The 57,671-nt window shown below is 42.2% G+C and carries 55 protein-coding genes, 3 pseudogenes and 1 riboswitch (1 of these 59 only partly in view); of the genes and pseudogenes, 27 read left to right on the forward strand and 31 right to left on the reverse strand.

The window, feature by feature from the left end:
* Positions 1-163, reverse strand: partial view of a 5-carboxymethyl-2-hydroxymuconate Delta-isomerase gene (locus tag IEZ33_RS18790; protein WP_191601512.1) — the 5' end (the start) only. Its footprint begins 182 nt before the window's first position; only the first 163 of its 345 coding nucleotides appear in the window; it begins with the start codon at positions 161-163; its stop codon lies beyond the left edge, outside the window.
* A gap of 239 nt (positions 164-402) precedes the next feature.
* Positions 403-561 (reverse strand): annotated as a pseudogene (locus IEZ33_RS21050) (IS91 family transposase); the annotation flags it as partial.
* 548 nt (positions 562-1,109) lie between these two features.
* Between IEZ33_RS21050 and IEZ33_RS18795 the strand changes: the two are divergent.
* Positions 1,110-1,394: a hypothetical protein gene (locus IEZ33_RS18795; RefSeq protein WP_191601509.1), complete on the forward strand. Its 285-nt coding sequence runs from the start codon at positions 1,110-1,112 to the stop codon at positions 1,392-1,394.
* A gap of 240 nt (positions 1,395-1,634) precedes the next feature.
* Here IEZ33_RS18795 and IEZ33_RS18800 read toward each other — a convergent pair whose 3' ends face one another.
* Positions 1,635-2,321 (reverse strand): DUF1294 domain-containing protein, encoded by a 687-nt coding sequence (locus IEZ33_RS18800; RefSeq protein WP_206696876.1) that lies wholly within the window; start codon positions 2,319-2,321, stop codon positions 1,635-1,637.
* A gap of 682 nt (positions 2,322-3,003) precedes the next feature.
* Between IEZ33_RS18800 and IEZ33_RS18805 the strand changes: the two genes are divergently transcribed.
* The gene (locus IEZ33_RS18805; RefSeq protein WP_191601513.1) at positions 3,004-3,288 is read left to right on the forward strand and encodes a hypothetical protein; all 285 of its coding nucleotides are present in this window, start codon (positions 3,004-3,006) and stop codon (positions 3,286-3,288) included.
* A gap of 199 nt (positions 3,289-3,487) precedes the next feature.
* Here IEZ33_RS18805 and IEZ33_RS18810 read toward each other — a convergent pair whose 3' ends face one another.
* The 4 genes from IEZ33_RS18810 to IEZ33_RS18825 form a co-directional block, all read right to left on the reverse strand.
* Positions 3,488-3,910: a VOC family protein gene (locus tag IEZ33_RS18810; protein WP_191601514.1), complete on the reverse strand. Its 423-nt coding sequence runs from the start codon at positions 3,908-3,910 to the stop codon at positions 3,488-3,490.
* Positions 3,911-3,967: 57 nt separating this feature from the next.
* Positions 3,968-4,369: a DUF1801 domain-containing protein gene (locus IEZ33_RS18815; RefSeq protein WP_191601515.1), complete on the reverse strand. Its 402-nt coding sequence runs from the start codon at positions 4,367-4,369 to the stop codon at positions 3,968-3,970.
* A gap of 30 nt (positions 4,370-4,399) precedes the next feature.
* Entirely contained in the window at positions 4,400-5,800 is a 1,401-nt protein-coding gene (locus IEZ33_RS18820; RefSeq protein WP_191601516.1) for an aldehyde dehydrogenase family protein, read from the reverse strand.
* A 120-nt stretch (positions 5,801-5,920) separates the two neighbouring features.
* Positions 5,921-6,427, reverse strand: coding sequence for a DUF7482 domain-containing protein (locus IEZ33_RS18825; RefSeq protein ID WP_191601517.1), 507 nt, complete (start codon positions 6,425-6,427; stop codon positions 5,921-5,923).
* 266 nt (positions 6,428-6,693) lie between these two features.
* On the opposite strand from IEZ33_RS18825, the gene IEZ33_RS18830 reads away from it, so the two are divergent.
* The 5 genes and pseudogenes from IEZ33_RS18830 to IEZ33_RS18845 all read left to right on the forward strand — a co-directional run bounded on the left by IEZ33_RS18830 (position 6,694) and on the right by IEZ33_RS18845 (position 12,361).
* Entirely contained in the window at positions 6,694-6,972 is a 279-nt protein-coding gene (locus tag IEZ33_RS18830; protein WP_191601518.1) for a hypothetical protein, read from the forward strand.
* A 156-nt stretch (positions 6,973-7,128) separates the two neighbouring features.
* Positions 7,129-7,300: riboswitch (FMN riboswitch) on the forward strand.
* Between the two features lie 165 nt (positions 7,301-7,465).
* Positions 7,466-8,401: a DMT family transporter gene (locus IEZ33_RS18835; RefSeq protein ID WP_191601519.1), complete on the forward strand. Its 936-nt coding sequence runs from the start codon at positions 7,466-7,468 to the stop codon at positions 8,399-8,401.
* Positions 8,402-8,912: 511 nt separating this feature from the next.
* Positions 8,913-9,578, forward strand: a pseudogene (locus IEZ33_RS21055) (PAS domain-containing protein); the annotation flags it as partial.
* Positions 9,579-9,686: 108 nt separating this feature from the next.
* Positions 9,687-10,127, forward strand: a pseudogene (locus IEZ33_RS21060) (methyl-accepting chemotaxis protein); the annotation flags it as partial.
* 251 nt (positions 10,128-10,378) lie between these two features.
* Positions 10,379-12,361 carry a methyl-accepting chemotaxis protein gene (locus IEZ33_RS18845; protein WP_191601521.1) on the forward strand — a complete coding sequence of 661 codons (1,983 nt, stop codon included), beginning with the start codon at positions 10,379-10,381 and terminating at the stop codon, positions 12,359-12,361.
* Between the two features lie 102 nt (positions 12,362-12,463).
* Here the strand turns inward: IEZ33_RS18845 and IEZ33_RS18850 are convergent, their stop codons facing one another.
* Positions 12,464-13,804, reverse strand: a complete 1,341-nt coding sequence (locus tag IEZ33_RS18850; protein WP_191601522.1) for an aspartate aminotransferase family protein — start codon at positions 13,802-13,804, stop codon at positions 12,464-12,466.
* 182 nt (positions 13,805-13,986) lie between these two features.
* Between IEZ33_RS18850 and yghU the strand changes: the two genes are divergently transcribed.
* Positions 13,987-14,838 (forward strand): glutathione-dependent disulfide-bond oxidoreductase, encoded by an 852-nt coding sequence (gene yghU, locus IEZ33_RS18855; protein WP_191601523.1) that lies wholly within the window; start codon positions 13,987-13,989, stop codon positions 14,836-14,838.
* Between the two features lie 69 nt (positions 14,839-14,907).
* Here the strand turns inward: yghU and IEZ33_RS18860 are convergent, their stop codons facing one another.
* Both IEZ33_RS18860 and IEZ33_RS18865 read right to left on the reverse strand, forming a co-directional pair.
* The gene (locus tag IEZ33_RS18860; RefSeq protein ID WP_191601524.1) at positions 14,908-15,522 is read right to left on the reverse strand and encodes an FMN-binding negative transcriptional regulator; all 615 of its coding nucleotides are present in this window, start codon (positions 15,520-15,522) and stop codon (positions 14,908-14,910) included.
* A gap of 2 nt (positions 15,523-15,524) precedes the next feature.
* Positions 15,525-16,133 (reverse strand): GNAT family N-acetyltransferase, encoded by a 609-nt coding sequence (locus tag IEZ33_RS18865; RefSeq protein WP_191601525.1) that lies wholly within the window; start codon positions 16,131-16,133, stop codon positions 15,525-15,527.
* Positions 16,134-16,262: 129 nt separating this feature from the next.
* Between IEZ33_RS18865 and pdxR the strand changes: the two genes are divergently transcribed.
* The 7 genes from pdxR to IEZ33_RS18900 all read left to right on the forward strand — a co-directional run bounded on the left by pdxR (position 16,263) and on the right by IEZ33_RS18900 (position 21,795).
* Positions 16,263-17,735 (forward strand): MocR-like pyridoxine biosynthesis transcription factor PdxR, encoded by a 1,473-nt coding sequence (gene pdxR / locus IEZ33_RS18870; RefSeq protein ID WP_191601526.1) that lies wholly within the window; start codon positions 16,263-16,265, stop codon positions 17,733-17,735.
* Between the two features lie 235 nt (positions 17,736-17,970).
* Positions 17,971-18,297 (forward strand): ElaB/YgaM/YqjD family protein, encoded by a 327-nt coding sequence (locus IEZ33_RS18875; protein ID WP_191601527.1) that lies wholly within the window; start codon positions 17,971-17,973, stop codon positions 18,295-18,297.
* A gap of 66 nt (positions 18,298-18,363) precedes the next feature.
* Positions 18,364-18,744, forward strand: coding sequence for a hypothetical protein (locus tag IEZ33_RS18880; RefSeq protein WP_191601528.1), 381 nt, complete (start codon positions 18,364-18,366; stop codon positions 18,742-18,744).
* A 17-nt stretch (positions 18,745-18,761) separates the two neighbouring features.
* Positions 18,762-19,106 (forward strand): hypothetical protein, encoded by a 345-nt coding sequence (locus IEZ33_RS18885; protein WP_191601529.1) that lies wholly within the window; start codon positions 18,762-18,764, stop codon positions 19,104-19,106.
* Positions 19,107-19,284: 178 nt separating this feature from the next.
* Positions 19,285-20,379 carry a hypothetical protein gene (locus IEZ33_RS18890; RefSeq protein WP_191601530.1) on the forward strand — a complete coding sequence of 365 codons (1,095 nt, stop codon included), beginning with the start codon at positions 19,285-19,287 and terminating at the stop codon, positions 20,377-20,379.
* A 449-nt stretch (positions 20,380-20,828) separates the two neighbouring features.
* Positions 20,829-21,113: a hypothetical protein gene (locus tag IEZ33_RS18895; RefSeq protein WP_191601531.1), complete on the forward strand. Its 285-nt coding sequence runs from the start codon at positions 20,829-20,831 to the stop codon at positions 21,111-21,113.
* A 160-nt stretch (positions 21,114-21,273) separates the two neighbouring features.
* Entirely contained in the window at positions 21,274-21,795 is a 522-nt protein-coding gene (locus IEZ33_RS18900) for a hypothetical protein (protein WP_191601532.1), read from the forward strand.
* 10 nt (positions 21,796-21,805) lie between these two features.
* Here the strand turns inward: IEZ33_RS18900 and hxpB are convergent, their stop codons facing one another.
* Positions 21,806-22,474, reverse strand: a complete 669-nt coding sequence (gene hxpB / locus IEZ33_RS18905) for a hexitol phosphatase HxpB (protein ID WP_191601533.1) — start codon at positions 22,472-22,474, stop codon at positions 21,806-21,808.
* A gap of 155 nt (positions 22,475-22,629) precedes the next feature.
* Between hxpB and IEZ33_RS18910 the strand changes: the two genes are divergently transcribed.
* On the forward strand, positions 22,630-22,926 hold the full coding sequence (locus tag IEZ33_RS18910; RefSeq protein ID WP_191601534.1) for a DUF6482 family protein: 297 nt from the start codon (positions 22,630-22,632) through the stop codon (positions 22,924-22,926).
* Between the two features lie 215 nt (positions 22,927-23,141).
* Here the strand turns inward: IEZ33_RS18910 and etfB are convergent, their stop codons facing one another.
* The 6 genes from etfB to IEZ33_RS18940 form a co-directional block, all read right to left on the reverse strand.
* Positions 23,142-23,933 carry an electron transfer flavoprotein subunit beta gene (gene etfB / locus IEZ33_RS18915; RefSeq protein ID WP_191601535.1) on the reverse strand — a complete coding sequence of 264 codons (792 nt, stop codon included), beginning with the start codon at positions 23,931-23,933 and terminating at the stop codon, positions 23,142-23,144.
* Complete coding sequence (etfA, locus tag IEZ33_RS18920) at positions 23,923-25,209, reverse strand: electron transfer flavoprotein subunit alpha (RefSeq protein WP_191601536.1); 1,287 nt, start codon at positions 25,207-25,209, stop codon at positions 23,923-23,925. Before etfA ends, etfB begins: the two co-directional genes overlap by 11 nt.
* On the reverse strand, positions 25,209-27,134 hold the full coding sequence (locus tag IEZ33_RS18925; RefSeq protein WP_191601537.1) for a (Fe-S)-binding protein: 1,926 nt from the start codon (positions 27,132-27,134) through the stop codon (positions 25,209-25,211). The genes etfA and IEZ33_RS18925 overlap by 1 nt, the downstream gene beginning before the upstream one ends.
* Before the next feature lie 147 nt (positions 27,135-27,281).
* A complete protein-coding gene (gene dgcA / locus IEZ33_RS18930) occupies positions 27,282-29,357 on the reverse strand; it encodes a dimethylglycine demethylation protein DgcA (RefSeq protein WP_191601538.1) in 2,076 nt (691 codons plus the stop codon).
* Positions 29,358-29,505: 148 nt separating this feature from the next.
* On the reverse strand, positions 29,506-30,036 hold the full coding sequence (locus tag IEZ33_RS18935) for a 4-vinyl reductase (RefSeq protein WP_191601539.1): 531 nt from the start codon (positions 30,034-30,036) through the stop codon (positions 29,506-29,508).
* A 42-nt stretch (positions 30,037-30,078) separates the two neighbouring features.
* Complete coding sequence (locus IEZ33_RS18940; RefSeq protein ID WP_191601540.1) at positions 30,079-31,056, reverse strand: dipeptidase; 978 nt, start codon at positions 31,054-31,056, stop codon at positions 30,079-30,081.
* Positions 31,057-31,459: 403 nt separating this feature from the next.
* Between IEZ33_RS18940 and IEZ33_RS18945 the strand changes: the two genes are divergently transcribed.
* From IEZ33_RS18945 to phnE (IEZ33_RS18970), 6 genes are all read left to right on the forward strand, one after another.
* Positions 31,460-33,367 carry an ATP-binding protein gene (locus tag IEZ33_RS18945; protein ID WP_191601541.1) on the forward strand — a complete coding sequence of 636 codons (1,908 nt, stop codon included), beginning with the start codon at positions 31,460-31,462 and terminating at the stop codon, positions 33,365-33,367.
* Positions 33,364-34,713: a sigma-54-dependent transcriptional regulator gene (locus IEZ33_RS18950; RefSeq protein ID WP_191601542.1), complete on the forward strand. Its 1,350-nt coding sequence runs from the start codon at positions 33,364-33,366 to the stop codon at positions 34,711-34,713. The genes IEZ33_RS18945 and IEZ33_RS18950 overlap by 4 nt, the downstream gene beginning before the upstream one ends.
* A 231-nt stretch (positions 34,714-34,944) precedes the next feature.
* Positions 34,945-35,985, forward strand: a complete 1,041-nt coding sequence (gene phnD / locus IEZ33_RS18955; RefSeq protein ID WP_191601543.1) for a phosphate/phosphite/phosphonate ABC transporter substrate-binding protein — start codon at positions 34,945-34,947, stop codon at positions 35,983-35,985.
* A gap of 97 nt (positions 35,986-36,082) precedes the next feature.
* Positions 36,083-36,868: a phosphonate ABC transporter ATP-binding protein gene (gene phnC, locus IEZ33_RS18960; protein WP_191601544.1), complete on the forward strand. Its 786-nt coding sequence runs from the start codon at positions 36,083-36,085 to the stop codon at positions 36,866-36,868.
* Complete coding sequence (gene phnE, locus IEZ33_RS18965; RefSeq protein WP_191601545.1) at positions 36,856-37,650, forward strand: phosphonate ABC transporter, permease protein PhnE; 795 nt, start codon at positions 36,856-36,858, stop codon at positions 37,648-37,650. The genes phnC and phnE (IEZ33_RS18965) overlap by 13 nt, the downstream gene beginning before the upstream one ends.
* A gap of 21 nt (positions 37,651-37,671) precedes the next feature.
* Positions 37,672-38,469, forward strand: a complete 798-nt coding sequence (gene phnE / locus IEZ33_RS18970; protein WP_191601546.1) for a phosphonate ABC transporter, permease protein PhnE — start codon at positions 37,672-37,674, stop codon at positions 38,467-38,469.
* Positions 38,470-38,553: 84 nt separating this feature from the next.
* Here the strand turns inward: phnE (IEZ33_RS18970) and IEZ33_RS18975 are convergent, their stop codons facing one another.
* Positions 38,554-39,150 carry a TetR/AcrR family transcriptional regulator gene (locus IEZ33_RS18975; RefSeq protein ID WP_191601547.1) on the reverse strand — a complete coding sequence of 199 codons (597 nt, stop codon included), beginning with the start codon at positions 39,148-39,150 and terminating at the stop codon, positions 38,554-38,556.
* Positions 39,151-39,295: 145 nt separating this feature from the next.
* Here IEZ33_RS18975 and IEZ33_RS18980 point away from each other — a divergent pair, with 145 nt between their 5' ends.
* The gene (locus IEZ33_RS18980; protein ID WP_206696877.1) at positions 39,296-39,946 is read left to right on the forward strand and encodes a peroxiredoxin-like family protein; all 651 of its coding nucleotides are present in this window, start codon (positions 39,296-39,298) and stop codon (positions 39,944-39,946) included.
* 356 nt (positions 39,947-40,302) lie between these two features.
* Positions 40,303-40,587 (forward strand): hypothetical protein, encoded by a 285-nt coding sequence (locus IEZ33_RS18985; RefSeq protein ID WP_191601548.1) that lies wholly within the window; start codon positions 40,303-40,305, stop codon positions 40,585-40,587.
* 110 nt (positions 40,588-40,697) lie between these two features.
* Here IEZ33_RS18985 and IEZ33_RS18990 read toward each other — a convergent pair whose 3' ends face one another.
* The 13 genes from IEZ33_RS18990 to IEZ33_RS19050 form a co-directional block, all read right to left on the reverse strand.
* Positions 40,698-41,501, reverse strand: coding sequence for an HAD-IIB family hydrolase (locus tag IEZ33_RS18990; RefSeq protein ID WP_191601549.1), 804 nt, complete (start codon positions 41,499-41,501; stop codon positions 40,698-40,700).
* A complete protein-coding gene (locus IEZ33_RS18995; protein ID WP_191601550.1) occupies positions 41,494-42,276 on the reverse strand; it encodes a DeoR/GlpR family DNA-binding transcription regulator in 783 nt (260 codons plus the stop codon). Before IEZ33_RS18995 ends, IEZ33_RS18990 begins: the two co-directional genes overlap by 8 nt.
* A gap of 31 nt (positions 42,277-42,307) precedes the next feature.
* Positions 42,308-43,027, reverse strand: a complete 720-nt coding sequence (locus IEZ33_RS19000; RefSeq protein ID WP_191601551.1) for a glycerophosphoryl diester phosphodiesterase — start codon at positions 43,025-43,027, stop codon at positions 42,308-42,310.
* 7 nt (positions 43,028-43,034) lie between these two features.
* On the reverse strand, positions 43,035-44,105 hold the full coding sequence (locus tag IEZ33_RS19005; RefSeq protein WP_191601552.1) for a sn-glycerol-3-phosphate import ATP-binding protein UgpC: 1,071 nt from the start codon (positions 44,103-44,105) through the stop codon (positions 43,035-43,037).
* Position 44,106: 1 nt separating this feature from the next.
* Complete coding sequence (ugpE, locus tag IEZ33_RS19010; RefSeq protein WP_191601553.1) at positions 44,107-44,955, reverse strand: sn-glycerol-3-phosphate ABC transporter permease UgpE; 849 nt, start codon at positions 44,953-44,955, stop codon at positions 44,107-44,109.
* A complete protein-coding gene (gene ugpA, locus IEZ33_RS19015) occupies positions 44,955-45,830 on the reverse strand; it encodes a sn-glycerol-3-phosphate ABC transporter permease UgpA (RefSeq protein WP_191601554.1) in 876 nt (291 codons plus the stop codon). The genes ugpE and ugpA overlap by 1 nt, the downstream gene beginning before the upstream one ends.
* Positions 45,831-45,960: 130 nt before the next feature.
* On the reverse strand, positions 45,961-47,256 hold the full coding sequence (ugpB, locus tag IEZ33_RS19020; protein ID WP_191601555.1) for a sn-glycerol-3-phosphate ABC transporter substrate-binding protein UgpB: 1,296 nt from the start codon (positions 47,254-47,256) through the stop codon (positions 45,961-45,963).
* 307 nt (positions 47,257-47,563) lie between these two features.
* Positions 47,564-47,923, reverse strand: a complete 360-nt coding sequence (locus IEZ33_RS19025; RefSeq protein ID WP_191601556.1) for an Hpt domain-containing protein — start codon at positions 47,921-47,923, stop codon at positions 47,564-47,566.
* A gap of 30 nt (positions 47,924-47,953) precedes the next feature.
* On the reverse strand, positions 47,954-51,190 hold the full coding sequence (locus IEZ33_RS19030; protein ID WP_191601557.1) for an ATP-binding protein: 3,237 nt from the start codon (positions 51,188-51,190) through the stop codon (positions 47,954-47,956).
* A gap of 174 nt (positions 51,191-51,364) precedes the next feature.
* Positions 51,365-52,168: an ABC transporter permease gene (locus IEZ33_RS19035; protein ID WP_191601558.1), complete on the reverse strand. Its 804-nt coding sequence runs from the start codon at positions 52,166-52,168 to the stop codon at positions 51,365-51,367.
* Positions 52,158-52,889 carry an ABC transporter permease gene (locus IEZ33_RS19040; RefSeq protein ID WP_191601559.1) on the reverse strand — a complete coding sequence of 244 codons (732 nt, stop codon included), beginning with the start codon at positions 52,887-52,889 and terminating at the stop codon, positions 52,158-52,160. Before IEZ33_RS19040 ends, IEZ33_RS19035 begins: the two co-directional genes overlap by 11 nt.
* Before the next feature lie 166 nt (positions 52,890-53,055).
* Entirely contained in the window at positions 53,056-53,832 is a 777-nt protein-coding gene (locus IEZ33_RS19045; RefSeq protein WP_191601560.1) for a transporter substrate-binding domain-containing protein, read from the reverse strand.
* 47 nt (positions 53,833-53,879) lie between these two features.
* Complete coding sequence (locus tag IEZ33_RS19050) at positions 53,880-54,668, reverse strand: ATP-binding cassette domain-containing protein (protein ID WP_275672787.1); 789 nt, start codon at positions 54,666-54,668, stop codon at positions 53,880-53,882.
* Positions 54,669-54,833: 165 nt separating this feature from the next.
* Between IEZ33_RS19050 and IEZ33_RS19055 the strand changes: the two genes are divergently transcribed.
* The 3 genes from IEZ33_RS19055 to IEZ33_RS19065 all read left to right on the forward strand — a co-directional run bounded on the left by IEZ33_RS19055 (position 54,834) and on the right by IEZ33_RS19065 (position 57,581).
* Positions 54,834-55,709 carry a dimethylarginine dimethylaminohydrolase family protein gene (locus tag IEZ33_RS19055; RefSeq protein WP_240009576.1) on the forward strand — a complete coding sequence of 292 codons (876 nt, stop codon included), beginning with the start codon at positions 54,834-54,836 and terminating at the stop codon, positions 55,707-55,709.
* A gap of 10 nt (positions 55,710-55,719) precedes the next feature.
* Positions 55,720-56,331 carry a TetR/AcrR family transcriptional regulator gene (locus IEZ33_RS19060; RefSeq protein ID WP_191601561.1) on the forward strand — a complete coding sequence of 204 codons (612 nt, stop codon included), beginning with the start codon at positions 55,720-55,722 and terminating at the stop codon, positions 56,329-56,331.
* 167 nt (positions 56,332-56,498) lie between these two features.
* Positions 56,499-57,581 carry a site-2 protease family protein gene (locus tag IEZ33_RS19065; protein ID WP_191601562.1) on the forward strand — a complete coding sequence of 361 codons (1,083 nt, stop codon included), beginning with the start codon at positions 56,499-56,501 and terminating at the stop codon, positions 57,579-57,581.
* The last annotated feature ends 90 nt before the right edge of the window (positions 57,582-57,671 follow it).

The raw sequence follows: 57,671 nt of genomic DNA on the forward strand, positions 1-57,671 counted from the left end.
TTCCCCCAACTAAATACTTATTGTAAGGGTTAACTCGGACTTTAATATCACTGCTATCAAACAAACCAGAGGCCATAGCAACCAAATGAATTTGCTCTGCAATATATTCCTCGGAGTGACTTTCCAGCAACTCAACCGAGCAATCGATTTTAAAATGTGGCATTGATCTTCCTATATACACTGAATTGCTAACGAGGCTGTAGAGTTACTCATTCCCAACCGACTTAATTAATGTAACCCCACAATATTGCACATACACCCAAGATTCAAGACTAATGCAAGACATCCAATTTTATAAAGTATTGTAACGAGTACGACTGTTTTTCCCCTTTTCAGCGGCTTCACTCGTTTCTTTATACTAATGAAGACAGATATTTTAGGCGTCACGGCAATAACAGCCCGGGTAGCCCGACATTCCAATGCAAATCTGCAATAAACACCCCATGGACGGCTCATTAAATGACTCAGTGTGCCATCCAATGTTGTCTTTTCAATCGTTAATAACGCGCCTTGATCATACGCTTGGCGTAATTCGCTTACCCTCGCGCCTCTAAAACGGTTTATTGGCCTAAAGACCAACGTTTCATGCGCCCAAGAGAGTTCGGATGGCTAAAAGCGCTTTGTCGGCCTGAAGGCCAGACAAAAGATTCTCATTTTAGGTGTGGTGTGATACTCATGAAAAGTCTGCGTTTTTTCTGCGCTGACGACGACACTGACGCAAGCAGAAAAGACGAAGGCTTTTTGAGTTCATACATTCTAAGAGCATTTGGATGACTCAAAAGCGATTTGTCGGGATAAATCCCGACCTACTCGAATTGCATGCTCCAACATTAGAGTGTTTTTCATCAAAATAACCTGATAAAAGGCACGAAGCTTCCGTTACTTTTGCCTCGCTATTTTCGCCTTTTACGCTTGTGAACTGTGCTTGAAATACAGTCTAAACTGCACATTCCATCCTTTAAATTCTTAATTAATCCCAATCATACACACATCAAGTAACAACCGCGGAAGCCAGGCCCAAAGGCTATTTTTATTACTTTCATTGCGTAATAATCACTCCATCGAAACGCAACAGCGTTTCACATTCACATCAAATTTGGAGATACATTATGAACACATTGACTAAAGCAACATTGGCTCTTTTAACCTCTTCTGTTATCGCTACGTCCGCGTTTGCGGTAAACGGTTCTTCTGATGATTCCGCTTACGAAACGTACCGTAACAGCATCTCAAGTGTAGAAGCCTTGTCTAATACGCTTGATGCGAAAGGCATTGAATACAATGCCGACGTTAATCTGAAAGGCGCCAACACCTTCTCTAAAAAAGCAGAAGCGTACAACGACAAGTACGAAGAACTTCAAACTATCTTCAATGCAAACCACTTTGCAAACTAAGTTAGTTACATCGATTTAAGATCTGCTCTTCCTTTTACAAGGTTCCTTTTAGCCAGATTATCCTTTGATACTCTGGCTTTTTTATTCAGTCCTTCTAGCACCTGATCTAGCCTTATTTCCAAGGCCTTATCGCTTGATTACTTAAAATCCGAAGGGCTTTATTCATTGCGAGATGGCTGGATCGCGCTTCACCACACTAAGTGGCACGCCCTCGGCTCTGGCATCCGGCAACCCGCTTAGCTATTTTATCAATGGTAAAATCACATTACTTAAAAAGCTTATTCCTTTGTCTGTATGAAGCCAATACAAACCGCCTAAATTTAATAATACGGTAATCCAATAAACAATTTTAAATTCCTCTTTACTAAATTTATGACGCAATTTACTTTGAGCAAAAAAAGCGCCAGGCCAACCACCCGCTAAAGAAAATATATGCAAAGTACGTTCTCGTGTTCTCCAACGACCATTTTGAGCAGCCGCTTTGTCAATTGCGTATGCAACAAAAGCAATAAAACTCATAACGAAGTACAAACCAGCAATTATGAAAGGCAGCTTTCCAGTAAATACGGACACCAAAAGCCCTATACAAAATAGTAATGTAAAGACACTACCAAATAGATTGCTTTTTTCAGCTTCACGTCGTTTATTTGATCTTTTTATATCATGGGCAAATTTAATATTTTCAGCTTTAAAACGATTATTATTTTCACGAACCAAATCATAAATAATCATATCGCCATTAACAGGTCTACGCGAGCGAGGATTGAAAGCTTTAATATGAACAAATGCGCGGTCTCCACCCCCATTCGGTTCTACAAAACCAAACCCTTTATCATCATTCCAATTTAACACTTTACCTTGAAGCTTCATATTACCTCTTGAATTTTGATCGCTAACTACTAAGCGGTTGTTAAATGGCTCAGCCATGGTTATAACCGTCTGTTGAAGGACTACTGTATTTATAGGGAGTTTGCTTTTTCAAAATTGGCGACGTCCCTGTTTACATCGTGGTGTTTTTTGTACTCTTCAAAAGTACTCTTAACAATCCTTTGTGTTTCTTATATTTTACTACTTGAGTTCATACATTATAAGAGCATTTAGATGACTCAAAAGCGATTTGTCGGGATAAATCCCGACCTACAAAAGATTCTCATTTTAGGTGTGATGTGATACTCATGAAAAGTCTGCGTTTTTTCTGCGCTGACGACGACAGTGACGCAAGCAGAAAAGACGAAGGCTTTTTGAGTTCATACATTCTAAGAGCATTTGGGTGACTCAAAAGCGATTTGGCGGGATAAATCCCAACCTACTCGAATTGCATGTTCCAACATTAGAGTGTTTTTCATCAAAACAACCTGATAAAAGGCACGAAGCTTCCGTTACTTTTGCCTCGCTATTTTCACCATTTACGCTTTTGAACTGTGCTTAAAATACAGTCTAAACTGCACATTCCATCCTTTAAATTCTTAATTAATCCCAATCATACACACATCAAGTAACAACCGCGGAAGCCAGGTCCAAAGGCTATTTTTATTACTTTCATTGCGTAATAATCACTCCATCGAAACGCAACAGCGCTTCACATTCACATCAAATTTGGAGATACATTATGAACACATTGACTAAAGCAACATTGGCTCTTTTAACCTCTTCTGTTGTCGCTACGTCCGCGTTTGCGGTAAACGGTTCTTCTGATGATTCCGCTTACGAAACGTACCGTAACAGCATCTCAAGTGTGGAAGCTTTATCAAATACGCTTGATGCGAAAGGCATTGAATACAATGCCGACGTTAATCTGAAAGGCGCCAACACTTTCTCTAAAAAAGCAGAAGCGTACAACGACAAGTACGAAGAACTTCAAACTATCTTCAATGCAAACCACTTTGCAAACTAAGTGAGTTACATCGATTTAAGATACGCTCTCCCTTTTACAAGGTTCCTTTTTAGCCAGATTATCCTTTGATAATCTGGTTTTTTTATTTTTGGTGTCATTGATACGACATTCACGTTCTAGGTTCTATTTCCAGCTAAACTCCCCATCTAATACGGTACAATTAGTCATAATAGCGTTCGTATCCGTTACAAAAGCGTGTTTACGCTCGCCGATGTGCCATAGGATGGTTTGGATTTAACGCCAACAAATCCCACAAGTTGCCATATAAATCCTGAAATACAGCCACCGTGCCATAATCTTGTTTTTGCGGTTCCCGAACAAACTTAACACCTTCAGCAACCATGCGGTGATAGTCTCGCCAAAAATCATCCGTACTTAAAAATAAAAACACACGCCCACCAGCTTGATTGCCAACACACTTTTTCTGCTCAGGTTTCGACGCTTTCGCAAGCAATAAGGTCGTCCCTTGTGAGCCCGGAGGTGAAATGACAACCCAACGCTTATCTTGTTCGGCTTGATACGTGTCTTCTATTAACTCAAATTTCAGTTTATGAATGTAAAAGTCTAAGGCGTCATCGTAGTCATCAACGACAATGGCGATGTGAATAAGGGATTGATGCATGTCTTTCGGCTCTTTTGATCGATGATTGTATCACTATGAATGATGTCCCCACAGGTTTTATGCTCCCAGTAATGGCAAATGCTTTATCTGGTGATAGCGTAAAGACAGTGAGATGCAATGCTTTAGCACAGGCCAAGGTACGGCTTCATCGAGACGAAAAAGAACCGCTCGATTGCCTTCATAAACCAGTTCATTGGGGTACAATTCTTTAAAGGTTTCCACTAATTTCGAACGGCAATTAAAATACAAAGCGTATTGATCGGGGTGTTTGGCTTTCCAGTCAAATCGTATTGTGCTGCCTTGCTTCGCGATATAACTGGGTTCTCCCCATTTTATGGTTTCACTTACGTCTATACACTCTTCTTTTGCCACCGTTAGAATAACCTCTCTTAACTGACTTAAGACGGGCGCAACGGCTTCCGGATACGTCTCAAACTTTTGTTTTATCTGTAACTCCATAATCACCTCAGTTAATCCATCAGCCTTGTATTAAAGCAGCTTTTTTAAAATACTCAGTTTAAAACGACTAAAAGGTGGGTATCGTAATGCCACATCAAACAAAAATTTGCGTTTCATAACGGTTTTTATATGACTGAACGTGTTAAACCCTGTTTGCCCATGATAGCAGCCCATACCGCTCTTACCCACACCACCAAAAGGCAAATTTGGGTTTGCCATAAACAGCATACCATCATTAATCCCTACACTTCCTGAGCTGGTTTGCTGCAGCACCTCGTCTTCAAATGCCGGATCATTGGTATATAAATACAAGGCCAATGGCTTAGGCTTACTGTTCACAACAGCAATCGCATCATGCCGTACTTTTAGGGTTTGAATCAGCAAAATCGGGCCAAAAATTTCTTCCTGCATAATTGAGCTCTGATTCTTTTCTGCAAGAACAATCGTCGGCGAGAGATACTTTGTTTGGCGATTCAACTGCCCACCATACACAACATTTTCTTTTTCAAGATAGCCGACTAATCGATCAAAATGATGTAAATTGATAATACGACCATAATCCGGACTTGACTCCGGGCTTTGACCATAGAAAGCCTCAATTTTCAACTTGATGGCCTGAATGAGCTCGCTTGCGAAGGACTCTTCTACCAAAATATAGTCAGGTGCCACACAGGTTTGTCCAGCATTCATCCATTTGCTCCAAACAATTCTTGAAGCGGTCACGTCTAGATTTGTCTGTCTATCAACAATACAAGGGCTTTTTCCACCAAGCTCTAATGTCACTGGCGTTAGATGCTCTGCCGCGGCCCGCATAATCACTTTGGCAACCCGCTCTCCCCCAGTGTAAAAGATATGATCAAATGCTTGCTTAAGTAACTCAGTCGTCTCCTCAACCGCCCCTGAGATCAACTGAAAACACGCCATATCAAGATAATGTGGCAGTAATTCAGCCAATAAAGAGGCCGTGTGCTCAGCCACCTCGGATGGCTTGATCACGGCACAGTTCCCGGCCGCGATGGCCGCGATTAAAGGGGCGAGTACAAGTTGAACAGGGTAATTCCAAGCACCAATAATAAGTACCGTTCCCAGGGGTTCGGCTAAGGAATAGCTTTTTGCAGGTTGAGCAAATAGAGGCGTCGATACCTTTCGTGGTTGGCACCACTTATGGATGTGTTGCAGAGTATGATCCACATCGCTGATCACAAAACCTATTTCCGACAGCCAAGCTTCTTGCGGGCTCTTTTTTAGATCCAAACACAAAGCGGTGGTAAAAGCAGGTTCGTTCTCTTGCAGCATGTTTTTCACTTGTTTAAGCTGCTGAATACGCCACTCTAAGCTTCGTGTTTTACCGACTCTAAAAGAGGCTTGTAGACGTGCTACATAGAGGGGGATTTCTGCTAACGGGGTGAAAGACACCGTATTTTTTTGCATGACTATCTTACCTCTAAAGCAACATCACATTGGATCTTATCAAGGATCATTAATGGTCAATCAACCCCACAATACGACGCTATCGCAGCAGGTTCAATCATTGTATCAATATCAAACAAGCTACTCAGGAGGGTGAACTACAGGGCAATTAACCACGATATTGGTGCGTTCAATGGTCACTAAACCTTGCGCTTCGGCTTCATAAATCGCCCCTTCTGACGTTAGGACATAAGCCTGACTAGGGTCAGCCCAAATTACGTTGTACATCAACCAGAGTGGTGAATATTGCTTATCTCTATTCTCTGGACCAATTGGATCTGGAACAGAAGGAAAAACATTGCGCTTTTGGGTCCCGTTTGGGAAACCATACACTCTTTCCAGCGCCGTCCTGACACTCGGTGGTTTAGGGTATTTAGGAATGGTATGCCTTAAACGGGGAACGTAATTTGCGTCCATTACTTTTGCCATTTTTCGGTCTGATACATCCGTTGTCACGTAAAATACAATTTCATCATCAAACCAAGCCTCATGCAGCGGTAAACTGACATACTTTTGTTTCATTGGCTTTTGAGAGCAAGCTGAGAGTAAAACGAGTAACATCATACCCAGTACGTAGTTATGTTTCATTGAAGGATCCTATCTTAAAAATGAACCTGAACATCGGCGAACTCTCTCAATAATAGCGTATTTATGCTATCAAGTTTTGTCTAAAAACAACAAGGCTAAGATTTGTGATTGGATCGCGGCTTGTTTATCTCCCGTCACTTAACTTGAATACTGATACACACTGTTACTGTTTAGCCACGTATTTCTCACTATCCTACCGTGTGTCTTCTTTATTTAGAACAAACACTCTACACTTAACCTAACATACTCAAAAAATGGAGTTTATTTTGAACGTTTTGAAAAACGGCCGCCTTTTCCTTCTGTTGATTTCCGTCTTCTATATGGCCGCCTGCTCGAATAAAGACCTGTACGAAGCGATACAAGACAATCGAGTAAATGAATGTCGTAATATGACCTATAATCAAGAACAAGCTTGCTTAAACAGTATCAATCAAAAGTCCTATGAAGAGTACAATAGAGAACGAGGCGTTGGTGTTGAGACTGACACAACGATGACTGCAAATGATGATCTGTCTTTTTCTCATACGAGTCGCTATAACAACTAATTTGCGACTCAATCTAACGAATCACCAAGCACCCTCCTTTGCACTTTAACAACACCTTGAGGGATGACTCAGAGAAATGTCCACAAATGCCTCTTGCCTCTGACGCTTGCTACTATTAAAGTACCCTCTTAATTTTTATAAACCGTTTTTACAATAATCGAACTTCGGGGCGGGGTGAAATTCCCCACCGGCGGTAATCCATCTTTTAACCAAGTTGGGCAGCCCGCGAGCGCTTCTGTCTTTACTTAAGTCGTAAACAAGCAGAAGGTCAGCAGATCTGGTGAGACTCCAGAGCCGACGGTTACAGTCCGGATGATAGAAGATCGACCAAACAAGATAATGAGTGACGTATTTTTAAAGGTCTAGTGAGTACTCGACTAAAAGAAATAAGTGACTTTCTTTTGTGCGCTCTGTTGAGCGTGCTCTTGTTCATCTCATGTTTGGTATATTTCTCATCACCCCTGTACATCTTACTGAATAGGAGACATTCAAGATGGCAGGAACACTTTTTATTATGATTGCGTGCTTTACATGGGCATTGGATACCCTTATCCGCTACCCCTTGTTGAGCGCTGGTTATTCTGCTGTACAAATCGTTTTTATTGAGCACCTCACCTTAGTTTTATGTGTCAGCCCTCTACTTTGGCGTTATCGTCAGACCTATAGAAATATGACCAAAACCGCCTTAGCCTGTTTATTTTTTATTGGTGGCGTCGGTTCGGCGGTTGGTACCTTGGCGTTCACCGAAGCATTCAGTTACTTAAACCCAACGGTCGTTATACTTTTACAAAAATTACAGCCATTAGTGGCCATATTATTAGCCTATCATTTCCTAAAAGAACGTATTGAAAGCCATTTTATTCAATGGGCTACCGTCATTTTAGTGGGCAGCTTTATTATGATGTGGCCAGATTTAGCCACACTCGGTGACGCGCAGTGGCACTACTCAAGCGATCAAACAGCCATCATAAAAGGCTATAGCTATACCCTTATTGCCGTCTTTTCTTGGGGAGCGGCAACGGTTTGCGGAAAATATTTGTCTTATAAAAACGTGCCTGAAAATGCGATTCTTTCCGGCCGATTTTTATCTGGGCTAATGGTTTTGTTACCCATCGCCTTGCTCATTACCCCCAGTTTAAAAGCGATGCCTATTACAGATATTGGACTCGTCGTGGTAATGGCGCTGTTGAGTGGACTCATTGGTATGTGGTTTTATTATAAGGGACTCAATCAAGTTCGTGCACAAACGGCCACCTTAGTTGAGCTCTCTTTTCCGGTTTTTGCGGCGGGCATTAACTGGGTCTTTTTGGATATGAGCTTGTCGACCTACCAGATAGTTGGAGCTTGCTTGTTAATATGCGGTAACATTGGCTTACGTATGAAAGAGCTCAAAGCACCTATGCCGACTATCGCCTCAGCCAATACTTAATCTAATCACCTAACGCTCTTATCGATCGTCAACGATAAGAGCACTTCATTTCTAAAGAGGGTATTTCTAAAGCGGGTCTTTCTAAAGTAAGTAGCCCCCATCGATGTCTATTGCCGCATTTCTTAGTGCTTTGGACTGATCTCCTAACAGATAGAGAATCGCACCAATATGGTCATCGGCTTGCAGTGTGCGGCCTATCGGGCACGCTTAAACGTGTATAAATGTAAGCGGCTCTATCAAAGCACTAAATAATATTTTATAACCTTATTGATGGATTTTTTAGAAAACTGTCATAGACTCAAATACCAACGATCCGATCTAAACGATTCTGCAACAGGTTCGACCTGTTCAATAACAGTTCACATTGATATTCGTTTAGACTAAGAATTCCGTTTAGGGAAAAAATATGTTTAACAAGCGCCTCCAACAAGAAGTTAACGCCTTAAGAAATGAACTTCTTATTATCAAGCAAGTGAAAGACAGCTTAGAAACGGAGCATTTAACCGTTTTAATGGACCACGACGGTGTAATACAAAGCGTCAATGACAAATTTGAACATGAAATGCTGCACTCTTCGGCGTCTATTAAAGGCCAAAAATTGCTCGACCTTGTGCCAGAACATGAAAGGCATACACCACATTTCAAAGGGATTTCGGACGCATTTAGAAGTGCACAACATTGGTCTGGCGCGCTGCAAATAAAAAGAGGTAATGGTAAAGAAGCTTGGCTGCGTGTCATTCTTCAATCTATAAAGAATGCCGAAGGTAAAGTCGAATACATCACCTTGCATGCAAACGATCTAACACGGACGATTACCACCTCACGCGAACATGAGAATATTATTGCCGCATTACAGCGATCTACCGCGGTAATCGAATTTGATTTAGAAGGCCATATTCTGACAGCCAACCCTATTTTCCTAGACTGTATGGGGTATGAACTGTCCAAAATAAAAGGCAAACACCACAGAATGTTTTGCGAAGCCGACGAACACCAAAGTTCAGACTACGCCCTCTTTTGGAAAAAACTAAGCTCAGGGAACTTTGTCGCCGACCGATTTAAGCGGGTGGACAGTCGTGGCAACATTGTCTGGTTAGAAGCCTCTTATAACCCTATAACAGATGTTAATGGTCGACTCTATAAAGTTGTCAAATTCGCCACGGTTATCACAACTCAGGTTGAACGTGAATTAGCGGTTTCTAAAACGGCTAAAATTGCCTTCGAGATTTCACAACAAACCGACGAAAGTGCAACCAAGGGCAGAGAAGTCGTTCAAAAAACCGTCACCGTTATGAGTAAACTTGCGGAACAAATGTCGCAAGCGGCCAGTGGTATCGATGAACTAGACAAACAGTCTCAATTAGTAGGCACTATTATTCAGAGTATTCGAGGTATTGCTGATCAGACTAATTTATTGGCACTCAATGCGGCTATAGAGGCCGCTAGAGCGGGTGAACAAGGACGCGGGTTTGCGGTGGTGGCCGATGAGGTTAGGCATTTAGCATCAAGAACCAGTGAGGCCACAGAAGAAATTGTTGGCGTGGTAGAAAAAAACCAAATCTTAGCTGAAAAGGCCGTTGCGTTAGTCAATGGCGGACAGCGGCAAGCAGAAGAAGGTCTAAAACTCTCGCATGAGGCGGGTGAAGTAATTGTAGAGATACAAAAAGAAGCTCAGCAGGTCGTCGATGCAATCAGCGTATTTACAGACCAATTTAAGGCGGATTAATTCGTCTCTTAGTAATAATAACCCCATGCGAATCATTGAACTTGCATGGGGTTATTGTAAGTCCTGTTTATTGATTTCAAATACCAATCAACTTCAAAGACATTCCATTTCTCAAACCAAGCCCTCTCCATTCATGTCTACTCTTTATTCGCTCTACAGAAACACGCTGTAACAAATCTGTCGTACTTTTCCTATATTTTCATTATCAAGGATCATAAGTCTTTGATACATTTAGATTTGAGGATAAAGTCATGACCATATCAGGCGTCACCCGGCTCACAACATTAGCTTACGGTCTCATTGCTATAGTATTCGCTGGCATGATGTTTTGGGGAATCTCAAAGTTTCGTAATACTTTCCAAGAAAACCATTATTATAATGACGTTTGGTCATCCGCCAGCATTGGTTTAAAAGACCAAATAGAAGCGTATCTATTTTCTGGTGATAGCAGCACATTACAAAATGCCATTCTTTATATTGATGAAAGCATCCAACCGAAATTAGTCAAACTGCCAGCCAGTATTGCACACCCTATTCAAGAAAAGCTTTCTGTTATTAAAAGCAGTCTGGAAACCGATGTTCGTGCGGCCGGTAAATTATCAGGCGACCCTAAGGCGCTGATTCATAACAATGAAGCACAGATTTTTTCCGAAATCGAAACCTTACAAGAACTCGTCAGTTCACAGCAATCGTCTTTAGATACAGACACACAGCAAGAGTATTACCAATTAATAGCCAAAATGTATCAACAGATGTTCTCTCTGACTGTGGCCAGCGACCAATATATAGAAATCACTGAGCAGAATAACCTTGATCAGCTGACTCGGCTCATAACCGAGCTACAAGGGTCAATCGCATCGCTAAGTCGCTTACCAACAATCAATAAAACCCAAGCAGAATCCACAGAGGACGACAATGACCTTTCATCATTAATGGGTTGGGCGACCGATGAGACGCAGGAAGAGGACAATCCAGTGGTCGAGATTCAAGCCGAATTAAGGTCTTGGGTAGGACGATACTTAAAAGATGTCGAATCAACTCAGTCTCTTATGACGCAAGTCATTCAAACCCAAAATCAAATTAGAGAACGTGTGATCAGTTTACAAACTGAACTCGAACAAGGAACAAAAACCCTCCAAAAAACCTCACAGCAAACCGAACGCACCATCGAAATCGGTTTTGCGAGTGTCGTTCTACTTATGTTTATTGTGACGTGTATCACTCACCTATTCCAACATACTATTGTTGTCAAAGGGGCTAAGCAGCTATTGAAAGCCGTTCAGGAACTGGCTCAGAATCAAAGCGCAACGCATATCAATATTGGCAATAGAAAAAATGAGCTAGCGGATATAGCACGACTGTTAAACCAGTATTTAGACTTTGTTGAGCAACAAAGACAACAGAGAGACCAGGAGTTATCGAAGATTTCCTCTTCGCTCAACGACACCTTGACGACATTCGACCAAATGAATGGACTCAGTATGGCGTCAAACGATGCGCTTGTAGAAACCTTAGGCTTAGCCAGTAAAGTCGATGTATTGGCACATAAAGCTGAAGTGAGAGCCACCGAAGTGGCCACTCATGCTGATGACATCAGCACGTCAATGAAAAGCAGTGTAGAAAAAACGCGTGAATTAAACCGCGCCAATAACCAAACCATTGCGACCCTCAATCAAAGTAAAGAATCACTATTGCAATTAAGTCACTACGTTAGCAATGCGTTTACGATTGTAGACAGTATTCGTAACATTGCTGAACAAACTAATTTACTCGCATTAAATGCTGCAATAGAAGCGGCTAGAGCTGGTGAAAATGGTCGAGGTTTTGCCGTAGTGGCTGACGAGGTCAGATCCTTATCGAGAAAAACACAAGGTTCATTAGAAGAGATCACCACCATTTTTAGTGGCTTAAATAATGCAGAGTCAGCACTTAAGACCCATTTAGAATCCATTGAGCATTCAACCAAAAATCAATATGAATTAACCAATAGCCTTGAACAATCAGCCGAACAAGTACAGGAACAAGCGGCAAGGTCATCCGTCTTAACACAAAAAGCAACAGGGTATGCCGCCCAGCAAAAACACGAAATGAGCGAGTTAAATCGCTCCATTGACAGCATTCGGAATAAAGCAGATGAATCCGTTATGTTTATCGGTTCGGCGTCGAAAAAAATACATATCAATATTACCAATATAACGACGACACTAGGAATAGAAACACCTAACACAGAATGAATGAGACGATATAAAATAACGCCAGCGACGTAACTCAATCAGTCAGTAGAATGGCGTTATGGGGCATTGAAAGACTTGACTCAACTAACACGAACGAAGCGACTATATAGGCTCTAAGGCCACTGTCTCTAACGCCTCCGCCATGGCTGACATGGCCATCGACTCTAACCAGTCCAAATCGACGGTGTTATGTGCTTCACAAATAAACCAAGGTTCACGAGAATCAGGCTCCAACATAACGCCGTTATTGATCAAGTTAAACGCAAACTCGGTATACAATACCGAATCCGTTTGTTTCCAGTCACGGTAATTTTGTGGCACAAACTCCCCAAAATGAATTCCAAACATAGAATCCGGTCCAGCAAACTGATGGGGGATATTATAATGGCTAAACACTCGGCTTAATCGCTCTTGTATCGCCTTGCCCGTGGTATTTACTGTCTCTAAGGCATCCGTATCACGAATTAACGTCAAGGTCGCTTTAGCCGCACTGAGAGCAATCATATTTGCTGTGTAAGTTCCCCCGTGGGTTACCCCATCTTTACCAAACCGTATTTTATCCATGATAGCGGCTTTGCCTCCAAATGCCGCCACAGGGTAACCGTTGCCCATTGCTTTTGCGAAGGTTGTCAAATCGGCATAAACACCATAGAGCTCTTGCACACCGCCTTTTGCCACTCTAAACCCTGTTTTCACTTCATCCATTATCAACAGGGTTTGACTTTGGTCGCACATGTCTCTTAATGCTTGCATATACTCTTGCGTTGCGGCAATACTGCCACAGTTACCCATAATAGGCTCAATGACGATCGCAGCAATATCCTCACCCACACGTTCAAAAACCTGCTTAAGCGCATCCAAATCGTTTAATGGGACCGTCTCTAAATGTTCACGACTGCTTTCTGGAATACCGATACCAAAAGCCGCAATTTCAGGCGCCTCTTGCTGCTCATTATCCCAATTATCCACGTCCGACTTCCACATCATTTCATCGTAAAGCCCATGAAAGCCACCCTCGACAACCACAATTTTATTACGATTCGTGTACCCTCTAGCGGTTCTTACAGCACCTAAGACCGCTTCTGTTCCAGAGTTTGCAAAACGGACCTTCTCGATCTGTGGGCAAAGATCTTTCATCAAGGACACAACGTCAGAATCCAGCGCGGTCGAAAAACCAGAAATGGTACCGCACTCCGTGATGGTCTTAATGACTTCACTGTCTACACGGGTATCTCGATAGCCTAAAATAATCGGTCCGTAAGCCAATCTAAAATCAACAAACTCATGATCGTCACAATCGGTAATTTTGCAGCCTTGTGTGCTTTTTACAAACACGGTTTTCTCTTCGCCCCAATAACGGTAACTGTCCGCTACCCCCATTGGCATATGGGTGTGAGCCGATTTAAGAAGTTTATTCGATATGGTTTTATCTTGATTATTCATTAATTTAGTCTTTAATTTCTCTATGGGGAGATTGTGAAGGAAAAAGGAAACATGATAATTTTCGGAGCGAATCATACCTATGATGCCTTTTTTTTGCTACAAATTGACTACATATATGAGTAAGCAAAGATTCACTTTAGTGAGTTCGCCATCCTCTTTAGTCGCGTTTTATAGGAGATACAATGAGCACTGATACAGATTATCAACCACCAAAAGTATGGAAATGGGAAACTGAAAATGGCGGTGAATGGGCCAGCCTTAACCGACCCACTGCTGGCTCAACACACGAGCAAGACTTGCCTGTTGGTCAGCATCCTTTACAACTTTATTCATTAGCCACACCAAATGGCCAAAAAGTCACCATCATGCTAGAAGAGCTTCTAGCGATGGGGATTTCAGACGCCGAATACGATGCATTTTTAATTAAAATTACCGAAGGGGATCAATTTTCTTCCGGTTTTGTGGCCGCCAATCCAAACTCAAAAATTCCCGCCTTAATGGATCACTCAACCACACCCGCGACTCCGGTTTTCGAATCTGGGGCTATTTTGCACTATTTAGCGGAAAAATTTGATGCCTTAATCCCTAAAGATCACTTAGGGAAAACACAATGCCTTTCTTGGCTATTTTGGCAAATGGGCACGGCCCCCTATATTGGCGGTGGTTTTGGTCACTTTTATGCCTATGCACCTTCTAAAATGGAATACCCAATAGATCGCTTTACCATGGAAGCCAAACGCCAACTGGATGTTTTAGATAAACACCTAGCTGAAAACACCTACATGGCGGGTGATGAATACTCCATCGCCGACATTGCGGTTTGGTCGTGGCACGGTAACTTGGCATTAGGCCATCTGTATAATTCAGCTGAGTTCCTACAAGTGGACAGTTACAAAAATGTACAACGCTGGGCGAAGCACATTCAACAGCGCCCTGCGGTACAACGAGGCATTGTGGTAAACCGTGTTTGGGGTGAAGGCGAGCACCTTGCAGAACGCCATAGCGCCGCCGATATTGATGCGATTGTTAAGTAACATCGACTCGAATAAGTGTCCCTCTGTCACAAGGTAACTGAGACACTTAATTCGGTTATTTCTAGGAGGTTACTTTCCAATACCCAGTTGTTTTTTCTGCATAAATTGGTACAAGCTCATTGGGTCTACATCAGTTTGTTGACTTAGTGAGCTTGCTACGCCTTGTTGATCATTTGCCTTTTTATGTTGTCCGAGTTTGTACTGAGCTTCAAGCTTCGTTAGCGTGATTTTGCAAACAACAATCGCTTTTTGTAGTTTTTCTCGATACGAATCGGGCATCACACTTTGATCACGCCACACGGCTGGCTCATAGTACTTAACCGTTTTCTCCATTACCTCAACTACGTCGGTTTCCGGCAACACAGTCACGTTCCCATAGGCATGAACAGCCGTATAATTCCATGTGGGTACATTCGGTGTGCTTTGGTACCAAGTCGGTGAAATATAAGCATGCGGTCCTTGGAACACGATCAATGCTGTTTTTTCGGCTAGCACTTTCCAATGAGGGTTCGCTCGCGCAAAATGGCCGTACAAGGTACCAAACTCACCTTCATTTTTATCTAAAATAAAGGGCAAATGCGTACCTGTTAATGAATCACTTAAGATCATTCCAAAGCCATAGTCTTCGATAAAGCGATGAATTTCGTCTAAGTCCGTTACTTGGAATTGAGTAGGTATATACATAGCTACCTCCGCAAAGAGGCGGCTAACGTTGTTTTTACTTGAGGCCATTCAAAGTGAGTAAGACTAAATAACGCCGTATTTCTAATAGTGCCGTCACTTTGAATTCTTTGATGACGTAGTATTCCCTCAAACACACCACCAATACGAGCAATGGCATTTCTTGAACGCTGGTTATTTTCGTGTGTTTTTAATTGCACACGAATGGCACCTAAATCCTCAAACGCATGCCTTAACAACAAAAACTTAGCATGAGTGTTCACATAACTGCGCTGAAAGTCAGCGGATATAAACGTAAATCCAATTTCGATGCCGCGATCGGCTTTCTCAATGGAACAATATCGAGTCGATCCGATAATACGATTAGACACTCTCTCAATAATAACAAAAGGCACATGCTCACCTTTCATTTGAGCGTCAATAGACGCCTCTATCCATTTAGTGGCCGTGGCTAATGACTCACACTGGTTCGGTAAAACCCATTGCCATAGCTGAGGGTCATTACCCGCTTGATAAAAGCCTTCAGCATCCTCTAATGTTAACGGTCTTAAGGTCACTTTATCCGTACTTAAAGTAACGGGCTGAGGATTAAATTCAGGTAAAGTGTCTAACATATTGATCTCTCCTTTGAATGCTCTTTAAGCGACTGACTGCAAAATTTTCATCAAATTAATTAAGACCATTCTCAATGAAACTGGTATAAATAAAATAACCAGTTATCATTTATAAGATAGACCAGACCAATGAGAATTTTCACCTTAACATTAGATGCGCAAATCAAACCCATTTTTTTACGTATCGCCTATGGCTTACGACATGCCATACAAACAGGCAAACTGACGAGCAATGAGCGTTTACCCTCTGCGCGTAAACTGGCCGAGCAGCTCAATACAAATAGACATACTGTGATGGCCGCCTACCAAGAACTTATAGCTCAAGGTTGGGTTGAATCTATTGAACGAAAGGGTTACCAGGTTGCTAAATCATTGCCAATAGAAAACAGTGATTACTCACTTTCATCGCTCTCAACTCATGAAAAAATGACGTTCAAATGGGATATAAATACCGAAATCAGCGAAAGTAGCCTAGATAAACCGGCGCATACATACCGTTATAATTTTGCCGGTGGTTCACCTGATGTGGCTTTATTCCCTTTTAAAGACTTTAAATCTTATATGAATGACAGTTTAAGCCGTCCCAATCTTGACGACTTGAATTACGGCAATAATGCGGGGAATAGCCATTTTATCGAGCAAGTTACAACCTATTTGAGGCGCGTTCGTTCTATTACTAACAAAGAGATCATTGCGGTCAACGGCTCTCAGGAAGCCATTTACCTAATCGCACGTTTGTTACTCAAAACAGGGGACAAGGTCGCGGTTGAATCATTGGGTTATCAACCTGCTTGGAATGCCTTTCGAGCAACAGGGGCAGACCTTGTGCCGATACAACAACATGCTAATGGTATTGATATTGAGGAGCTTAGAAAGACCTTTTCCACTCATAACATAAAATTAATCTACCTCACGCCATTACATCAATACCCGACCACGGTGACCTTACCCATTCACGAACGTATGGCCATTTATCAGTTAGCTGCGCAGTACAATGTGGCCATTCTGGAAGACGACTATGATCATGAATTTCACTATGACAGCCAACCTCTTATTCCTTTAGCCGCCGATGATCCTTTAGGCTTGGTTATCTATCTATCAACGTTTTCTAAAATTATGTTTCCCGGTGGACGTATTGGCTTTATGGCTGTCCATAAAGCACTGCTTCCAGCGATTACTCGTTATCGCAGTACCATGAATCATAAGCCCAACGTATTAATGCAAGATGCGATTGGTCGTTGGATGCAAGACGGAGGCTTTGAACGGCACCTTCGCCGGATGACGAAACGGTATCACCAGCGCCGAGACCACTTAATTCAACTTTTAAACACTTACAAAGAACAAGGCATTTCTCTCGACTATTATTTACCCGCAGGAGGTATGTCTCTCTGGTTGGACATAAAATCCCATGCTAAAGAATTGGAACAAGCCTGTCATAAAAACGATATTTACCTCGCGGCAGAGCAGCACTTTCATCTAGACACGTCAAAAGATGAAAACCGTTATGTTCGATTAGGTTATGCAGGATTAGATTCGGATAAATTAACAGAGGGGCTAGAGTCTATGTTCTCATTGCTTAAAGACCTTCAATTAAGAGGATAACATTTTTTAGCCCCCTCCAATGACTCTTGTAAAAGAGACTTACAGAGCCAAATAACAGCGTCAATTTTACCTCTGTGAAAATTTTACCGATGAGTCTGTATTAAATTTACACAAGCACACATTTTGCTTTTGATAAAAAAAATAAATCCTTATAAATCAAACAATTAATAAATTGGCACGATCTTCGCTACTCCATAGATGAAAGTGACATTCACTCATTTATTGGAGATAAATCATGAGTACCGCAACACAAACTAAATCAACACAAGCGAAGCAAACTAAACGTGATAACGCACATGAAACCATTGATAAAGCGGCGGATAGCGCTCATAAAGGTGTCGATAAAGCCGCAGAAACCTCCGCTAAAGGTGAGCAAAAAGTACAAGAAGTCACCCAACAAATAAGCCAGCAAGCACACGAACTGGCCGATACAGCCAAACAGCAATCTGAAAAAGTTACTCAGGCTGTGAGCTCTTACGCAAAAGAAAACCCGGTAAAAAGTGTCGGGATTGCGTTTTTAGCGGGTGCACTTGTTGCTGGTCTCTTCTGCAAAAAGAAATAATACAGTTTACAAGAACATCAGCATTTCAGACGCCTATAGTCCACACATTGAGCAGTTGGTTTCATTATGACGACATCAGAAAATAATCCAACAGGTGAATCCATTAACTTAAATACTGTGACTCGCCTCCACAAGCGCTGGTTAAAAGAAGTGTTTGGACTAGCGGCACTGGAAGCGAAAATATCCATCGTTTCCAGCGCCCAACTGCTTGCACTCATGTGCGGCATTGTCTTTTTATTGGTGACCGCTTGGCTATTAATTTTAACCGCCATCGGAGTGGTTGCATGGAGTTATGGCGCTCCATTGCTAAGCATCATCATAGGCGCTCTGTTGTTTACCATGATAAGTACATTCGGATTGATGCTTTGGGTCCGTAACATACTTAAAGAAATGAATTTCACTCGTACGTTGGATGCCATTATTCCTGACGATGACGATGATCCATAAAGGGCACTGGGGGAACTATGTTTGGTTTATCTAAGCTACACAAACGCAGAGAAAGGATGTATGCCAATTGTTTAGTCATGGAGCAGACGGCCAATAAAGCACGACAAAAATACCTAAAACAAACCCTAGAAACGGCAGCGAGTCCAAAAGGGTTGCTCGCTGGATTTGCCGTTGGATTTACCTCAAACTGCGGTACAACGAAAGGAGGCCATTATCAACTTGTTAAATCCGTTCAAAAAGAGCTGTTTCAACTCCTTCAACAAGGGCTCATTACTAAAACAACGGAAGTTAAAGCAACGGAAGTTAAAGCAACGGACGCCTCTCATGAACAAGCTGACGATCAACAAGAACCAAGCGAGTAATGACACAATTTTTACTTTAGTTTCATACAGTTAAAAAAACACATCTAAGCAACTCGTTTTTTATTCCTTTTTACCATTAAACATACCACTAAACTGATCGATAACTAATAGGGTGAAGTGCGTTGATTGATAGATCAGAGGTGCGCATTTATAAAATGGTAAGGTGGAGGAAGAGACGATGGATTTTAAAATCAATATGGCATCTCAACGTGACTTTCAAAGGTCTGAGACGGTTACCCAACGTACTATTTGGCGACCACAAGCGGAATCAAATGAAGAGCAAACACAAGAAAATGATTCGATCGCTAGAATGCGAATAGTTTACCAACAAACATTAGAACAATCTTCTGTAAGTAACTCCCAATCACAACAACAAATATCACAATCAACAGAAAATACTTCTGAACAAGAGTTCGATGCCCTTAGCCAAGACCATAAACTCATGGAAACAAAAACCTTACTGGAAATGATGTTTGGCGTATCCTTCACCCTGTACAAAAGTCCTCGTGCTGAAAGTGATCAGCCCCCCCCTTCTGACAACCTTAACAATATCGCTAACCCGCAGAGCCGCACTCAAAATCAAGGACGTGTAGAGGTTAATGGCCAACCACTCGAACAAGTAAGTCAACGATTCCATGAAATAAAAGAATCTGAAAAAACCAGCTTTCAAGCGAATGGCGAAATGGTATTGCAAGATGGTCGGCGCTTTAATATTGATTTCTCTCTGGATATGGCACGCACAAGAGAAGAATCTTTTTATGGTGAAATGATTATCTCAGGCAATCAAGTCGATCCACTTACCATCAATTTAAACGGCAACATGGCTCAACTTAGTCAAAATAAAGTTCAGTTTGATATCAATAATGATGGGGAAATGGACAGTGTACATTACGCCAGCGGTGATTCTGCATTCCTAGCAATAGATAAGAACGGCAATGGCCGTATTGATGATGGAGGGGAGTTATTTGGACCTCAATCCGGCAGTGGTTTTGCCGATTTAGCACAATACGATGAAAATCAAGATGGTGTGATTGATCAAGCTGACAGTATTTTTGACAAATTGGTTTTAACACAAAGAGATGAAGCCGGTAATGAAACCTTACTATCTTTAGAAGACATTGGCATTGAAGCCTTCTTACTGTCATCACAAGACACCCAGTTTAGTCTATTCAACTCAAAAGGAGAAAGAGCAGGCATCATTCAAGAAACAGGGCTGTACCTTAAATCCGATGGATCGGTAGACAGCATGCAACATGTGGACCTTATTATTTAGATTGGAGAAATTAGCTTGACGAGACTGATGGGAAAGGTTCGGTTTTAAATCCTCCTCGTATCCATCTAGTTTTCGCGCTTTCTTATATAAATACGTTTCATCTCAAGCCCATTATTTTCCTGCATGATAAAAGTTCATAGGGAAATAATAGGGTTTTATTCTTGATATAAACAGATCAATTCTATTTACCTAATGTAACTATTATTTAGCATTAATATGGATACTAATACTTTTATTCCTATCAATTAATGTGCTCTAAATACTTATGAAACTGCACATTCCATCCTTAAAATCCTTAATTAGTACGAATAAAACGATAAGCAAGTAACAAACTGGGAAGCCGCTTCCAAAGGCTGTTTTTAATAAAAAAATTAGACAATAATCACTCCATCGAAACGCGAAAGCGGTTCAAAAACTATTCAATTTAATTTAATTTTTTGGAGATTATTATGAACACATTTACTAAAGCAACATTGGCTCTTTTGGCTTCTTCTGCAATCGCTACGTCAGCTTTCGCAGCAACCGGTTCTTCTGATGATTCAGCTTACGAAACCTACCGTAACAACATCTCCAGTGTCGAAGCTTTGTCTAACACACTTGATGCCAAAGGCATTGACTATAACGCTGAAGTAAACCTAGATGGCGCGAATACATTTGCCAAAAAAGCCGAAGTTTACAGCGATAAACACCAGGAATTACAAACAATCTTTAATGCGGCTCACTTCGCGAATTAATGAATCGTTCCGCTCTCCCCTTTTCCAAGGTTCCTTTTTAAGCCAGATTATCGAGAGCGATAGTCTGGCTTTTTTTATATAAAACGCCTTTCTAGAACACATGCCAGAAGAAAAATATCCCTGTACTATAGGAGTATAACCAGACATCGAGAGATTGCTTATGTCACACCTTATTGAAATTGAACTCCCAGAAGTCGCTCTGTCAGCCAGATACCGAGAAAATGGAGCCTTTGTCGATTGCTACTCTGTTGATGTGCCAAAAGAAATTTCTTTAGAAAAATATATTCAGGCTTTTTACACAACGCCTTTATTTAAAATAGAACGGACTATTTTATCGCTAGCAACATTAAAAGCCACATCGGATAAAGACGCGATTAGATTGTCAACAAATCAAACTAGGCACTATTCAATTTGGACCGTTGAAAATAGAGTGGACAACCAAATTTTATTGGCCGATGTGACTGGAAAGACAAAATCGTGGTTAATGGTACAAGAATTAAAGAGTGGAAAAAGTTCAATTACGCGCCTTTACTTTGGGTCTGTCGTCGTACCCAAAGGAGTATCTAAAAACGGTCAGGCATCATTTGGATTCGTGTTTCATTTACTCAGTCAGTTTCATAAAACCTACAGTCGAGCCCTTTTAAACGCTACCGCAAAAAAACTACTCAAAGAGACAACTTAACGAAAAATAATCATTGTTGCTGTAGCATTAGCGTTGAAAAATGCACATCGCTAAACTCCTCTAAGCTCCTAATTTTCATATGCGCAATAGCAAACTTGTTATCCATAAACTCTTTAGATGACGGCACGGCCACAACTCGCATATTCGCATTCCTAGCGGCGCAAATACCTGAAAAAGAATCTTCAAATACAACACACTTTAATGGGTCCACATTTAATTTTTGAGCCGTGGATAAGTACACAGCCGGATCAGGCTTCCCTTTCTCTTCAAACTCAGACGAAGAAATAGCCTGAAAATAATCGGCTATTCCCAGCGTGTTCAAAACAATCGGAATCAGTCTAGAAGGCGCGTTGGTTGACAGACCAACCTTCACTTTTTTGTCTTTGAAAAAGTGTAACGCTTCCTTAACCCCTTTTATTGACGTACCTTTTTCAAGAATTAAATGGGCCACATAATCAACAACTTCATTTTCTACCTGAGCAAGAGTTTTACCTTGCCAAGGGTAAAGCTCATACCAAAACTGAGTCACCTCTTGTGTCGTCATTGACGCCGTCTTAGCCGATAACGCTTCCGTTATGTCCACACCTAAGGATGAGAACACCTTTTTTTCTGCTTCCTTCCACATGGGTTCAGAATCTATAAGAACGCCATCCATATCAAAAATTACGGCTTCAATCATTTTCTACCTTTTGCGCAAGACACGTGTTTAGCACTTATTGAGAGTCTAAAGAATAGGAATACGATCACGTTAAAACACGTTCGAACCATGCTCGTGAACCAAAAACGGCCATGGTTCGTAAGTATTCTATGCTTTGACTAAACGGAGACTTACCCATGTTATTAGAAGAACTAAAAACAATCCAAAGATTCGATAAAGTAAAGTTGCACTCTTTAGAATCTAACTTATACCAGCTTTCCGTTATTATCGACGATCAAGAAGACTATATTCAACGGAAAAATGGCAGGTTCCTAACCAGTCACAACAAATTGGACTTGCAGGCCTTATTTAAAGGAAAAGAGGTTGGGTCCATGGTGCTCTGTCACCAAAGCGCTTATGACGAAATGGTTGGTCAACCCTCGAGAATGGGGATCAATGATTTAGAAGTGCCACTAGGAAATCATATGGCTTAAATGAATAAACAAATCGGTTTATTCATTTAAGCCATATAAAGTGTACATTTATTTAATTTCATTCATGATTAACAATCAAAAAATACTTTTGCCAAGGTGACTTTTTAAGCCAGATTATCAAACGATAGTCTGGCTTTTTATACAAGAAGCGAAATAACTCGCATTATTTCCCCCTGAATTTAAGCCTATTAAACACACTATCAAAGCAAAGCGCTTTAACGAATCACTTTCTCTTCAAGCAGTAGATTAAAAATGGCTTTCGCTTTCTCTTGATCACTTTCTTTCACCATCACCTTGCCAGATTCACCTTGCGGTTTTGCTGTCGCCGCCTTGAATCGCTCAGCGGCCGTTTTGGCTTTAATAATTTTTAAACGCTTAGGTCGTTTACGAGCCGGGGTTTCAGTCCAATTTTCTGCCACGTCATCCTTTTCTATTGCACAAGTTTGTACCGACAATGTAGCTCTAGAGGCGGGCCCAAAAGCACTTTGACGTGCTTCTGGTGCCGCGCTGTCCACACTGGCTATAAAGGGCAACGCCACGTTAATCACTCGACGCTGCCCTCGAGGTAACGCCTGTAAGACCTCAGCAATGCCATCTTTAATGGAAACAATATTGGCAATCCGTGACACCATAGGCCAACCCAACTTTTCGGCTAGCAAATACGGTACCATTCCAGAAGACTCACCATTTTCTGCTCGGACGCCAGTCAAGATAATATGCGGCGTATTTTCGTGTAAATAATCCGTTAATGGTGCCATGGCATCCGCATGAGTCGGTGCTTCCAGTACATGGATTTCACTCAACCCCATCCCAGCATAGTGACGTAATGCATTTTGCTGAGCATTCCCCACATGCAGCACTGTTAGATTGCCCTGCGATACAGCTAATCCGAGCTCAACCGCTCGTGCATCCTGCTCCGCTCGTCGTTCACGGCCAGACTGAGGGTGTTTACCAATAGAAATCAATGAAACAATCTCTAAAGATTGTAGGCTGGAATTAGGCGGCATCTTGATTCTCCTCTCCAATGGCATGCTTTTCTTTATAAATACGCACCAAAGCAAGCAATTGCTCTAATATGGCTTCACTGTCCCCCACAGTACTCAGTGCAGCACGCTTTATCATGTCACAACCGATATCGGTGTTAATCGCAATGACTTTGTCACATTGACCAATGCCCTGCATATGCTGCACAGCACCCGATATACCGACGGCAATGTAAACACGCGCCGTCACCCATGTTCCTGTTGCCCCTACTTGTCTAAAGCGAGGCATAAAACCATCGTCTACAGCGACACGACTCGCCCCTTCTGTAGCGCCAAGTTCTTTGGCCACTTGGTGATATTGATCCCAATTATGAATACCATTCCCGGCCGACAAGATAAATTCAGCTTCCGCTAAAGGCACCGCGTTCGGGTCAACATCGACTCGACCTCCATCATGTAATTGTCGTGTGACGTGTTTGACTGAATCTAACGTGATCGCTAACGCCTCATGACGTGTTTCATCAATTTGATCGGCGCATTCTTCCGCTAACAATAAAAGTCTTGGCGTATTACGGGTAATGTCAACACGGCCACCCGCACCACGGCTAATGGTCGTTTGCGCATCGACTTGCCAAGCTTGTACCGCGGGTCGTTCTCCAATGCGAGCCGCCAAACGTGAGCCGATTTCCGCCCCACCATGAACACTGTCTGGGAAGAGCCAATATTTCGGTTGATAGGCCAATTCTAATTGAACCAATGCTGCAAGCTGTTGTTCTGGACAATAGCCTTGATAGGCCTCACCATCTAACATTAAAACTCGGTCTGCACCCGATAAGCCGAAATTTGCTTCTTTTGATTCGCCAAAACACACAACCAACACAGCACCGGATTGCTCTGGCACATTCAGTTGTGTTTCCTTCACTAATTGATGAGCTTGACCAATAACATCTTTATCGTGACTGGTTAAGCGGCCGCCCACCATGTCAGCCACAGTGACAATGTAAAAGTCAGGTTGGCTTACTTGATGCAATGGCAACGGCACGTCTTTAGACGCGCGGCCTTTAGCCACTCGTCCTTTACCTTGACTCCCATTACCTTTTAGTCGATCGATGCGCTTCAAGCCATTTGGTCCGAGAAAGCCAACATTATGCGGACTTTTACGTACTAGACCATAAGGTCCACGAACGTCCATAGCAGAAGCACAACTGACTGAGCTGTGTAATGGGTGTAAACGGTTTCGAGCGATCCATTCCGCTCTAGGATCACGCCTTATAATAGAGTAATCATCTTGATCCGACATCAGTGCACCTCCTCAACCAATTGATTGACTAAAATTTCAGCGATGTCTTTTATTTCAGGTCTGGGTTCTACTACACCTTCAAGCATAGCCGTACATTGCTGACAACCAACGGCGATGAGATCGGCTTGGGTCGCTTTTGCATCATCAACACGCATATCGGCAATGCGACGTTCACCTGGAATATCGGTTATAGGAGCCCCGCCTCCGCCTCCGCAACAACGAGAGCGATAACCCGATCGTTCCATTTCCGCAATGTCTATGCCTAATGAACGTAACAAATCTCTAGGCGCATCGTATTCACCGTTATATCGACCTAAGTAACATGGATCGTGATAAGTCACTGTACCGCCTTTAAACGGGTCTACAGTAAATCGTCCTTGTTGGACAAGCTCGTTTAAGTAGGTTGTATGGTGCATGACTTGCACGTCTTTCAATACATCATAGCCAAGATCATTGTATTCGTTTTTTAAACAGTGGAAAGCATGGGGATCCGTTGTCACTATGCGGTTAAATTGGTACTTGGATAGGGTTTCAAGATTTCGCTTAGCAAGATTCTGGAAGGTCGCATCGTCCCCTAAACGACGAGCCACATCACCGCAGTCCAACTCTTCACTTCCCAAGACGGCAAAGTCAACCTTAGCGGCTTTTAATAAAGTGACGAAAGAGCGCAGTATACGTTGACTACGCATATCAAATGCGCCATCTGATACCCAAAATAACACATCCGTTTCTTGACAATCGCTTAATAAACGCAAGTTCTGGTCGGCCGCCCAATTCATTCGATTCGCTGGTGCATGACCATTGGGGTTATCCGTGGCGATTATATTATCCAGAATTTCGGCGCCTTTATTTGGAGTACGGCCTTTTTCCATGGTGAGATAACGTCGCATATCAACAATAGCATCCACATGTTCAATCATCATTGGACACTCTTCAACGCAAGCACGGCACGTCGTACAAGACCAAAGAGTATCTGGATCCAATAAACCTTCCGTAATAATCTGGTTAGGATCACCCTTAGCTTGACCGACTTCACGTCCTGGATAAGGGCTGCCAGCGTAATGCTCATCCGTTCCACCCGCGAAACCGACAACCATATCTTGAATCAATTTTTTAGGGTTCAAAGGTTGACCCGCGGCAAACGCAGGGCAAACCGCTTCACAACGACCACATTGAACACAAGCATCAAAACCTAACAATTGATTCCATTTAAAATCAGTCGGTTTCGCCACACCCAAAACCTGGTTGGCTGAATGCGCCTGGGACAGATCTAAGGCTTTTAAACCCGTTGATCGACCGCCTCCAAAACGCTCGGAACGACGGTGAAATGCCAAATGCAGAGCACCCGCAAACGCGTGCTTCATTGGCCCCCCCCACGTCATACCAAACAGCATTTCTGACAAGCTCATTAAAATCAATACAGCTAAAACAAGACTGAGCAACCCACTTCCAGTACCGTCAGGTAAAATACCCGCCATAGGCAAAGTCAGCACAAAAAAGGTCACAGAGAAAGCCAATAGACTCTTAGGCAAACGCATCCAAGGCCCTTTTGACAAACGGCTTGGAGGGTTCAATCGACGCTTAAAGACAAATAATGCACCAATGAACATTAACGCCGTTGCTACTAATAATGCCCACGCTAAAATTTGACTGTCTAAACCAAAAAGATGCACGAGTAAAATCAGTGCAAGCGATAACACAAAGCCACCACCTGTTGCCGCATGGGTTTTTGACATGTATTTGTCACGTTCCACAACATCATGTAAGTCATGTAGGTAACGTTTCGGCATAGACATGAGTCCAGCCAAGATATTAACCTGATCAGGCTGACCAGCACGCCACATATTCACTCGACGCACGGCCCCGATGATCGCTAATACCAACATAATGCCGATAAGAGTAGGATGTAACCATTCAAAAGACATAATTCCACCTGAAGCAGGAATCAGAGCAACACTTGTCGCTCCCTAGGTTTACTAAGCTGTTGATTAACAGGCCAAAAAAACGAGAAACTTCTAGCAACATGCTACGGCTGTCTAAGCAGTAGCATGGCATAAACGTCCCTTTTAACCTTATAAATCTTTACAAAGACGCAGTGCATCATAAATAGCCGCATGCGTGTTACGTTGAGAAACACAATCCCCCAAACGCCATAAAATCATGCCTTCTTGTTTGCCTGCTGCGGCCAAAGACAACACAGGTTGTGCTTGAGAGTTAAATAAGGTTTCATTATCCATTTGGCCTTTATTACAAGATTCCTGTTTCAACTCATAATAAAGCGCTTCGTTTGGTCGAATACCATTTTCAATGACGACTTGGTCAACCACACGCTCTTCTTTTTGGCCTGTGTATTCGTTTTCCAAGACAGCGACCAAGTTATCGCCTTCTCTGTAGACTTTCATCAAAATCATATCCGATGTCATGATGACTTCTTTTTCGTACAGGTTACGGTAGTAGGTTGGGAAGGTCGTACCACCAATGCCCACACCCGGTTTAATATCGTCGGTCACCAACTCCACTAAAGAACCTTTAGAGGCGAGATAATCCGCAGCCGACATGCCTGAAAACTCACAAATGGTATCGTAAATCAGTACATTTTTACCCGGTTCAACCGTCCCATTTAAAATGTCCCAAGAAGAAACACTCAAACCTTCTTTGGCTCCCCAGCTTTCTTCTTGATCAACAAAGGGGCGTCCACCTGTCGCCAAAATACACACATCCGGTTTAAGTTCTCGAATCATGTCGGCACTCGCGGCTGTGCCTAAGCGTAAATCCACCCCTAAACGTTCTAATTCCATCGATAACCAGCGGGTAATGCCAGCCATCTGATCCCGTTGCGGCGCTTTTGCAGCAATACTAATTTGCCCACCTAACGCATCGTCTTTTTCCAATAAGATGACATCGTGTCCACGCTCTGCCGCAACACGAGCCGCTTCCATACCACCAGGACCACCACCGACAACAACAACTCTGCGCTTTACTCCGTCTGTTTTCTCAATAATATGCGGTATGCCTTTGTGTTCACGAGACGTGGCCGCATTTTGAATACATAGCACGTCTAACCCCATGTATTGACGATCAATACAATAGTTCGCGCCGACGCATTGGCGAATTTGATCAACCTGATCCATTTTAATTTTGGCAATAAAGTGTGGATCGGCGATATGCGCTCGGGTCATGCCAACAAAGTCAACATAACCCGCTTCAATAATACGTTTGGCTTGATTTGGATCTTTAATGTTTTGTGCATGAATGACAGGCACATCCACCACTTCTTTAATACCCGCCGCTAAATGTAAAAATGGCTCCGGTGGGTAGCTCATGTTTGGAATCACATTAGCCAGTGTATTGTGAGTGTCGCAACCAGACCCAACAACACCAAAAAAATCCAATAATCCCGTGTCGTTATGAGCCTTAGCAATGTGTTTTAAATCCTCATGACTGAGTCCATCTGGGTGAAACTCATCACCACACATACGTAAACCGACCACAAAATCTCGTCCTACTTCGGCCCTTACGGCTTTTAACACTTCCATTCCAAAACGCATGCGATTTTCTAAACTGCCTCCCCATTGATCTGTTCGCTTGTTTACCCTTGGAGACCAAAACTGATCAATCATATGCTGGTGTACCGCCGACAACTCAACTCCGTCTAAGCCGCCTTCTTTTGCTCGACGTGCCGCTTGAGCAAAATCGCCGATAATTCGCCAAATATCTTCTTCTTCAATGGTTTTACAAGTGGCTCTATGAACAGGTTCTCGAATACCGGATGGCGACATCAAGTTTGGCCATTCACCACCGTCCCAACGAGACCGACGGCCCATATGGGTAATTTGAATCATGATTTTGCCACCGTGCTTGTGTACGGCATCGGCTAAATTTTGAAAGTGAGGAATGATGCGATCTGTCGATAAATTGACTGAGCTCCACCAACTTTGAGGGCTGTCTATAGAAACCACACTTGAGCCACCACAAATAGACAAACCACAGCCACCTTTGGCTTTTTCTTCGTAATATTTCACATAGCGTTCGGTCGTCATGCCACCGTCTGTTGCATATACTTCAGCATGAGCTGTACTGACAATACGATTACGAATTGTCAAATTATTAATTTTTAGAGGTTCGAATAAAACATCAAACTGAGACATAGAAAGACTCCACGCACATTAGGCTAAATCGACCTGAAAAATGGTAAAGACCGATTTAGCACACAAACTTATTTAAAATAAAACGTATATTAATCAGAGCATTAGCAAATAATAAGTATCCACTCTGTCGATTAATTCGATGCAAAAACTAAATCGGTTTCACAACAAAATAACCCACTTCACATCCCTCTTCCGCCGCACACTGTGTTTGTTCAGCGACCGTTTTTACCTCGTGGCCAAGATTTTTTGCCACCATATCCAACGCACCAGCAAACCAACCGGTAAACATATAATCCACTTTTCGATTGACCTTGCCGTATTGATAAACAAACGCTGAGTGCTCTAAACGCACTTTTGCCGTACCGGCCACCGCATCAAGTTCTTCTGTGATAAAAAATCCCCAACCACGTTGAGATAAACGTTTCATATAGTGATGCCAAATTTCTTCGCCTTGCAACCCATGCTCTTCAGCTTCTTTTTCACACCAATAGTAAGCTGACTTATAACCGGCTTTATACAAAATAGCGGCATACCGTTCGGCCCCAATTTCTTCTTCAATCCCCATGTGATTGTTTACAAAAAAGTGTCGTGGTACATACAACATAGGTAAGGCATCGGTTGTCCAAACACCGGTTTCATCGTTTACTTCAATGGGCATTTCTGGCGTATGTGTTGTCATTTATTTCTACCTTTTAACATCAAGTAAATAGTGTAATAAGCCTTATGAGCCCCAAACGTCTTTCAACAGATCAACCCAGTTTTCGCCCATAATTTTGCGAACCTGTCTTTCTGTAAAACCTTTGCGTAATAATGCTTCCGTGATATTTGGAAATTCACCAACAGTGCGAATACCTAAAGGGTTAACAATTTCGCCAAAACGAGTTAAGCGTCTGGCATAGCCTTTATCATGTGTAAGGTATTCAAAAAACTCATGAGAATGGCCTTGAGTAAAGTCAGTGCCAATGCCAATCGCATCTTCACCCACAATGTTGTAGATGTAATACAGGGCATCAACGTAGTCATCAATCGTGGCGTTGACCCCAGCCGCTAAGAATGGTGTAAACATAGTTACCCCAACAAAACCGCCTTTGTCTGCTATGTATTTCAATTCTTCATCCGTGCGATTACGAGGATGCTCTTTTAAGCCCGTCGGCAGGCAATGGGAATAAGCGACCCGTTGCTTAGACGCATCGATGACTTCTTTAGAGGTATTTGAACCAACATGAGAGAGATCACATAGCATGCCTACTCGGTTCATTTCAGCCACGATTTCATGGCCAAAGCCAGACAGGCCGCCATCACGCTCATAACACCCTGTACCGACTAAATTTTGCGTGTTGTAGCACATTTGAACGATGCCAACGCCAAGGTCTTTAAATATCTGTACATAACCAATTTGGTCTTCAAACGCATGGGCATTTTGAAACCCCATCATGATGCCTGTCTTGCCTTCACGCTTCGCTTTGTAGATGTCTTCAGTAGTACGAACTTTCAACAGCAAATCGCGGCTTTCTTCAATCAAACCGTTCATTTCAACAATGTTTCGTACTGTTTCTTCAAAGTTATCCCAGAATGATAAAGTGCAATTCGCGGCCGTTAACCCCCCCTTAGCCATGTCTTCAAATAAAGCACGTTCCCATTTGGAACAAATTAACCCATCAATCACGATGGCATCATTATGAAGTTCTGTCGCATTCATTGTTTTCATCCTTCTCAGCTTGCTTATGAAGTCATTAATGCTTCTAGAAAAATCGTATAATCTGCAAAGCATTTAAGAGTCAAATAAGTCTAGTTTTTCGCGCAAAAGGTCGAAGTCTGAAAGCGACTTCCCGAGTAACAAAAGCGACCAAGAAGAGGGCTTTCGTTTAAAAAAAACAAACAAATGAAATTCGTTATCATTTAAAAAGACAAAAAACTCATTTATATTTAAAACTCAACCCCCAGCAATAATGACGCGATAGATCTATTAAAAGTGGGTTCACATAAGTGGGGGGAATAATTTAATAGCAAACAAGGGGGGTAATGGATTAGGATAAATACCTTTTTCAATCGTAATCAAAACACGACAACTACTCTAATAATAACAATACAAGGGTTGTAGAATGCCTCTACGAACAGTTTTTAGCCTGCAACATTTAGGTATTGGTGGACGGCTTTTTTTAGCCTTTTTCTTCATTTCATCCATTACCATTATTGCCAGTGCTCTCGCCACTAACACCTACTTACAACTCAGCGACAGACTGCAATTATTAAAACAACAAGATATTCCAGGCCTCGATGCGGCCGCGCGCTTGAATGACAGAAGTCGCTTAATTGTCGCAACCGCCCCACTTTTAGTCACCAATGATGCGAATATTGTTCGCTTAAAAGCGATGAAAACCCTAAACGATGCCATTAAAGACATGGATTCTTTGATGAAAAGCTTGCCTGAATACAACCATTATTTCTTAGAACTCATTAGGCAAATACAAAACAACCTTATTTTGTTAAATCAGAATGTTGAACGTCATGAAACGGCTCAATACAAAATTTCACAATTATCAAAACAAATTTTTCCAGCCTTTCAAGCGTTAATAAACCGTTTGAATACACTAGAAAGAACACAACCATTGGAAAAGGTAACCAACAGATTATATTACTTTGCAGGAATGCTCGAAAAAGTCGCTAATGACGCCACATTTAATGAGTTGGATTACACGTTTCTTCGTCTTGAATCTCTGGCTGAAGAAATACAAGATCAGCTGCCACTCTTAACACAGGTTCCTAAGTCACAAATTCGGTCTATTCAACTTTTATTAGCCGCCAGTTCTCGTGAAGGCGACTTATATAAACTCAAAAATGAAGAACTAGACCTTGTTTATCAGCAGGATTTTTTTCTAGAAAACAGCCAGCGTCATATTCAACAGTTAGCCGCTCAAATCATTCAATACACCAACACAACCAACACCAGCATTAGCGATTCCTTAGAAAGAGCCATCCAATCCATTAATCAAAGCACCCAAAGCATCTTACTTCTTTCACTGATTAGCCTTACGGTTGCTTGCGCTATTTCTTGGTTTTATGTACGCCGGAATATCTTGCATCGTATTCGTGAATTGCAGCAAAACATGCGCGCTATTGCCAGCTCCCATTTAGACACTGAAATCCGCATCGTAGGGAACGATGAAGTGTCGTCCATGGCAAGAGACCTGCAGTACTTCCAACAAACCGCCATAGAAGTAGAGCGCACCAATCAAAAGCTGGCAACGGAGATAGAAGAAAGAGTGATGGCCGAAATGCAACTTAAAAATACGCAAACAGAGTTAATTCAAGCGGGCAAACTGGCGGCATTAGGACAACTGAGTGTTGGCATCACTCATGAAATAAATCAACCTCTAACGGCCATTGCCAGCCACTTGCATACAGTTGGGCGCTATTTAGACAGAGATGAGCCTGAGAATGCAAAAGTAAATATTATTAAAATTACGTCTTTACTTGATAAAATAGCCAGGATTACCCGCCATTTAAAAGCCTTCGCTCGTGAAGCCGGGACCGAGTTATCTCCTGTTACTCTCGACCGTGTTATTCAAGATTCTATTGAACTTATGTCGAGCCAAATCAATGACCAAAATTGTCACTTACATTACGACCGCCACAGTGTTCCTCATCTGTCCGAACTCAAAGTGTTGGCCGAACCGATTCGGTTGGAGCAAGTGTTGGTGAATCTCATTAGTAACGCAATTGACGCCATGTCCAGTACACTTTATAAACAAATCACAATTCGTGTTAGAGAAGAAGAAAAACATGTTTTCATTGACGTATCCGATACTGGAATAGGAATAGAAGCCGATAAAATTCGTCAAATTTTTGATCCCTTCTTCACTCAAAAAGAAGTGGGACAAGGCTTAGGTCTGGGCCTCTCTATTAGCTACAACATCATTCAAGACTTTCATGGTCACATCCAGACACGCTCAACCTTAGGGCAAGGCAGCTGTTTTCAACTTGTGTTACAAAAGGCAAACGATCTATGAACAATGGTATTAGCGTAATGATCATTGATGATGATGAGTCTATTTTAGACGCATTAACCGAAATGTTGGAATTAGAAGGCTTTCAGGTAAACACCTTCCAACAAGCAGACAAAGCATTATCGTCATTAAGTAAAAAGAGCCCCGTCATTATTCTAAGCGACGTTAAAATGCCGAAAATGGATGGCTTAAGTTTCTTATCACGAGTGCAATTTCTGGATAAAAGCTTACCGGTTCTTTTAATGAGTGGTCATGGAGACATCCCCATGGCGCTCGAAGCCATAAAGTGTGGTGCCTACGATTTTATTGAAAAACCCTTACAACCCTCGCATCTGATCAGCCAGTTGCAACGAGCCATGGAAAAACGTGCATTGGTTTTAGAAAATCGAAGGCTCAAAGAAAACCTCGCGCAGCAAACGGATTTAGACAGCTTTATTATTGGAGAATCGGCGGCGATTAAAAGCATCCGTCAACATGTTTTAACCTTAGCTAAGGCCAATATTGACACCATCATCTATGGAGAAACAGGGTGTGGTAAAGACGTTGTCGCGAGAGCATTGCATCTATACAGTGACCGTAAAAAAGGCCGATTCATCGCTATTAACTGTGGTGGCATCAGTGAAAGCTTAATTGAGAGTGAACTGTTTGGTCATGAAGCCGGCTCCTTTACTGGCGCCAGTAAACGTCATATAGGTAAGATCGAAGCGGCCAACGGAGGAACCTTGTTTCTAGACGAAATAGAAACCATGCCAATGCACGTTCAGATAAAATTATTACGCGTACTGCAAGATAGGACCATTGAGCGTGTCGGCAGTACAACGCCCATACAAGTTGAGCTTACCGTTATTGCTGCGAGCAAAGAGGATCTGGAGCAGCTGGGTGAAGAAGGTAAGTTTCGTAAAGATCTTTTCTATCGACTCAATGTGGCGAGCCTCATTATTCCACCGCTCAAAGACAGGCCCGAAGACATCTTACCATTGTTCCATCATTATTCTCGAAAAGCGTCTGAGCACTATGATAGGCCGCTACCCACTTTGAGCCAAGATTACGTAAACCACCTATTACAACATCCATGGCCTGGTAATGTTCGAGAGCTAAAAAATGCGGTAGATCGATTCGTACTTGGCATTACCGAATCCTCTTTAAGCTTACTAAAGCAAGACACTGACTCAAATGGCAGTTACGAAGAGCGGATGGAGCAATTTGAACGCAAAATCATTGAAGAAGGCTTGAGACATTCTGACGGACAACTCAATCAAGCCGCAGAATTGCTCGATTTATCTCGTAAAACCCTATACAGAAAAATGAAAAAGTACCACTTAGATAAGCAACAGTTTAAAAGCAATTGACTATATGGACAAAAGTGACCCTTTTCTTATTTTAGACGGGACCAATAAGTCCAACATAGCGTTTATTTTTCCAAGAAAAAATACTAACCATATGTTTTATATTGTTTTTTTAGAGTTGGTATCTGTTTTGCTTTATTAAGAGTAGACCTACAAAAATGTAAGGCGAGCTCATCTCCAACTGGAAATACCCAGTAGGTGATAATAATAAAAATAGATATTGAGGAAAAATAGATGCCTAATAAATTGCTAAATAAGCTACTTTTCACCAGCTCCGTTCTAATGAGTGCCACTGTGATCCAAGCGGCCGATTGTGAAAATCGCGGAGTGCTAGATGAAAAATTTTGCGATGAAAACTACGATCTAGTCGCCGACACACCAAAAGACCAAAGCAAATGGCGTGACCCCAGCACCCTAGTCTTTACTTACACACCAGTAGAAGATCCAGCGGTTTACAAGGACGCCTTCAGTGATTTCCAAAAATACTTAAGCGAAGCCACCGGTAAAAAAGTCGTTTACTACACGGTACATTCCAATGCCGCTGAGGTTGAAGCTTTACGTTCTGGCCGTTTGCATATTGCGGGCTTTTCAACAGGGCCTACAGGATACGCTGTAAACTTAGGCGGTTTGGTACCGATTGCCGTCAAAGGGACGGCCGACTCTTTCCAAGGCTACAATCTTATCACTATTGCACGTGCTGACAGCTCTATTTATAAAATGGACGACTTGAAAGGCAAAGTCATTGCTCACACTTCGGCCTCATCAAACTCAGGTAACTTAGCACCGCGTGCACTTTTCCCAGCATTGGGTATCACCCCTGATGAAGACTATAAAGTAAAATATTCCGGCAAACACGACCAGTCTATTATGGGGGTATTATCGGGTGACTATGATGCCGCGCCAGTTGCATCAGATGTGTATAAACGTATGGTTTCAGCGGGGCGTATAAATGAAGCTGACTTCCGCACTATTTACACCAGTCCTCGTTTCCCAACATCCTCATTTGGTTATGCTCACGATTTACACCCTGACCTAGTGGCTAAAATCAAACAGGCATTTACTGATTTTCGCTTCCCAGAAGAAATGCAAAAAACCTTTGGTGGCGCAGATCGCTTCTATCCAGTGACTTACAAAGAAGATTGGAAAGTGATTCGTGATATCGCCCATGCATCTGGCACCGCCTACACAAAAACGGGTCTGAAACGCTTAGCTGAAGCCGATGCCGCTAAGGCCGCTAAAAAGCGCGCCAAAGCGGAAGCTGAGAATAAAGGCTAGCACCTCAAAAACCATTCATTACTTTGTTTGAAATAACAGCGTTGCGATCTACAGACCATAGATCGCAGGGCTACCCTTTGCTTGTAGGAAACAGATTATGCCCTCACAAAATGCCGCACGAACACGCCAAAGCCTCCTAGAAATAAAAGGATTAAAAAAAGAATACACGGCTGGCAACCCTATTCTCAAGGGAATCGATATCACCATCAATGAACCCGGTATTATCGCCATTATCGGTCCTTCTGGAACAGGGAAAAGTACATTGTTACGCTGTATCAATCGCTTAATTGACCCAACCGCTGGGCAGATTCTCTTTAATGAGTCAGACCTGTGCCAAGTGAAAGGCAACCAACTCAGAAAGCTTCGCCGACAAGTGGGCATGGTCTTTCAAGAATACAATTTAGTCGAACGCTTGAGTGTGATTGAGAATGTGCTCACGGGGCGTTTAGGTTACCTGTCTGCATGGCAAGCTTGGCGTCGTAACTTTAGCCAAGACAACATCAATACGGCATTCTCCTTACTCGATGCGGTAGGCCTCAGTGAACACGCGACAAAACGAGCCGACAGTTTATCTGGTGGCCAACGTCAACGTGTTGGTATTGCTCGAGCCGTTATGCAAGACCCGAAAATCTTGCTCGCCGATGAACCCACCTCTTCTCTCGATCCAAAAACGGCGGTTGAGATAATGGAGCTGCTAGAACGATTTTCTGCAGAAAAAAACATTCCTGCCTTGGTCAATATTCATGATGTAAAACTGGCAAGTCGTTTTGCAAAACGTATGATTGGTATGAGTAATGGCGTCGTTGTGTATGACGGTCCTCCTGAAGGCATAACGGATGATCACCTGAAAACCATTTATGGAGGTGAGTCATGGCTGGTATAGAATCCACAAAAAACCATGAGAACCCGTTTAAGTTTAATTGGATCTCCGCTGGCATCTGGGTATTAATCCTTGGCTATATCCTCTACTCGTTTCATGCGATGGGCTTAACATGGGGCCGCTTTTACGAAGGTCTAGGCCATGCGGAAAAACTCATGGGGCGTATGTTCCCACCCAATTTTGAGCGTTGGGAATTGCTCTTAAGTGGGCTTGCCGAGAGTTTAGAGATTGCGGTGATCGCCAGTTTTGTCGGTATCGTTTTATCTTTATTTTTAGGTTTGTTTGCCGCCAGGAACCTCATGCCAAATTGGATCAGTATTCCGATCAGAGGTTTGATTGCCCTATGCCGTACTTTCCACCCGGTTATTATTGCCATTTTATTTGTTAAGAGTGTTGGCTTTGGCGCTTTAGCGGGCATTTTAACCCTAATCGTTGCTTCTATAGGATTCATCGCCAAACTCTTTGCGGAAGCCATTGAGGAAATCTCTCTGAAGCAAATTGAAGCCATTCGGGCCACTGGTGCTGGGTTTGTCAGTGTGATTGTTTTTTCGGTAATGCCCCAAGTGTTTTCCCGCTTCATTGGCTTCTCTGTCTATCAATTAGACTCTAATCTTAGGAACTCTACTATGGTCGGTATCGTTGGCGCTGGCGGTCTTGGCGGTACGTTATTTTCGGCGTTCCAACGCTTTGATTATGACTTTGTCGCCGCCATTCTAATCACCATCATTTCGATCATTATGATAGGTGAATACCTTTCTAATATCGTCCGACGTATTTTTAAATAACCAGGTCTAGGAGCATTTGTAATGACTACAATAGATCACCATTGGCAACGTTTTACTTTGAAGCAAAAACTGGCTCGCTATGCCGTTTACCTTGTACTGATTATGGCCATGTTGCAATCCATTCAGTCCGTTGAGGTCATCCCAGAGTTTTTCTATGATGCACCAGAGCAAATGGCCGATATGTTTAATCGCATGTGGCCCATCGATTTTGCGTATTACCCTGTAAGCGTTCACGATGCCATGATAGAAACGCTGAATATTGCTACCTTAGGCACATTATTTACCTTAATTTTTGCTGTACCATTGGCTCTATTAAGCTCGAATAATATTTGCTCATCTCGCTGGGGCCATTGGATTGCACGCTTTTTCTTAGTGTCGTCTCGTTCGGTAAACTCTCTTGTATGGGCTTTGCTCTTTGTGTCTATATTTGGCCCCGGTGTCATTGCTGGTGTATTAGCCATTGCACTGCGCTCCGTTGGTTTTGTGGGTAAGCTGTTGGGGGAAGCCATCGATGAAGTTCACATGGGATCAATCGAAGCGTTAAAAGCAACAGGCGCCTCTTGGATGTCCATTTTATTAAAAGGTTATTGGCCACAAGTGTTACCGGCCTTTTTTAGTATTATCTTGTTTCGTTGGGACATTAATGTACGCGAGTCAGCGGTGCTAGGATTGGTTGGTGCCGGTGGCATTGGCGTGGTACTGAGCGATTCCATGAATCTATTTGAGTGGCAGCGTGTTTCTATTGCCTTACTGTCTATCTTTGTCGTTGTCATCATCGCCGAAATCGTTGTTGTGCAAATCCGAAAACGATTAATTTAATTTTTATGGCGACAAAGCCACCCAACAGAAAGGCTATTTATCGACCCTAATAGCCTTTTCTATTTCATTTCCTTTCCTATCCATTTAATGTGCGTTATCAATCCGGGATTGAGAGATCATACGCTCCCATGGTAACCAGGGTAAACCGGACTGCAACCCTGCAATCATCTGACTTTTTGTGGTTTGATGATAGCCATAGACTCGTATTCCAAAAATATGCATCATCAAACTGGTCGCTTTAATTTTAGCGTCTTCCATAGAATATTTTTTCCCAAGAAAGTGCGCATATACTGACTCAATGTCTCTTAAATGAGCGATAGCGTACGCTTGAAGATCTGGCGCACCGCTGAGCTCTAACTGGCTTTTAACAAGAAAACAGCTGCAATAATTTTGTTCAAAAGCATCATCAACAAACCCTAATAGAATAAGGCAGATGCTTTCTTCAAGAACATTGGCCTCCTCTAAACTGGACGTCACCCTCGCAATAGACTGCTGAGCGTAGTAATTCAGAGCTTCTTTAAATAAACCCTCTTTATTACCAAAAGCCAAATAAACGCTCCCAGGTTTCAAGCCTGTTTTTTCAAAAATGACTTGCATCGATGTGGCGTTATACCCCAACCGCCAAAAGGCGTCTGAACTATTTTTTAACACTTGGTGCTTTTCAAATTGAGCTCTAGCCATGCGCCTTCTTTTGCCTCATAAAAAATCATATTGTTTTAATGATGTAGGTAACTATAACGAGAATAGCAAAAAACTACAATTTGATTGAATGAACGTTCAATACGTGATTGAATGAACGTTCAAATTGATTATTAATAAGGGTTAAATGATGTCATTACAGGAAAGCATTGCCGATTATAAAGAAGCTTTTAAACAAAAAGCGCCCGCAAATGTCCAAGAGCTAATGAAATTAGCCACTCAAACACTTGCCGATTCAGGTATAGAAAATAACGCCCCAAAAGTCTCTGAGCCATTACCAGCTTTCTCTCTTCCTAATCAGAATGGAGATGACGTCAGCCTTAATAAGTTGCTCGAAACAGGCCCAGTCATTATTACTTTCTATCGTGGCGGCTGGTGCCCCTACTGCAACCTTGAACTGCAGGCTTACCAAAAGGAACTCGCTAATATCAAAGCTCAAGGCGCCACCCTTGTGGCCATTACTCCTGAGCGGCCTGACTCATCGCTATCAACATCAGAGAAAAACAAACTTGAATTTGAAGTCTTATCTGATGTGAATTCAGAGTATGCTAAACGCCTTGGGCTTGTGTTCTCATTACCGGAAGAATTGCGCTCTATTTACTTATCTTTTGGCATAAATGTAGAGCAGCATAATGGCGAAGGCCAGTTTGATTTACCTTTAGCGGCTACCTTTGTTGTGGCGAAAGACGGTACGGTTGCCAGTGCCTTTGTGGATGCTGATTACACAGCGCGCCAAGAGCCAAGTGAACTGATTAATATACTTAAAGCGCTTAACTAGAAGGCGCTTTTGTCTCGACGATATTATCAGTAATAGGCAAACAGCCACTCTCTCTTCACCAGAGAGTGGCTGTCATGCTCTATAAAGCCTTTCAGTAACTTACTTTCCACCTGAAGCACTCATAGTTGACAGGGTTCCATTGCAAATAGGGGTTAATAAATGTGCTCTAAATACCATTAAAACTGCACATTCCATCCTTTTATTGAGTAAAGCATAATAAATGGCTTGGGAAGATGTAATAACAGCGGAAGTATCAATAGAAGGCTATTTTTTGTACATCCCATCCCAGATAATCACCCCATAGAAACGCAATAGCGATTCACTATTATTCATTTAATCTGTTTTGGAGTGTCATTATGAACACATTAACAAAAGCCACTATGGCTATATTAGCATCGTCCATTATTGCTACATCCGCTTTTTCGGCAAGCCATTCTGAGAATGATTCGACTCATGAAGTTTATCGAAACTACCTTTCAAGCGTAGAGGCCCTATCTAAAACACTTGATGAAAAAGGTATTCAGCATGATACGGATGTCGACCTAGAAGGCGCTGACACCTTCAGTAAAAAAGCCGACATTTACAATAAAAAGTACGAGGAATTGCAAAACACCTTTAATGAAGCACACTTTGCCAACTGAACTCGCCTTTAACACGTCTTGATGCGAATGCCGGTATTACTGGTGCGCGTCACTAACGGCGCTATGACAAACATAACAATCGATTTTCATAAAGTGTTCGCACAGCCAGGTTATTTTGCTAACAAATAATCCGCCAACTCGGCAAAGCCATAACCACCTGAAAGAGAGGTTATCATAGCGGGACGATGATCCATTTTGTCGAGGTGTTGTGAGATATTCGCGACACCAATGCTTAATGGAAACTTGGCAAACATGCTTTCATCGTTTGGTGCATCACCAACATACATAACATGCGTTTTAAGTTCGTCTTCCGTTAAACCAAAGACGTCAGTTAACACTCGGTGCGCCATAGCGTATTTATCATACTCTCCTTGCCAGATATTAATGTGAATGGAACTGGCTTTCGCCTGCACACCTAACGCTTTTAAACGTGCTAGCATTTGGTCTCGAGCCATCTCTTCTTTTGGAATGACATCTTGAGCATAATCCACAGCCACATCAGTGAGTCTATACGCTTGGTCTTGTGCTAGCTTTAATTTGGGAAAGTCGGGCAGAATATTATCCACTGTTTGCAGTAGCCGCTCTTTATTGGCCTGCATTTTCTCAGGATCATCCCAATATTTGTACACTAACCGGCCATGAGTATCCTTACTTAAGAAACAGGCGCCGCCTTCTGTAATAACACCGGCCACTGGCCATAAACGCGCAATTAAATCAGACCAGCCAGCACAGCCACCAGTAACTGGAATGATTTTATAACCCGCTTGATGTAATCGGCCTAATGCTTGGAACGTTTCCGTTGGCAAACTTGATTCCCACGTTAATGTGTCATCAATGTCAGTTAAAATAAATTTCACTTTCGAAAATAGCAAAGGCGTTGTTTCACTTAACTTTGGCAGTGCGGCTTTATTCATAGGAACTAACAAGGGAGACCTCACTTACGTTCAGCTGTACTTTATGTTCTGCCATGAGCTCAGACTGCTTAGACGAAACAGAATCTGTATAAACTTTATGGATATTCGCAAAGGGTTTTACTCTCGCCATCGCTTTGCGCCCCCATTTTGACTGGTCGGCCACCAGCACGGTACAACGACTGGATTCTAAAATAACTCGGCTAATGATGGCTTCATCTGGATCAAAATCTAACAACCCTAACGACATATCCAACCCGCCACAACCGATGATGCCGTAATCAAAATAAAACTGACGTATCGACTCTAATGCATCGGCTCCAACAAGGTCTCTATGCAGATGGCGTAAACGACCTCCCGTAACTTTGACAGAAATATGTGGGGAACCACTGAGAATGGCGGCCACCATTAGGTTATTGGTAAAGACCTGTAAGTCTTTACGATGAGCCAACTCTTTTGCAACATACTCAACCGTTGTACCAATACCTAAAAATACCGAGGCGCCATCGGGTATGTCTCTCGCCAACATCTGCGCTATTTTCTGTTTCGCAACACCATTAAGGTATTGACGATTATCAAACGGCAAATTCTCTGCCGTCGACATTTGTGTGATGCCACCATGCTGACGACGTACAAGATGTAAATCAGCCAGCTGATTTACATCTTTACGGATGGTTTGAGCCGAAACATCAAACTTATCGACAAGCACCTCAATCGACAGATTATCAACCTGCTGCACCCAGTTTAATATTTGATTCTGACGTTCTGAAAGGCTCATTTCATTTCCTAATTTAATCGTTGTGTAAGGGTTAGGCTAAAAACACCTTAGGATCATCCGTAATAACCGCGTCCATCCCCCAATGCCAATGATCAGACACTTGTTCTACTGTATTAGCGGTATAACAAAGCAACTTATAGCCAGCGGCTTTGATTGCTTTCGCTTGTGGTTCGGTTAATTGAGAATAATCACAGTGCACGCTGTACGCTTTGATGTATTCTAAATCTTCTTGCCAAGAAGCTGGAATAGCATCATACAGCTGCGCTAAATGCCTTATTGGCGCTAACTGAGAACACATTTCTAACGCGAATTTATTAAAGCTCGAAATAATCAGTTTGTCGTTGTCTTTCCAATGCGCATCGAGTTCTGCAAGTACTCCAGGCACAATAGCATCGACATTATCTTGTTCAAATTTAATTTCTAAATTCAAACCTAGGTCCAATGATTGAATATAAGTTAAGGCCTCGACCAAAGTCGGCACCGTTTCTCCTTTAAATTCATCACTAAACCAAGCGCCGGCATCCAAGCCTTTGATATAAGGTACCGTGGATTGAGCCGTTGCGCCTGCACCATTAGTACAGCGTTCCAGTGTGTCATCATGAAAAATAACCAAGCCCCCATCTGCAACTAAGTACACATCAATTTCGACCCACTGTGCCCCAGCATCAGCCGCCGCTTTAATGGCGGCGAGCGTATTTTCTGGAGCCAATAATGCCGCACCTCTATGACCAACGACTTTTACATCTAACATAATATACTCACAAACGTTGTTGAGTTGAGGCATCAAATATATGCCATTTTTCGGACGGTGCTTTTAACTGCATTTGGCTTCCTAATTCAGGGTTGTGGGGCCCAGAAAGTCGTACTACCAAAATGGTTTCAACGCCATCCAATGATCCATAAATCAGCGTCTCTGCACCCAATGATTCCACCGCTTGCACCGTCAATACAAAGTCGGCATTCTCATTGGGTTCAGATTCTGACAGGCATTCTAAATGCTCAGGACGAATTCCCCAAACAACATTTTGATTGAATGGCAAGTCAGTTGATAACCGAATATTGGGACCTACCGACAACACACCGTCGGTAATATTGCCCTCTAACAAATTCATTGATGGTGAACCAATAAAAGCCGCAACAAACGGTGTCGCAGGTCGTTCATACAGTTCTAAAGGGGTGCCAATTTGTTCAGCATTACCTTTATTAAGGACCACCAAACGGTCTGCTAACGTCATGGCTTCCACTTGATCATGAGTAACATACAAGGTAGTTGTCCCCAACTTACGTTGAAGTTGACGTATTTCAACTCGCATTTGCACCCGTAGCTTAGCGTCTAAGTTTGAAAGGGGTTCATCAAATAAGAATACTTGAGGATCACGAACCATCGCTCTCCCCATTGCGACACGTTGACGTTGACCACCAGACAATTGTTTCGGTTTGCGGTCTAGCAACTCATCTAAACCCAACATATTCCCCACTGCATTTACTTTTTCTAAAATCGTTGCTTTATCTACTCCACGATTCTTTAAACCATAGGCCATATTATTAAAAACGGTCATATGTGGGTACAAAGCATAGTTTTGAAAAACCATGGCAATATCCCGATCAGCGGGTTCTTTATGGTTCATTAATGTGCCGTTAATTTTCAGCTCACCAGAAGTAATGCTTTCTAGACCCGCTACCATTCTCAATAAGGTTGATTTACCACAACCAGATGGACCAACTAAAACAATAAACTCACCGTCTGCTATCTGCAGATCGACAGCAGGAATGGCATTAAAACCATTTGGATAGGTCTTGCCGACCTCTTTAAGAATTACTTCAGCCATGTTATTTCTCCGAATCCACTAAGCCTTTAACAAACAGTTTTTGCATACCGACCACAACGATCACAGGTGGCAACATCGCTAACATAGTGGTAGCCATGACACTGTTCCATTCAATCGCCCCATCGGCGACGGACACCATTCGTTTAATACTCATCACCAAGGTAAAATAAGCGTCATCCGTTGTAATAAGCAAAGGCCATAGGTACTGGTTCCAACCGTAAATAAATAAAATCACAAAAAGTGCCGCGATATTGGTGCGTGACATAGGCAACAATATATCGAAGAAGAATCGCCAAGGCCCCGCACCATCAATGCGTGCCGCCTCAACTAATTCCCCAGGAATCGTAAGGAAACTTTGTCTAAACAGAAAGGTGGCCGTCGCACTGGCAATTAATGGCAAGGCCAAACCAGTATAGCTATTCAATAAGCTTAGATCTGAGATCACTTGATAGGTCGGCATAATACGCACTTCAACCGGCAACATTAATGTCATGAAGATGATCCAAAAGCACAGGGAGCGCATTGGAAAGCGAAAGAAAACAATCGCATAAGCCGACAGAATAGAAATAGCGATTTTACCAAACGCGATGGCAAGCGCCATAATAAGGGAATTCATCATCATGAACCAAACAGGGACATCGACGCCATTTCCCGCCGCACTAAACAACACTTTCCCCCATGTTTCTGAACCATGGTCACCGAACCACAAAGGAATAACACCCTGTACAAACGCTTCCGGAGTATGAGTAGATGCAACCAAAGCAATCCAAATAGGCAAGGCGACTGAACACACCCCTAACAATAATATAAAGTGGCTGAGTACCGTCAGCCACGGACGATTTTCAATCATTAGTATTGCACCTTACGTTCAATGAATCGGAATTGAATCACAGTCATGATGCCAACGACCCCCATTAAAATCACTGACTGAGCCGCTGAGCTGCCTAAGTCCAAACCAATAAAACCATCATCAAATACTTTATATACCATGATCTTAGTGCTTTGACCGGGTCCACCACCTGTGGTGGCGTCGATAATGCCGAACGTATCAAAGAAGGCATATACAAGGTTAACGACTAACAAAAAGAACGTGGTAGGAGACAGCAGAGGAAAGACAATGGTCCAAAAACGCTTAATCGGGCTGGCACCGTCAATGGCGGCCGCTTCAATTAGGGAACGAGGGACCGCTTGCAAGCCGGCTAAAAAGAAAAGGAAGTTATAACTGATCTGTTTCCATGTAGCCGCAATCACCACGAGAATCATGGCATCGGTCGAATTTAAATAATGGTTCCACTGAATTCCCCAGAATTTTAACCATTGCGCCACAGGGCCAATACTTGGGTCAAACATAATCCACCAAATAACACCGGCTAAAGCGGGCGCTACGGCATAAGGCCAAATTAGTAATGTTTGATAAAAAAGCTGCGAGTGAATCACTCGGTTTGCCATGGTTGCTAACAATAAAGCCACAGCAATCCCTAAAAATGCCACCGAGAAACTGAAAATAAGGGTGACAACAATCGACTCGTAATAATAGGGATCCGTCAGTAAATCGACAAAGTTTTCTAAACCGACGAACTCACGACTTAAACCAAAGGCGTCTTCTTGATAAAACGCTTGTTCAACCGCTTTTTCGGCAGGCCAAAGAAAGAAAATGGCCGTGACGGCTAATTGAGGGAGCAACAATAGCCAAGGCAGTACTTTGTGGGGAAAAGTAACGTTCATGCGTGTTACCTAGTATAAAACAGACCAAACGCATATTCTGATCTATTAAAAAATTGATATAAACACAAAGGCTTAAGCTTCTAAATTAGAAGGCTTAAGCCTTTTTACGACACGGTATGAAAAAGTAACCTTAGTTGGCTTTCTCAAACTTACGCAATAACACATTACCGCGTTTTACCGCATTATCCAGTGCCGCTTGAGCATCCGCATCGCCATTCCATACAGATTCCAACGCTTCATCAATCACACCACGGATTTGCACGAAGTTACCAAGACGTAAACCTTTGGTATTTTCAGTAGGTGTACCCGTAAGCATTTGATTAACAGAGACGTCAGTGCCTACGTTTTTCTCGTAGAAACCTTGGCCTTTGGTTAGATCAAAAGCCGCTTTCGTGATGGGTAGGTAACCACTAAATTGATGCCAATCGGCTTGCACATCGGCTCTTGATAAATAACTTAAGAAAGACGCAACGCCTTTATAGTCATCCGCGGCCTTGCCTTGAAGTGCCCACAAAGACGCTCCACCAATGATAGTATTGGATGGCTCAGTTACTTGATCTTTCCAGTAAGGTAATTCCACTACACCGAATTCAAAGGGTGCATTACGTTTAATACCAGCATAGCCTGCAGATGACTCGGTATACATGGCGCATTCACCACTGTAAAACTTTGCCGCGCCATCATTGGTACGGCCAGAATAGCTGAAAATACCATTTTTCTGCCATTCACCCATTTTATTAATATGGGCTACTTGAAGTGGGCCATTGAAGGCCAATTCAGTATCAAAGCCACCAAAACCATTGGCTTTCGTTGCAAACGGTACGTTGTGACGAGCACTCAAGTTTTCTAGGTGAACCCAAGATTGCCAAGCGGTAGTAAAGCCGCAACTAATGCCGGCGTCTTGCAGTTTTTTGCCTACAGAGTCCATTTCGTTCCACGTTGCTGGCGCCTGAACACCGGCTTTCGCCATCAATTCTTTATTAAAATAAAGCACGGGGGTGGAGCTATTGAACGGCATAGATAACATGTTGCCATCGCTATCTGTGTAGTAGCCTGTAACCGCACTTAAAAACGCATCGCCATTAAACGCTTGTCCAGATTCTTTCATTAATTGATGAACTGGATAAATAGCGCCTTTTGCAGACATCATACTTGCTGTACCTACTTCGAATACTTGAACTAGGTGTGGTTGTTGCTTTGCACGAAACGCGGCGATCGCAGCCGTCATTGTTTCCGTATAATTACCTTTATAAGAGGCTTTCACTTCATACAAATCTTGTGACGCATTGTAGTCAGCCACTATTGAATTCAGTTTTTCACCTAAGGCTCCCCCCATTGCATGCCACCACTGAATTTCAGTCGCCGCATAACCGGAGCTAGCAAGAGTTGCACCTAGTACTAAAGCAGAAAGATTACGTTTACGCATGTTCAGGCTCCTCGTTTGAGCTTTATTATTAGTTTGATCGAGGCAAAGAATAACAATGAAATATTTCAATTCGATGAATCTATATTTTCATTCGCACCCAAAATACATTAAAAAAGATTCAAATGAAATAAATTTGCAATAAAAACGCTCAATAATTAACCGTTAATAGTTAATTTTTTGATGGCTTATTTCATTTGAACAATTTTTTATTTGATTGTTACACAATGAGAAGAGGTAGAACGCCTCAATTTTATTAAAAATATGAAGCGCCTGAATTGGGTGTGAAACGTAGAGGGGCGTTAGATGCTTATGCGTTTTGTTCGATCTCTTTTTTTAACTCTAAAAACGCCTGCTCTAATAAAACCACTTTTTCTATTAACGTATCTTGAGAAACTTCCGATTCGGGCCTTTTTGCAGACTGTTCCAAACTAAACGCGACGTTCTGCATTCTATTGCCAGCCACTTCAGCCGACGAACCTTTCAATTTATGCGCTTGTCTTGATATATCTAACCTATTGCCTGTCTCCGAAATTGCCTTTAACTCTTCTAGTTGAACAGAGGCTTCCTTAACAAACTCTTTGGAGACAATAGAAATGAGCTGAACATTATGCCCCATTCGGCTATGAAAGCTTGCTTTATCAAAGATGAGGTTTTCTTGTTCTTCCATTATACTATCCCGATTAATATTATAGATCGATTAGCCTTTATTATTTAGCCATTGAGATAACTTTTCAACCAAAACCAACTGATCGATTGGCTTCGGCATAAAATCATCCATTCCCGCCTCCAAACAGAGTGTGTCATCGCCTTTCATCGCATTGGCACTTAATGCAACGATGGGAACCTGAGGGGAAGTTTCTGAAAAAGACGCATCCAATAATCGTATCCGTTTTGTGGCTTCATAACCATCCATCACAGGCATCTGACAATCCATAAAAATAATATCGAAATGCTGATCCTTTACAGCTTGTAACGCCTCTTCGCCATTATTCGCAATCGTGACCGTTAGCCCTTTCATTTCAAGTAAGCCACGACCAACAATCTGATTCGTTATATTATCCTCTACTAATAATGCAGGGTAATGAAACTGTCTATCTTCTAAGGCATCTCTGTTGTTATCAACCAATTCATTATCCTTATTTTCTGAACCTTCCATTAAGACATCAAACAAATCCGATTTACGTACTGGCTTCATTAATTGGGCCGAATAAGCGTCACGAGTACGGATTAAACTGGTATTCACCGTGAGTATCGCATTCGCTAGTAAAACACGCCTCACATCTTGACGTTCACAAAGAAAAAGCCACATATCAACTATCTTAGTACTGGTTTGTGTTATTAAATTCTGATCTTCAAAAACCATTTGAAACGACCAGTTTTGATTTTGATAACGTTCGATCGCCGTTGCAAATTTATCGACTATGACACATTCAATATTCCATATCGATAACAACTCAGATAAATACTGACCGTTTTCCGCATTGTCTGTAATGAACAATACGTGCGAAACAGACATAAGATCATTAGAAGGCAGGTCGCTTAGACTAGCAGGACTTTCCTTTAGGGATAGCTTAAACCAAAATCGAGAGCCCTGACCTATTTCACTGGTCACCCCCATGCTGCCACCCATCATCTCAACGAGTTGCTTACTGATAGCGAGTCCTAAACCTGTTCCACCGTATTTTCGAGTCGTTGAATTGTCCGCTTGCTTAAAACGAGTAAACAGCTTTTGTTGGTCCGCATACGATATACCAACACCTGTATCTTCAATGGCGATCTCAGCCTGAAGCCGCCCTTCCTTTTTTCTTTTAATCATCACGGTAACACTGATACGGCCTTGGGAGGTGAATTTAATCGCATTACCCACTAAATTCATTACTATTTGTCGAATACGAACGCTGTCACCAATCACACGAGACGTTATTGGTGCCGTCATAGGACAAAGTAACTCTATTTTCTTTTCATGGGCGTTGACAGCCAGTACTTGGCCAACATCTTCAACGAGCTCAACCAAGTCAAATTCATCTTCCTCAAAATCAATATCATTCATTTCTATCTTAGATAAATCTAAAATATCATTAATAATATTCAATAAAGACTCAGCACTTTTATAGGAGATTTGAACCATTTTTCTTTGATTACTTTCTAGTTTATCGTGGCTCAACAAGGATAGTGACCCCATAATCCCATTCAATGGCGTTCTGATCTCATGACTCATATTCGCTAGGAATTCACTTTTTGTCTTATTCGCCAATTCCGCATCCAGCTTCGCTTGAGTATTTTCTTCTTCGGCTTCAATCAAAGATTGATTCATTAAAGACAATGCTTCAGTCCTTTTAAGCACTTCTTTTTCCATGTGGGACGTTTTACTGGCAATTAAAATTAAGAACCAACCAAACAATCCGGTAAGTAGAAATCCCCCAGCTAATACAAAATGGGTACTCCAAGGATGATAAATCGTGTATTCATAGCTCACCTGAACCAATTCCCAAGACGATTGGCCTATAGGGATTGTATGACGAGCAATCAAGGGAAAATCGTTTGCAGCAAGTCGAGCCAGCGCATTCGGTAAAGGCGTATTCTTAGTATCCCATCGAGCCAATACATGAGGCTCAGCTTGATTACTGTCATGATGCAATAAATACAATGCGGTATGAGGCAATGAGATACTTTCATTTTGCAACACCCTCGACAATTCCGTTACTGACAAAACGGCGGTGACGTAGCCATCTAAAACTTTTTCATTGGTATTTTCATTCGTTTCTTTAAAAACAGGCAGAAAAATTAATTCTCCAACATTTTGCTCCTGTCCTTGTTTTTGAATCAATCGAATAGGCAACGTTGGCGTTTCTTTACCTGTCTTTAAGGCGGTATCCAGTGCTAACTTTCGAGTCTCCTGAGAATAGACATCAAACCCAAGAACACTTCGGCTCTGCTCCAGAGGCGCGATAAAGCTAACAACAATATGTTTCTCTCTCGGTTTAACTGGTACGGGGTTGGATAAGGCGTTTCTTTCTGAGATAAAAAGAGTCGAATCAGAGTATGCCTCCTGCAAAAATGCGTTCCATTTAGGCAGCTCCTCACCTGTGATCTTTTTATTCCAAGACAACCCAGATATGGACGAGTTCTGCCGCATAACACTCTTCGTATAGGTGCGGAAACTTTCCGTTGTAATACGATCGGAGCTTTGAATAAAGCCAGCCAAACCGTAAAGAGAATTTACTGAAATTTGCAATCGTGATTGCAAATAAAATGCAATTAACTCCGCATTCGTTTCAAACTCTTTTTTCTGCTTTAAGTGATCAAACTGAAAAGCCGCTAAAGACAACCCAGCCGTAACGGTGGTAATAGACAGCAGAATCAGGAAAAATGGCTTAGTCTTTGGGAGTTTGCTTTTCGCTAAATGAGGAAATGCAATCAGAAGCCAAGGCGTAGTGGCAATCACACCAATAGAATCACCAACCCACCAATTAAACCAATTAGCCGAAAAGGCATCGACACCAATCACCCCAAAGTACAATAAACCAACGCAGCCTACCGTTGGAGCAACAACCGTACTGATCACACCACCAAGTAAAATAAACAAACAAATATTTTGAGGTTTATAAAAATCAAAGGGCGCATTCAGAAAAAGGGTAATTAATAGGTACCCAAAAAGCGCTTGCAGTGTCGCTCCGATCGCAATTAACGACACCAAGGAATAAACCAGTTCGCCTGTTGTTGAGTAAGTAATGTATAAATTTACCAGTACGCTGCCAATAAAGACCCCTGGTAACGCTCTCCATGACCATCCTAAAACAGCGCCTAACGCAACCCCTGCTGCGGGCCATAGTACGGTTGAGAAACCGGGAGGTATCGCTATTTTTTGACTAATATAACCTGAGAAAAAATACAACAGCGCAGTGCACACTGTCGGGAAGAAAAATCGGTACATACTATAAATCCAGCCTTAGACAAAAAGCAGCAAATCATTTTTTATGCTCGTAATAAGAATAGCATAAGATTTTTTTTCCGAAGCGTTTGTTATTTTATATTAAAGGCGCCGTGGTCGACCCTTTCTCTTTATTAGACTCTTACCTCTTGGGCTTACACGTCTGCGTAAAAAACCTCAGTGATTCTTATACTTCTTCTCAAAATACGTAAACATAAGTGTGATAGCACCCGCTAAAATCAAATATATCAATGTCATCAACAAGAGAGGTTCATACACTATATACGTTTCCAATCTAATATTAGAAAAAATTGCATAGGTATCAATAATAGTAATGGTAGCCACTAAGGGGGTGGCTTTTAGTTGAATAATCACCTCCCCCCCAATAACAGGCAAGGTTCTTTGAATGGCTCTAGGTAACCATATTCTCGTCAAAATCTTAAAGGGCTTCATCCCCATGGCCTTCGCGGCTTCTAGCTCACCTTTCGGCACGCCGGAAAAGGCTCCTCGTAGGACCTCACCTTCATAAGCCATAACAGATAAGGTCAACGCAAAAAAAGCATAAGGCCAAGCACTCGTTAAAAAAGGCCAAATAAAAGACTCTCTAATGCCTTCTATGCCGGGAAAAATAGAACCAAAACCATAATAAAAAATCCAGATTTGTAACAATAAAGGTGTGCCTCGAATCATGCTACAAAAAGCATGAGCGATCACGGCCAAAAATCTTGGGCCTGTTACCTGAACCAAGCCAATCGGAATGGCTAAGATAAAACCAACAACAAAGGTCGAAACAAGCAATAACACCGTTTTCCAAACAGCGGACAAAATAGACTCTCTGTATTCCGCAATCCACGACCAATCAAGTTTAACAACCAAAGAGATAATGAGCACACCTAAGAGTGCAATCAATACAACCCTGTGAGGTAAAAGCCAACGCAATCCAAATAGATGCCTGTTATTTTTAACCACTTCATGACCCATGACGTTGTCCTTTTTCAGTCCGTTTAATAAGATACTTAAACAAAACCTCTGATAATAAAGAAACGAGGAGATACAGCATTCCGGCCGCCAATAAAAAAGTCAGTTGCTGCTTACTGGCGCCAGCGGCTTGCTTAGCGGCTAATGTCAGCTCTGTCAGCCCGACTACGGCCAGTAAGGCGGTATCTTTAGTTGCAATCAGCCATAAATTCGATAACCCCGGCAACGCATGAGGAATCATTGAAGGAATCACAATTCGATACAAAATTTTATACTTGGGGATAGCAAACGCGTGCGCCGCTTCAATTTGCCCTTTTGGTATTGCGGCGATTGAGGATCTGATCACTTCTGTTGCATACGCACCCTGAACAAATGCGATTACCAGTACACCAGCAAAAAACCCATTAATCTCAACTCCGTTAAACCCAAATGAATAGAGAACATCATTAATAAAATTTGGCAGAGCAAAGTAAATCAATAAGATTAATACCAGTTCAGGTATGGCTCTTACCGCTGTCGTATAGCAATATAATAAATCCGTCAGTAACAGGTTTTGGCTCAATTTTCCTATGGCTCCCAATAGACCGATTAGTAAGCCAAAGACATAGCCTAATACAGCAATCTCAAGCGAAAGCACGAGCCCTGATAATAATGCGCCTCCCCAACCTGGCGAGTTAAAGGCAAGCAGCTCCCACAAAGACATAGATTGATAATCAATTAACATACGCGACCTAACTAAAGAAAACGGCTCTTCGGTAAAATATCAGTACAACCCATTGGCCTATTACTGGTTCAACCTATGTATTGCAAAAAGGCGTCGCCAACTTAATTTCAAGAGAGTGAAGAACATTCACGTCTTCCCTCTCGTTAACAACGACGCCAACCAGTCGCTACTCCCCATAAATATTAAAAGAGAAATAGGCCTTAGAAATTTTATCGTATTGTCCATTTTCCCTAATGGCTTGAATCGATTGATTCAGCTGCTGCTTTAATTCTGCGTTCCCTTTGCGTAGACCAAAGCCAATACCTGCACCGAGTAACGCTTCATCGTTGATGGCCATCCCCTTAAGTTCACAGCATGCCATTCCATCGGGAGACGCTAAAAAGCTCTCTAAAGTTAATGCATCTGCCTGTGTCGCATCAATTCGGCCAGAATACAGATCTTGGTTGGCTTCATCTTGCGTTTGATACTCTTTAACAGTGGCATTTTTATAGTGTTTTTTTACAAATTTTGCATGAATACTCGCACCTTGAACCCCAATGACTTTGTCATCTAGCTCTTCAGGTGTACTGCCAAAACGTTTATTTTTCGGGCCAATGACAGCCGCGCCAGTTTGATAGTATTTATCAGAGAAATCGATCACTCTTTTTCTTTCTTCTGTGATTGAAAGGGACGCGGCGGCCACATCAATTTTTCTCGATAATAACGCAGGAATAATGCCATCCCAAGCCGTTGCCACAATTTCACAATCCAGCTTCGCCTCAGCACAAATAGCGTTAGCAATGTCTATTTCCCAGCCAGAATACTGGCCAGAAGCATCGGGGACAGAAAAAGGCGGGTAAGGTTCAGTCGCGATACCAATACGAATGGTTTCAGCAAAAGACGAGGTGGAAAAAATGGCCATCGTTGAGGCCGCTAACATCATAGAAATGCGTTTTTTTAGCATGAAATGTTCCTTTATGTTTTTAATTATGGGGTCTATTTACTTGTTTTTTATTTTATCGCTCGAATAAATTGTTTGAGTTTCTCTGACTTGGGTGAATAAAATATCTCGCTTGGCGTACCCGACTCTTCAACTACACCTTGATTTAGAAATAGCACTTTATTGGCCACATCCGCTGCAAATTGCATTTCATGTGTCACAATGATCATGCTGCGACCTTCACTTGCCAAATCTTTCATCACGGCCAACACCTCACCAACCAACTCTGGATCCAGTGCCGAAGTGGGCTCATCAAACAACATCAAGTCAGGGTTAATGGCTAAAGCACGCGCTATAGCGGCTCTCTGTTGCTGACCACCAGATAAACAAGATGGGTATTGATGCCTTTTATCAAATAAATTGACCTGCCGAAGCCATTCATGCGCTTCTTCAATGGCCTGATCTTTGGGGATAGCCAATACTTGAGTGGGTACTTCTATGATATTTTGTTCAATAGTCAAATGACTCCATAAATGGAAGCCCTGAAATACCATACCGATTCTTTGACGAATATTTCTAAGCTGATTTTTGCTTTTTACTTTTAGTCCGTTGGCATCATCAGCCATTAAATCAATCGTTTGACCAAAAATTTTAATGTCACCCGCTGTCGGTGTTTCTAACATATTGATACAGCGTAATGTTGTCGATTTACCCGAACCGCTACCACCAATGAGGGCAACCACATCCCCTTTATCCGCTGTAAAATGAATGCCTTTGAGCACCTCAATATCATTAAAGGTCTTCTTCAAGTTATTCACTTCAAGTATCGGTTCTGTTTTGAGCGATTTATCTAGATCCACACATTACCCCAGCACTTTTGATGAGCATGTCTTGAATTACGCGGTTGCAAAATTTTTAAAAAATATAAAATTATGCGCTTGCATAATTTTATACACTTGCATAATAATGATGTCAATAAGGTTATTTAACTCTGAAACAGTCACGTAAATTTAATGAAGGAAAAGATGATGAAACGATTTGGCAGTCAATCAATGGTATTACCCATTAAACGTGTATTAATGCGTCGACCTGGAAAAAGCCTGTTAGCCGCCGATGCCAACGAATGGCATTATGGCACTCTATTTAATGCCGAAAAAGCCATCTCACAATACAACGCTTTTGCCAATTTGATCGGTCAGTCTGGCGCTGAAATAGCTTGGATTGAGGATAATAATGATGGTTTATGTGATGCTATGTTTACCCAAGATGCATCACTGGTAACCGATCATGGGGCCGTCCTGTTAAACATGGGGAAAAAATTACGCACGCCAGAACCTAAACTTCATGGAACAACTTACGAAGCCCTTGATATACCTATTCTAGGCGCTTTAAGCGGTAACGCCAAAATCGAAGGCGGTGATTTTATTTGGTTAGATGAAAAAACCATTGTTGTGGGCTGTGGATTTCGCTCAAATCGGGAAGGCATAGACCAACTTAACGCGCTTTTGAACCCTTTCGATATCAAGGTGATTGGTTTTGATTTACCGGTTTGGCAAGGCGCAGAAGCCTGTTTACATCTCATGTCAATGATTTCCCCATTAGATGAAAAACTAGCGCTTATCTATTCCCCACTTATGCCAACGGCTTTCTATAATTTATTACTAGAAAAAGGCTTCACCCTATTAGATTGCCATCCAGAAGAATACCTATCAAGTGGCGGTTTAAACCTAAATGTATTACCAGTAAAGCCTAAAGAATGTATCATGATCGACGGCTTTCCATTGACGAAAAAGCAAATGGAAGACGCAGGCTGTACAGTACATGTTTTTGAAGGTGATGCGCTTTGCATTGCCTGTGAGGGTGGCCCCACCTGCTTAACGAATCCTATATTACGAGGTTAAGAGTCTAGGAATGTCTACCAACAGAAGAGAAGGCAATAATCGTCGTCAGGAACTGATTGATGCAACCTTAAATTGCATTGAAAACGAAGGTCTCCAAGGTACGACTGTCCGAAAAGTCGCTGATTATGCAGGCGTAACTAATGGATTAATTCGCTTTTACTTTTCTGGAAAAGACGAACTCATGAGGGCGGCTTATGCCGCTCTTTTGGATCAAATTTATTCCCATGCTCGAATCGCAGTAGATGACGATACTGTCAAGCCACAAGTTAGACTGCGTAACTTTATTAGCGCAACGCTCTCTTATCCTATTGTGGCACCACGTACTGTCTTGCTCTGGGCGAATTTTTTACCTGTCACCTACATCGACACTGAAATGTCTATTATTCGTAACGAGGCCTACGTTGAGACAACAAATATACTAGAACCCCTTATTAGAGACTCGTTTCTAGACAATGGCACCGCTTTAGACGATAAAAAAGTGAAAAGCTATGCCATACAAGTAAACGCCATCATTGATGGTCTTTGGATAGAAGGCAGTTTAGCGGGCAATAAATTCCAAGGTGAAGAGCTCGTGAATCTAGGGATAGAGGCGACAGCGGCCATTCTTTCTCTTAAAATTTAGCCATACCGTTTGCTTCAGCCTACGACTTTTCTGGAAATGCATTCCATATAATGAGCCGCCACCTCAATTAACGCCTCATTTTCTTCCTTAGAGACGATCCCCCCTTTGATTACACCGTAAATTTAGCCATAATCACCGCCTACTTAAACGCTAAGAATGAGATTATTTTGCAATTATTACGAATAGAATGTCTTGGAAAAGAACTTCGATTAGAAGCGGCCATGTCGGGTTGGCAGGGGTTGTTTTGGGACGGTCATTTGGTGTCTCAAATTAATGCCAGTGCCGATGCATTGCCATTGCAAAGGCACAGTTTCACACTCCAATCTAGCCAGGGTACTATAGAATGTCATTTAGACGTCGACCTTGAATGGCAGCCCTTTTTGTTACAATACACGCTAACGGTAAATGAAACGCCTATATCAGAAGGTCAAATCACCACCAAAGACATAGAAAAGCAAGAAGTCATTGATCGGCCGCCAGAGAAGACTAAATTCAGCTTTATTGGTCTTGGGTCGTTTGCACTAAAAATGCTAAAAAGCGCCAAAGCCATTAAGGTATTATTTGCGGCTGGGTCATTAGCCGCCTACTCTTGGCTATTTTCTATAGAATTTGCTCTCGCACTGATTGCCTGTTTAGTCTTTCATGAATACGGACACATTCGCGCCATGAAATACTTCGGGATGAAAACCAAAGGCATTTACCTAATTCCCTTTATAGGTGGTTTAGCGCTCTCAGAAAGTAAAATCAACACCCGCTGGCAGGATGTCGTCATTGCCATCATGGGGCCATTCTTTGGATTATTACTGTCTATTATTAGTCTAATCATCTATTGGGTAACCGATATTGAACTCTTCGCAGGCATCGCCTCTTTTAACGCGCTGCTTAACTTATTTAACCTCTTGCCCGTATTACCACTTGATGGCGGACACATCTTAAAAAGCGTCGCTTTCTCCATGAACTCCGTTTTTGGGCTCATTGTCTGCGTACTCGGAGCATTACTTGGCATCGCCGCCTGTTATTACTTTGGCTTTGCGCTTTTGGGTTTTATTTTATTTATCGGTACCTTTGAAATCCTATTCGAATGGCGCGACCGTCACCGCAGCCAATTGCTGCCCTTAGACCGATATGGACAAACCGTCTCGGCCCTATGGTATGTTGTCACTGTTGGACTGCTGTGTTCCATCATCTACATCCTAGGCACCACCGGAAACAACGCCCTCGCCATTCCTATGACCATTTTAGGCGCCTAAGCCACCCTCTTTGTCTATGTGAAACGAGAGCAGCCTAGGCTCTCTTGTTGCATGACTATATTATAAGTTAGCACGTCAATTTATTGCAGA

Source organism: Marinomonas algicola, assembly GCF_014805825.1.
In the GTDB taxonomy this organism is placed as follows: domain Bacteria; phylum Pseudomonadota; class Gammaproteobacteria; order Pseudomonadales; family Marinomonadaceae; genus Marinomonas; species Marinomonas algicola.

Excerpts from the sequence above, each read along its gene's own strand:
- IEZ33_RS19000 (WP_191601551.1), bottom strand. The coding sequence starts at position 43,027 with ATGTTAGATGTAAAAGTCGTTGGTCATAGAGGTGCGGCATTATTGGCT.
- IEZ33_RS19025 (WP_191601556.1), bottom strand. The coding sequence starts at position 47,923 with ATGGAAGAACAAGAAAACCTCATCTTTGATAAAGCAAGCTTTCATAGC.
- IEZ33_RS18940 (WP_191601540.1), bottom strand. The coding sequence starts at position 31,056 with ATGAATGCGACAGAACTTCATAATGATGCCATCGTGATTGATGGGTTA.
- IEZ33_RS18900 (WP_191601532.1), top strand. The coding sequence starts at position 21,274 with ATGTCACACCTTATTGAAATTGAACTCCCAGAAGTCGCTCTGTCAGCC.
- IEZ33_RS18850 (WP_191601522.1), bottom strand. The coding sequence starts at position 13,804 with ATGAATAATCAAGATAAAACCATATCGAATAAACTTCTTAAATCGGCT.
- IEZ33_RS19035 (WP_191601558.1), bottom strand. The coding sequence starts at position 52,168 with ATGGGTCATGAAGTGGTTAAAAATAACAGGCATCTATTTGGATTGCGT.
- IEZ33_RS18820 (WP_191601516.1), bottom strand. The coding sequence starts at position 5,800 with ATGCAAAAAAATACGGTGTCTTTCACCCCGTTAGCAGAAATCCCCCTC.
- IEZ33_RS18975 (WP_191601547.1), bottom strand. The coding sequence starts at position 39,150 with ATGGCTAGAGCTCAATTTGAAAAGCACCAAGTGTTAAAAAATAGTTCA.
- IEZ33_RS18880 (WP_191601528.1), top strand. The coding sequence starts at position 18,364 with ATGACGACATCAGAAAATAATCCAACAGGTGAATCCATTAACTTAAAT.
- IEZ33_RS18875 (WP_191601527.1), top strand. The coding sequence starts at position 17,971 with ATGAGTACCGCAACACAAACTAAATCAACACAAGCGAAGCAAACTAAA.
- IEZ33_RS18810 (WP_191601514.1), bottom strand. The coding sequence starts at position 3,910 with ATGCATCAATCCCTTATTCACATCGCCATTGTCGTTGATGACTACGAT.
- IEZ33_RS18985 (WP_191601548.1), top strand. The coding sequence starts at position 40,303 with ATGAACACATTAACAAAAGCCACTATGGCTATATTAGCATCGTCCATT.
- ugpB (WP_191601555.1), bottom strand. The coding sequence starts at position 47,256 with ATGCGTAAACGTAATCTTTCTGCTTTAGTACTAGGTGCAACTCTTGCT.
- IEZ33_RS18805 (WP_191601513.1), top strand. The coding sequence starts at position 3,004 with ATGAACACATTGACTAAAGCAACATTGGCTCTTTTAACCTCTTCTGTT.
- IEZ33_RS19060 (WP_191601561.1), top strand. The coding sequence starts at position 55,720 with ATGTCTACCAACAGAAGAGAAGGCAATAATCGTCGTCAGGAACTGATT.
- dgcA (WP_191601538.1), bottom strand. The coding sequence starts at position 29,357 with ATGTCTCAGTTTGATGTTTTATTCGAACCTCTAAAAATTAATAATTTG.
- phnE (WP_191601545.1), top strand. The coding sequence starts at position 36,856 with ATGGCTGGTATAGAATCCACAAAAAACCATGAGAACCCGTTTAAGTTT.
- IEZ33_RS18890 (WP_191601530.1), top strand. The coding sequence starts at position 19,285 with ATGGATTTTAAAATCAATATGGCATCTCAACGTGACTTTCAAAGGTCT.
- IEZ33_RS18845 (WP_191601521.1), top strand. The coding sequence starts at position 10,379 with ATGACCATATCAGGCGTCACCCGGCTCACAACATTAGCTTACGGTCTC.
- ugpE (WP_191601553.1), bottom strand. The coding sequence starts at position 44,955 with ATGATTGAAAATCGTCCGTGGCTGACGGTACTCAGCCACTTTATATTA.
- IEZ33_RS18795 (WP_191601509.1), top strand. The coding sequence starts at position 1,110 with ATGAACACATTGACTAAAGCAACATTGGCTCTTTTAACCTCTTCTGTT.
- hxpB (WP_191601533.1), bottom strand. The coding sequence starts at position 22,474 with ATGATTGAAGCCGTAATTTTTGATATGGATGGCGTTCTTATAGATTCT.
- IEZ33_RS18990 (WP_191601549.1), bottom strand. The coding sequence starts at position 41,501 with ATGAATAAAGCCGCACTGCCAAAGTTAAGTGAAACAACGCCTTTGCTA.
- IEZ33_RS18995 (WP_191601550.1), bottom strand. The coding sequence starts at position 42,276 with ATGAGCCTTTCAGAACGTCAGAATCAAATATTAAACTGGGTGCAGCAG.
- IEZ33_RS18950 (WP_191601542.1), top strand. The coding sequence starts at position 33,364 with ATGAACAATGGTATTAGCGTAATGATCATTGATGATGATGAGTCTATT.
- IEZ33_RS18865 (WP_191601525.1), bottom strand. The coding sequence starts at position 16,133 with ATGTTAGACACTTTACCTGAATTTAATCCTCAGCCCGTTACTTTAAGT.
- IEZ33_RS18980 (WP_206696877.1), top strand. The coding sequence starts at position 39,296 with ATGATGTCATTACAGGAAAGCATTGCCGATTATAAAGAAGCTTTTAAA.
- IEZ33_RS18945 (WP_191601541.1), top strand. The coding sequence starts at position 31,460 with ATGCCTCTACGAACAGTTTTTAGCCTGCAACATTTAGGTATTGGTGGA.
- IEZ33_RS18815 (WP_191601515.1), bottom strand. The coding sequence starts at position 4,369 with ATGGAGTTACAGATAAAACAAAAGTTTGAGACGTATCCGGAAGCCGTT.
- IEZ33_RS18825 (WP_191601517.1), bottom strand. The coding sequence starts at position 6,427 with ATGAAACATAACTACGTACTGGGTATGATGTTACTCGTTTTACTCTCA.
- phnD (WP_191601543.1), top strand. The coding sequence starts at position 34,945 with ATGCCTAATAAATTGCTAAATAAGCTACTTTTCACCAGCTCCGTTCTA.
- etfA (WP_191601536.1), bottom strand. The coding sequence starts at position 25,209 with ATGTCGGATCAAGATGATTACTCTATTATAAGGCGTGATCCTAGAGCG.
- IEZ33_RS18935 (WP_191601539.1), bottom strand. The coding sequence starts at position 30,036 with ATGACAACACATACGCCAGAAATGCCCATTGAAGTAAACGATGAAACC.
- IEZ33_RS18895 (WP_191601531.1), top strand. The coding sequence starts at position 20,829 with ATGAACACATTTACTAAAGCAACATTGGCTCTTTTGGCTTCTTCTGCA.
- phnC (WP_191601544.1), top strand. The coding sequence starts at position 36,083 with ATGCCCTCACAAAATGCCGCACGAACACGCCAAAGCCTCCTAGAAATA.
- etfB (WP_191601535.1), bottom strand. The coding sequence starts at position 23,933 with ATGCCGCCTAATTCCAGCCTACAATCTTTAGAGATTGTTTCATTGATT.
- phnE (WP_191601546.1), top strand. The coding sequence starts at position 37,672 with ATGACTACAATAGATCACCATTGGCAACGTTTTACTTTGAAGCAAAAA.
- IEZ33_RS19045 (WP_191601560.1), bottom strand. The coding sequence starts at position 53,832 with ATGCTAAAAAAACGCATTTCTATGATGTTAGCGGCCTCAACGATGGCC.
- IEZ33_RS19040 (WP_191601559.1), bottom strand. The coding sequence starts at position 52,889 with ATGTTAATTGATTATCAATCTATGTCTTTGTGGGAGCTGCTTGCCTTT.
- IEZ33_RS18860 (WP_191601524.1), bottom strand. The coding sequence starts at position 15,522 with ATGTATATACCTACTCAATTCCAAGTAACGGACTTAGACGAAATTCAT.
- IEZ33_RS18885 (WP_191601529.1), top strand. The coding sequence starts at position 18,762 with ATGTTTGGTTTATCTAAGCTACACAAACGCAGAGAAAGGATGTATGCC.
- IEZ33_RS18910 (WP_191601534.1), top strand. The coding sequence starts at position 22,630 with ATGTTATTAGAAGAACTAAAAACAATCCAAAGATTCGATAAAGTAAAG.
- IEZ33_RS19030 (WP_191601557.1), bottom strand. The coding sequence starts at position 51,190 with ATGTACCGATTTTTCTTCCCGACAGTGTGCACTGCGCTGTTGTATTTT.
- IEZ33_RS18800 (WP_206696876.1), bottom strand. The coding sequence starts at position 2,321 with ATGGCTGAGCCATTTAACAACCGCTTAGTAGTTAGCGATCAAAATTCA.
- pdxR (WP_191601526.1), top strand. The coding sequence starts at position 16,263 with ATGAGAATTTTCACCTTAACATTAGATGCGCAAATCAAACCCATTTTT.
- IEZ33_RS18835 (WP_191601519.1), top strand. The coding sequence starts at position 7,466 with ATGGCAGGAACACTTTTTATTATGATTGCGTGCTTTACATGGGCATTG.
- ugpA (WP_191601554.1), bottom strand. The coding sequence starts at position 45,830 with ATGAACGTTACTTTTCCCCACAAAGTACTGCCTTGGCTATTGTTGCTC.
- yghU (WP_191601523.1), top strand. The coding sequence starts at position 13,987 with ATGAGCACTGATACAGATTATCAACCACCAAAAGTATGGAAATGGGAA.
- IEZ33_RS19005 (WP_191601552.1), bottom strand. The coding sequence starts at position 44,105 with ATGGCTGAAGTAATTCTTAAAGAGGTCGGCAAGACCTATCCAAATGGT.
- IEZ33_RS18925 (WP_191601537.1), bottom strand. The coding sequence starts at position 27,134 with ATGTCTTTTGAATGGTTACATCCTACTCTTATCGGCATTATGTTGGTA.
- IEZ33_RS19055 (WP_240009576.1), top strand. The coding sequence starts at position 54,834 with ATGATGAAACGATTTGGCAGTCAATCAATGGTATTACCCATTAAACGT.